Genomic DNA, 50,885 nt, shown 5'->3' with positions numbered 1-50,885 from the left:
AAAACATAGAGACGTTGCTTGCAACGTCTCTATCTGTTTTCGGCCATGTGGAGAAACGGTAGACTCGCCATCTTGAGGGGGTGGTGCTCGCAAGAGCGTGAGGGTTCAAATCCCTCCATGGTCACAAATAGCATCTATTTTATTGACTTTACAATAATTTTGCTGCACATTTGCTACACATTTAAAAAAAACGTTCTAATCCAGAGCGTTTTTTTATTTAATAAATTATACATTAGAATAAACCTCTATTCAAGAATCTAAGATAAACCTCCATCTAAGATCAGCTTAAGCAAAAAAACATGATTCTAAATATTAATAATTAATTATGATAATAAAAGTAAAGTCTTTATTAATATTGTAGTATTTTTAATTTATTTTTTCAACTATATTTATTTAACTATTGCAGTAACAACCATTAATTAAAAATAGTTTTTAAAATGTACACCCCTAACAACCTAAACCTCGCAAAAAAATATGAATTTCATAAAATCAAGTCACTATAATTCAGTAAAACAGTATGAAAAGATACTATTTCAATTTCTATTTTAGAATCTACAATCTTGCTTTTCAAAAACAAATTATACAACAAGAGCATTTTATTTCTATTTCTCAAAAATAGAATCGATCTATAATGTCTCTTTCCAAAAAAACACAACCAATTAATGAGACAAACAATTCTATTATTTGTATGCTGCTTTCTTTTTTTATCAAATACTTTACAGGCACAAATATCAGGCACAGTTAAAGGATATGTAACAGATACCATAAACAATTCTACTTTAACCAACGCCTCAGTCTCTTTGTTAAGAGCCCAAGATTCTATTTTAGTAAAATTTACCAGAGCTAAAGAAAATGGTTCTTTTGAGTTGAATAATATTAAAGCCGGCAAATTTATTTTACTGATTTCTTATCCCAAATATGCTGATTTTGTAGATCAATTTTCTGTTGATTCCACAAAGTTAATCCAAGATTATGGTAAAATTAATTTGGCTGACAAAGGAAGATTACTATCCGAAGTAATTATAAAAGGCAATAGAGCCGCCATGAAAATCAAAGGAGACACATTAGAATTTGATCCAAAAGCATTTAAAATAGAACCTAATGCAAAAGTGGAAGATCTGATAAAACAATTCCCAGGAATACAAATTGATAAGGATGGAAAAATTACCGCCCAAGGCGAAACTGTAACCAAAGTTTTGGTTGATGGTGAAGAATTTTTTGGTGATGATCCCACTTTAGTTACAAAAAATCTACGTGCGGACATGGTTGATAAAGTACAATTGTATGACAAAAAAAGTGATCAAGCCGCTTTTACAGGAATTGATGATGGCCAGAAAACCAAAACGCTGAATGTTAAACTTAAAGAAGATAAAAAAAATGGTCATTTTGGGAAAGTAGAACTTGGAGGAGGAACTGATAATTTTTACAAAGGCCAAGCCATGATTAATAAATTTTGGGATAAGAAAAAATTAGCAGCTTATGGTATTTTTGGCAACACAGGACAAGTAGGATTAGGATGGGGAGATAAAGATAAATATGGCCAAAGCAGTTATCAAGTAACTGATGACGGAGGTATTTATTTTTCAAACAATGGAAATGATGAATTGGACAGTTGGGACGGACAATTTAATGGTGAAGGAATTCCAACAGCTCAAACTGGTGGCATACATTTTGACAATAAATGGAACAGCGATAAAGAATCTATCAATATAAATTATAAAATTGGCGATATCAAACTTTCAGGAGACCGCAATGATATTAACCAGCAGAATTTAAGTTCCAGCAGCATTTATAATACTTCAGACAAGAGTTTTGAGAAAAACATGACTAAAAACAAACTTGACCTTGCTTATGAAATTAAAATTGATACTACTTTAACTTTAAAATTAAATGTAGATGGATTATTTAAAAAAAGTAATTCAAGTGATGCAGAAATGCGAAAAGGTACTGACGAACAAGGTAACCAATTGAATAATTTGAAGCAGACAACTACAAACGATGTAGATGATAAAGTATTTAATATAAACACATTATTGACTAAAAGACTTAAAAAAACAGGCCGAACATTCTCTCTTAATTTAAACCAATCAAGTTCTGATAGCAAAAGTGATGGTTATTTAAACTCTATAGCTGAATTTTTTACACCAGCTGTAATTGTTCCCGATAGTACCAAAATAGTCAATCAAAACAAAGTCAACAATATTCGCAATACAGCTTTTAAATCAAATTTGATTTATACCGAACCTTTATCCAAGAGCCTTACTGTAGTTCTTAATTATGGATTCAACTTTAGCAACGGAAAATCTGATCGTAAATCTTTTAACCAATCTTCAAATGGCGACTATAGTATTTTGGATCCCATCTTTAGTAATAATTATGAATTAGACCAAACGATAAACCAAATTGGAGCGATTTTTAACTACAAAAAAAACAAAACTGTTTTTTCTTTTGGTTCTAAATTTAGCGGTGTAAACTTTAAGCAATATGATGTTTATAGAGATAGTTCTTTTAAGCGAAAATTTATCAACTACATGCCTCAGATAAACTATCAATATAATTTTAAACAAAGAGAATCATTACGTCTATCATATAACGGAAACACAGATCAGCCAACATTAGAACAAATACAACCGATAGCAAATAATCAAAACCCATTAAATACGATTTTAGGTAATCCTAATTTAGATCCATCTTTTAGAAATAATTTTAGAGGTAATTATTATTCATACAAAGTGCTTAGCAATCAATATTTTTCGGTTGGTGGATCGTATAATTTTACGCTAAATCCAATAGTAAGTAATGTGGTTACAAATGATAGAGGACAAAGTATTTCTCAATTTATTAACCTAGACAACAAAGCTACAACAGGTTATTCTTTGAGTAGTGTTTTTGGAAAAACAATCAAAGCCATAGACATGACAGCAGGAATTGGTTTAAGTGCCAGTAAAAATGTAAACTATAATTACATCAATACACAGCTAAATCAAACTAAAAATTCAACTTATACCTTTAATTTAGAATTTTCAAAGCAGAAAGAAAAAAAATACAATTTTAGTGCCTACTTCGGACCCACTTACAACGTTGCTAATGCAAGCATCAACGAAAATAGTGATAGTAATGGCTGGGGATTTATTGGAAATTTCTGGTCTAGTGTACATTTACCTTTAAAGCTAGAAATTAGCACAGATGGTAATTATCAATATAATGGAAAAACGCAAGTGATTCAGGAAACCTTTGAACGTTTTATCTGGAATGCTTCTATCACCAAAAAATTCTTAAAATCAGATAATTTAAGAGTTTCTATAACAGGAAGAGATCTTTTGAATCAAAATGTTGGATTTAATCGTTCGGCATATAATGGAAACATCAACCAAAGTACTTATACCACTATCCAAAGATACTTTATGTTCTCTGTAAGCTGGGATTTCAGCAAAATGGGCGGAGGAGAAATTAAACAAAACTAAAACCATGAAAACAATAATAAATCGCATCTTAATTTTAATAATCGTATTGACAAGCTGCAATACTTTTTCACAAAATCAGCACTTTGTACAAAATGGCGTAATCGAATTTGAAAAAAAATCGAATATGTATGCTTTGATTACAAAAAAAATAAAAGGAGAAACTGATAGTTATTATCAAGCTGCTTTTGAAAGTTATAAAAAAACCAATCCACAATTTAAAACTACAAAAAGCATTCTCAGTTTTTCAAAAAACAAGAGTTTATACAAATGGGATGAAACCAATCAGTCAGCAAATAACAGCTGGATTGGTGATGATGCAATGGCTAATTTAAAAAATATTATCGCCACAGATCTTGATACAAAAACCAGTATTACACAAAAAAACGTTTATGACGATTTATACTTAGTCAAAGACAGTTTACGCAAAATTGATTGGAAAATTACCGATGAAACAAGAGAAATTGCAGGTTATGAATGCCGCAGAGCAAATGCTATAGTTCTCGATTCTGTTTATGTTGTTGCCTATTACACTATTCAAATTCCATTTGCTGGCGGTCCTGAATCTTTTACAGGATTACCCGGAACAATTTTAGGATTGGCCATGCCACATGAAAATATGACTTGGTTCGCTACAAAAGTTACAGAAATTCCAGTTTCTGACAAAGATTTAGCCCCGCCAATTAAAGGTAAACCTACTGACAATAAAGGACTAAACAAAATACTTTTGGATGCCTTGAAAGACTGGGGAAAATGGGCAAGAAAAACATTACAAGCCTACTCTTTATAACTAGCTAATAAAACTTATTTCATACGCAAAGACTAATCTAAATGGTTCCTGAGACTTCCATAATATATCAATGGAGCCAGCTTAGTAGAGAATTCAAGAATTGCATTTATCAGAACAAATATAACGGAAGGCAATAGATCTACAAAAATCATTAATAAATATAAAAGGTTCGAATTCTGTACCTTCAAGGTCACTAATTTAGACCATATTAATCGTAAACCTCTGTACTGGCAGAGGTTTTTCTATTTTAATAAAACTCATCTCTTTATATAGTACACAAATTCTGGATTTTTCTTAATCTTATGATTTTTATCATCTCTATTTGTGCTAAAACCAAATAATTTTGTTCCGCATTTAAAATCAATAGTTCTTCCTTGTAATTAAGCACTAATTAAAATAGTGTAATTTTACTTGGAGACTTCTTTTAGAAAAAAAAAGAATTTGACTGCATCTTTCTTTATGAATGTTTCCTTATTTGAATTTTTCAATTCATTTAATATTTTTAATTTCATAATTAGCTTACATACAATTATTATCTAGTGATTTAATCCGACTAAAAATTAACCAGTAAACAGCACAATAATGCTAGACAAAATTTTCAAACTTCGGGAAAGAAACACTTCTTTCAAACAGGAAGCCATTGGCGGAACTGTTACTTTTTTAACAATGGCCTATATCATTTTTGTAAATCCCAATATCCTTTCGGCAGCAGGAATGGACAAGGCGGCACTTATTAGTGTTACCTGCATCGCTGCAATTGTAGGAACCCTTTTGGTTGGTCTTTGGGCAAATGTTCCTTTTGCAATGGCTCCTGGAATGGGACTCAACGCAATGTTTGCCTTCACACTTGTAATGAGCGACGGCGCCACATGGCAGCAGGCACTGGGCGTGGTTACTCTGTCAGGAATAGTTTTTGTTCTTATTTCGATTCTCGGAATCCGCCACAAAATAGTCGATGCCATACCCGAATCGCTCCGAGTCGCAATTGGTGCTGGTATCGGACTGTTTATCGCTTTTATTGGCTTTAAACAAATGGGGCTCATCGTTGCCAATCCTGCCACTTTGGTAGGTCTAGGTAAATTTACTCCGGCAGTGGTCATTGGACTGATCGCTTTCATTATCACTGTGTTTTTGGAAATCCGAAAAGTAAAAGGTTCTATCCTGATTGGAATTCTGACAGCAACTGTTCTTGGCTTTATTTTTGACGACTCTATAAAAATGCCTGCAGAATTAATAAGCACACCTCCATCCATAGCACCAGTCTTTGGTCAATTAGAAATTTTATCAGTCCTAAAAATCACTTTCATTGCTCCTATATTTTCTTTCTTGTTCGTAAATCTATTTGACTCGATAGGAACCGCTATTGCCTGTTCTATGGAAGCAGGACTGATTAATAAAGAAGGAAAGATGCCTCACATCAAAAAAGTCCTGGAAGCCGATGCTGTTGCGACAGCTTTCAGTGGTGTTTTAGGAACCAGCAGTACTGTGACTTATATAGAATCGGCAGCAGGGATTGCCAATGGCGCCAGAACTGGATTGAGCTCTGTTTTTACAGCTGGCTTATTCTTTCTTGCCATGTTCTTCGCACCTGTAATCGGAATCGTTCCTGCTTATGCCACAGCTCCAGCACTTATTCTGGTTGGAATTTTTATGGCAAAACACTTAGCTAAAATTAATTTCACAGAACTTTATATCGCCGTACCTACTTTTCTGACCTTAATTTTAATGCCGTTGACTTATAGTATCAGTTCTGGAATTGCATACGGTTTTTCATCCTATGTTATTTTATGTCTTGCAACGAAAAATACAGACAAGGTTCATCCAATCATGTGGGGAATTGGACTCTTCTCAATATTGGAAATCATCATTTCACAAATGCACTAACTTTAAATTCTAAAATCTATCAATTTTATGAAAATTAAGCATTTATTATTAGCTCTTTTATTTTCTTATTGCGCCAAAGCACAGGAAGCACAGCTCCATTATGATTTTTTACCCGAAAGGCAGTATACAACTTTTACATTCGAATTTTTTAAGCCAGACAAACTGGGAAGCACATTTTTCTTTACTGATTTCAACTTCGGACGCAGCGATTCAGCCAATCTGGCTTACTTCGAAATTGCCCGGAAATTTAATATCCCAAATGATTTTATCAATGGGCTTAATTTTCATATTGAATATAATGACGGTTTTTTAATGACCGATGACAAAGAAAACAGCCCAGAGAATCCGCTTGGTTTTCCAATTAATCGTGCTTATTTGGCTGGTTTAGGCTTCCCTATCAAAATCGGAAATTTCACACTGAACACAAGTTATTTATACAAAAACACACATGGATCATCTGGAATCGACGGGCAATTTACCGCTGTCTGGTTCCAAAACTTATTTAACAATAAAGTAACGATAAGAGGGTTTCTCGATTTCTGGTCTGAAGATAGAGCTGATGGTTCGAGCAAAAAAGCAATTTTATTGACCGAACCACAATTCCTCTATAATTTCAGCAAAAGCTTCTCTCTCGGTTCAGAAATCGAAATCAGCAATAACTTTCTTCCATCAGAAGAATTTGAAGTATTCCCAACTGTTATGGCAAAATACGCATTCTAAATTTTTTCTTTATAAATACTATAAGGCAATAGGATTAAATTTCTTATTGCCTTTTTTTTGTATAAAACTTCATTGCAGCACAAAGCAGTAAACAAACGAGGCTCAGTAATTTTGCTTTTATTTTTAGCTATAAAATTCTAAATCATAAAAACCCCTACACGCTTGAACTGCATGGTTTTATGACAGGCTTAAAATCAAGAAGTTTCATCCCCTGCCGTTATAAATCACAAAAAATTTCACGAATCAGTTTGTGTAATTTGGAGCAGTTCTTTTAAAATCTCAAAGGCAAATGCATTTGGACGAAAAGTTTTCGGGTAAGTTGTAACCAATAAATAATAAAAAAAGTTATAACTTTCAACTTCCTAATTGTAAAAATGAATCTGATGACTACACTGCTCATAAACAAAAAGAAGCATACAATCGATGTTGATCCCGAAATGCCTTTGCTCTGGGCTATTAGAGATATCATTGGACTTACGGGTACTAAATTTGGATGTGGCATTGGCGCTTGTGGTGCCTGCAAAGTGCTGGTAGACAATGTTGCCGCATATTCCTGCTTGACACCAGTTTCGATGGCTGTAGGCAAAAGCATTACTACTATTGAAGGAACTTCTGAAAATTTACAATTACTGCAGAAAGCCTGGGAGGAATTCAATGTACCACAATGTGGCTATTGCCAGCCTGGACAACTAATCACGGCTGCTTCTCTGCTCAATTCTAACAAAAACCCTTCTGATACTGATATCGATGATGCTATGAGCGGTAATATTTGCCGTTGTGGTACTTATCAGCGTATTAAAAACGCCATTAAACACACTGTAGAACTTAAAAACAAACGCTAGTCATGAGTGATATTCAAAATGTAAGCCGCAGAGTTTTCATCAGAAACATAGGATTGGCATCGGGTGGATTAATACTGGGGTGTAATTATAATTTACTTGCTAGTGATGCAATAACAGGAAGCCTGACGGAATTCAACCCGAATCTATTTGTACAATTAAATTCAGATGGAAGCCTTATCATAGTTGCTTCACGCTCTGAAATGGGCAATGGAGTGCGTACGTCATTAACCTCAGTCGTAGCAGATGAAATGGAAGCTGACTGGAATAAAGTTTCGGTCAAGCAGGCCGTTGGCGATGCTAAATATGGTGACCAGAACACAGATGGTTCCCGAAGCATAGTGGGTTTTTATGATGTTATGCGAAAAATGGGGGCAATGACCCGAATGATGCTGATAACCGCTGCCGCAAAAAAGTGGCAGGTTAATGAAAGTGAATGCATCGCTCAGAACCACTTTATTACTCATTCCAGTGGAAAAAAAATTGGTTTTGGAGAATTGGTTGATATTGTAACAACCTTGCCTGTCCCAACCAATATTATTTATAAAAACCCAAAAGATTTTAAATACATTGGTAAAAACCTGAAAAGCATAGATGTAAAAGATTTTGCAAACGGGAGTGCTGTTTTCGGAATCGACAAGCGTTTACCCAATATGAAAGTCGTTGCTATAGCGCGATGTCCTGTAGCTTTTGGTACCGTTAAGTCATTCGATAAAACGGCCGCAATGAAAATTAAAGGCGTAGAGAATGTCATTGAAATCCTAAGAATTGACAAACCTTTTGGCCCATTGGGAGGTATTGCAGTTATTGCGACTAATACCTGGGCAGCGTTTAAAGGAAAAGAAGCGCTGGAAATTAAATGGAATTATGGCAAAAACGAAGGCTATGATTCAGAAAAATATATGTCTGAGTTAACAGAAAGAGTTCATACAAATGGAAAAGTTGAAAAAGAAACTGGAGATGTAACCAAAGCTTTCAGTGAAGCAGCAAAAATTGTTGAAAGCACTTTTCAATTGCCTCATTTAGCGCATGCTCCAATGGAAGTTCCCAATGCGGTGGCTTGGGTTCAAGGAGACAGCTGCGAAGTATGGGCACCTACACAGTCTCCGCAAGATGCCCGAGACGAAGTGGCCGCATATCTGGGATGTACTATTGATAAAGTCACGCTGAATGTTACTTTCTTAGGAGGTGGTTTTGGCCGAAAATCAAAACCCGATTTTATTGTAGAAGCAGTTATGATTTCAAAAGCCATCAACGCTCCAGTTCAGGTAGTATGGACAAGAGAAGATGACATTAAACATGGTTATTATCACACGGTAAGTGCACAATACATGAAAGCATCATTGGATGCACAGGGCAATGTTACGGGCTGGCTGCATCGATCGGCGTTTCCATCTATCATGTCTACTTTCAGTCCTGGAACTGAATATCCAGCAGGATGGGAAGCTGGCAGTGCTGCTGATGTTCCTTTTGATATAAAGAATTTCAAAGTTGAGTCGGGACAGGCTCCTGCTATGGTCCGAATTGGCTGGATGCGATCTGTTATTAATATTCTTCATGGTTTTTCTATCAATGTTTTTGCCGATGAACTGGCTTATGCCGCTAAGCAGGATCCGCTTGATTTCAGGCTTAAATTAATAGGAAGTGACCGCATCGAAGACACCAGAGATCCTATGAAATATGATACTGCACGCCTAAAAAATGTTTTGAAACGCGCTGCAAAAAATGCAAATTGGGATAAACCTTTGCCAAAAGGACATGCTTGTGGCTTAGCTGTTCATTACAGCTTTTATTCGTATGTAGCATCGGTAGCAGAAGTATCAATTGTAGATGACAAAGTAAAAGTTCACAATATATACACAGTTATTGACTGCGGTACAGCAGTTAATAAAAATACAATCACATCACAATTGGAAGGCGCTGCAATTTTTGGAATGTCTATTGCCTATTACGGAAAAATAACTGCCAAGGATGGAGCCATCGAACAAAACAGCTATAGTGACTACCGAATGATCCGTATGAATGAAATTCCAAAAGTTCACGTGGAAATTATTGAAAGTACTGATAAGCCAACCGGAGTGGGTGAACCTGGCGTTCCTGTAATTGCCCCCGCCATCATTAATGCGATATTTAAGCTAACTGGAAAACGATATTACAATTTGCCTTTGAGCGATTATGATTTAGTATAAAAAAACATGACTGTCCGCAAAAATACCATGTATTTTTTTCGCCACTGATTACACAGATTTCATTACTGTTTTTTAAAAAATCTGTGTAAATCTTTTTAATCTGTGGCTAATTCGATCTGCTTGGTATTAGTTAACGATAGTCATATAAAAAAATTAAAACGAATATTTATATTAATGAACAACTGGATTGAACTATTACAGGAATTTAAAGCCCAAAAAAAGCCTGCAGCATTAGTTACTATTACTAAAATTCTAGGCTCCGCTCCCTGCAGAATATGCTCCAGAATGATTGTGACACCGCAAAAAGATTTTTTTGGAACCATTGGTGGCGGAAAATTAGAATTTCAGGTAATCGATGAAGCAGTCCGATCTATCAGGGAAAACAAAATTTTAGAATGCACTTACACGCTGGGACCAGAATTTGAACAGTGCTGTGGCGGAAAAGTAGAATTAATTATTGAACCCATGAATCAATCCCCTGAATTATACATCTTTGGAGCTGGACACATCGGCGTGGCTATCTGTCAGGTTTTAAAAGATACTCCTTTTTCAATAACGCTTCTAGATACCAGGGAAAACTGGAAAGAAACTATTGCAATTGACCCGGCAGTTAATTATAGTGATGTTCCTTTTGACCTGTATAAGCAGACTGTCAATTGGGGACCAAACTGCTACGTGGTCATACTGACCCACGATCACAGGCTCGATTTTGAAATTACGGCTTTGGCACTGCATGAAAAAACAAAATATATCGGCTTAATTGGAAGCAAAACCAAGAAAAACAAATTCAACAATATGCTGATAAATGAATTAAACTTTAAAGCAGGAATCTCACCAGTCCACTGCCCTATCGGATTAGATCTTGGCGGTAATTCTCCAAAAGAAATTGCCATAAGCATCGCCTCAGAATTACTCAAAGCTTATTATGAGAAATGACACTGCATTTATATTATTGGCAGGAGGCAAATCCGAAAGGATGGGTATTGCAAAAGGATTGCTTCCATACAATAACAGCTACTGGATTCTGGAACAAATTGAACGCATTTCGACAGCAGCAGTAAACGAAGTTTATATTGGATTAGGATATTATTTTCAAGAATACATAGACAAAATACCTTTGCTAAAACAAGCACAATCAGAGTTTGTGATTTATAAAGGAATCCAGATTAGAACTGTCATCAACAAAAATCCAGAGCTGGGTTCTTTTTCTACCCTTCAAAGCGTTTTACAGCACATCCCAAAAAACAAAACAGTATTGCTAAACCCTATTGATACTCCAATATTAAATTCCGCCGAATTACAGATTATTATCGAAACCCAGAATCAAATTGTGCTTCCAAATTTTGAAGGCAAAAATGGGCATCCTATAAAATTACATTCTGACTTTTGGAAGCTATTGCTTCAGCTAAACCCAGCGGATAAAAACAGCCGTTTGGATTTTGAAATCAAAAAAACAAATCCTGCAGAAATTACAACAATTAGTGTAACCGATTCTTCTATCCTAAAAAATTTAAATACTACAGAAGATTGGGCTGAATTTTCTAAAACATAAAAAAAGCATCTCAAATTATCGAGATGCTTTTCATAAATTAAATTCAGGCTTATTTCTTAATCAATTCCTGTAATGGTTTTAGCTGTTCCATATCAATTTTGGATTCTTTCAAAACCGAAATCATATTCATAATATTGGTAGGATTCATATCTTTTCCTAACACTCTGACAATTGCAAAACCTGCATCATTTTTATTGGCAAAAAACACAAATTCATTGATATGATCATCTGATCCCACATAGGTTACAGATGCTCCTTGCTTGCCTGAGCTAAACTTCATCAGCTGCTGGTACTTTGGATCTTTTAGGATCAGATTTACTTTAGCCCGTTCCGTCTCGAATTGCGATTTGTTCTTGTCATTTAATTTAAAAGCCAAAACATTTATCTTATCAAAAGACTGCAGTGCTTCGCTTTGAGCTGCAGTCAATTTAGCTTTATCCACATCGAGAATATTGGAAGAAATATCTAAGGCAATAAAATCTTTGTTCTCAGTGTTTTCAACAAAGTATTTTTGCAACGTAGGCTCCGAATTACAGCTGCCGAAGACTAAGCTCACAAGCAGTGTGATTATAAATACAATGATTTTCATCTTACTTTTTGCCTTTAGTTGCTTTTTTCAAGTCGTCACCTCCAGGAATCCTCATTTTATCAGTCAATACTGAAATTTCGTTCAGGTCAAAATCTCCAGTCAATGACATCAGCACTGTATCTTCCCCTTTGCTTCCTTCAACAAACATAAGCAGTTCTTTTATCTGAGTATCTTTGGCTCCCGATTTTACCATGATTTTAACATTTCTGCCTTTATCATTAATACGCATCAGTTCTTCTAAACCAGCCGTTTTGATATATTTCTCGGCTGTCAATTTCATTTCTCCCTCAATTTTGGAGTTTTGAGTCGTAAACACTTTTAAATTGTCCAATTTTTTAATCAGGTTCATATACTGCTGTGCTTCTTTATCAGAAACATCTACTTTTACCTTACTCATCAATTCGAACATTTTTTTGTTTACAACAATTGATGTTACTTCCTCCTGGCCGTCGAATTTATCGAATGCTGATTGTGCAAAAAACGGACTTGATACTAATACTGCTGCTAATACTATTATTAACTTCTTCATTTTATTTGATTTAATGATTGTTTTTAAAATTTAAATTCTCAATTGTGCTTGAATGCTCTAGAATCACTCTCGCGTTATTTTTATTATATTTTGGGCGTGTCCCTGCGGGTCGTGCTGTACGTTCCCGCTTCCCGATGAAAAATCGGGAGAGCTCCACTGCCATCACTCACGCAAAAAGCTGCGCCCTTATAATATTATTTGTGCCTTATTCAATAAAAACTTTTTCTTTGATCATTGAATACTCCTGCAGGTACTGCACACCTTCTACCCCAACATTTACATTAGCAGATAACATAGCCAATGCCTTTTGGGTTGCTTCAAAAGCCTTTTTAGGATCTTGATATGTCCCTAATTCCTGATTCTGTTTTGCTATACTGCTGTCATTACTATAAAAATAATAGGCTCCAGCTCCAGCCAAGACAGCAATCGATGCAGCTATTGAGAGCCAGACTGCATTTTTCCTTTTTGCAATTAGTGGCAGATCTTTCGATGATTTATCATTTTTTGCTTCGGCAAAATACCCAAATAAAGGCTTGTATTGTTCTAAATGTGGCGCAGCATCTGCTGATAAAAAATAGTTTTTCAACTCATTCTCTTCGGCAATACTTGTTTCTCCTTCAAAGTATTTTTCTAAAAGTGCTTCCATTTTATTGAACTCCATAACTGTGTGTTTTTAACATGTATTCCCTAATTGTTTTCCTTGCTCTCGAAAGTGCCACTCTAACGGCAGTTTCATTCATCTCTGTTATTTTTGCGATTTCAGTAAATTCGCATTGTTCTATATCTCTTAACTGAATAATTAACCGCTGCTGTTCTGGCAATTGATTGATAATTTTTTCGATCCATTTTAAACTATCAGTATCTTCAACTTGTTTATCTAAGCCTGGGGCTGCATCTGTAAAATTAGTATGTACAATTTTTAGATTCCCGGCTCTTTTTGATTTCAGCTGATCCAGACAATAATTTTTGGTCATCGTCATTGCCATTGCCTCAACACTATTAAACGTTTCTAAATTTTCATTCTTAGTCCATAATTTCACCAAAACTTCCTGGGTTGCATCTTCTGCTTCCTCGGTGCTTACAAGCAATCTCTTTGCCAATCGGAAAAGCTTATCCTTGAACGGATTGATTAAAAGCACAAAGTCATTTTGGTTCATAAATAGGGTTATATTAATCTGGTTATATAGTCAAGACGAGACACAATAATTTTTGTTACAAAAAAAAATAAATTAAACTAAAGTTAGTACTTTTACGTTGTAGATCTACAACATACAATATATGAAGACATCTTTCAAAGTTATCTTATTATTATTCCTGGCTTTTTTTATTTTGCAGAGTTGTGATGAAAAAGACATGGATGATGTTCCGCCACCAGCCAATCTCGAAGTCAATGACTTTATATGGAAAGGACTTAATTTATATTATTTATGGCAAGCTGATGTACCGAATTTAGCTGATAACCGTTTTGCAAACCAAAATGCTTTAAATATTTTTTTGCAAAAATATCCTAACCCCGAAAACTTATTTGATGCCCTTAGAGTAGATCCAAAAATAGATAGATTCAGCTGGATTGTGAGTGATTATCTGGAATTAGAAGGTGAGCTTCAAGGGACTACAAAAAATGATGGTGTGGATTTTGGTCTTTACTATAAAACTTCAAGCTCTAATGAAATTTATGGCTGGGTTCGTTATATAATATCCAATTCTGATGCTTCTGATAAAGATATTCAACGCGGTACTATTTTTTACGGAGTAAATGGAGTACAGCTTACAGATAAAAATTATCAGGATTTATTATTGAACTCTGAAAATTACACTCTAAATTTGGCCGATTTTAATAATGGAGCTATTACTCCTAACGGAAAATCAGTAAACCTTACAAAAACAGTTCTGAATGAAAATCCGATTTTAATTAATAAAATCATAGAAACTGGTGGCCATAAAATAGGCTATTTGATGTATAATGGCTTTTATCCAAATTATGACAAACAGCTAAATGAAGCTTTTGCTTCGCTAAAAGGAGTTACCGATTTAGTTTTAGATTTAAGATACAATTCTGGAGGCTCTATTCAGTCTGCTACTCGATTAGCAAGTATGATTACAGGCGAATCTACTACTGGCAAAGTATTTTCCAAAGAAAGATGGAATGATAAAATCAATGATTATTTCGAGTCGGAAGATCCAGATGCATTAAAAAATTTATTTGTTGATAAAATGACAATTGGCAGCTCTGAAATACCATTGAATAGATTGAATCTGAGCAAAGTGTATATTTTAACCACAAAAAGCACAGCTTCGGCTAGCGAACTGATTATAAATGGATTAAAACCCTATGCCGAAGTAGTACAAATTGGTGACATTACAACTGGAAAAAACGTAGGTTCAATAACTATATATGACTCCCCAACATTTGGAAAAGAAAACAGAAATCCAAGTCATCGGTATGCGATGCAGCCCATTGTTTTAAAAATCGTAAATGCAAATGACTATGGTGACTATTTTAATGGTCTATTACCAACTTATACTCTAAAAGAAAATTTAGCCAATTTAGGTATACTAGGAACAGCTTCAGAACCTTTATTGAGTACAGCCATTGGCAAAATCACAGGAAATGCTAAAATGCTGAAAACAACCAAAGGCAAACCATTTCTTTATTTTAATGATTCAAAATCAGTTAATAGACAAAATCAGATGTATATTGATAAAGCGCCACAAGGTCTCTTAAAATCTTTATAACAGAGTTGCAACAGAACATGATGGTGAAAATAATAATATCAGCAACGAATTCATTTGAAAAAATGAATCCAAAATAAAATAAATATTAATTTTTTTTAGATTTAAAATTGAACTAAAAATCAAACCATCAAAAAAGGCTTTCATCACTGAAAGCCTCTTTTTTTTCCAAAAACAACATCCTAATACGGTTAATTAAAAATAGAATACCACAACTATTAATTTAAAAACCGTATTGTACTAAAACTATTAAGCAAATATGTCATTGTATTAATTATTAAAATAGAATCCGTTTGGCCCTATTCCAACAGTTAATTCTTTTTGCAAAACCCCTGCTAGATTATAAATATAAGCTTTACTATCTGCTTTATAATCTCCGCTGTCTGCCAAGTAAATACGATTATTGTTAACCGCAAATCCATATAAATTAGCAACCGAAGAAGCTGTTACAATTGGTGTAGTTGAAGCCTCAGTAGCAGTTGTACTTATTCCGTAAACCGAATTATACACTGTGTAATAAATTTTATCATTGTAAATATCCATATATCCTGCTCCATCTAAAGCTTCAGGAAATGTAATTGTAGAAGTTGTTTTGTCTGATAATTTCACTTTCACTATCTCGCTTCTGCTGCCAAAAGGACCTCTCAAAATATACAAAATCCCATCTTTTTCTTCCATTGTATCTGCACTTGATCCGATTGTTATTGGTGTTTCAACCGCTTTTGTAGCAATATTTACAACCGATAATTTATCAGTGCTATAAGGCTCGGTAATGTATAATTTACCGTTCTTTTCTATAATTCTGTTGGCTGTTGTATTTACATTAATTTTAGATTCATATTTATTAGTTGCCAAATCAATAACGGCAACATAATCATCAGTATTACCTGTAATTACCGCTGGATCATCAGCAGGTTTTCCATATGGTGCATAAGTATTCGCATTGGTCACATACGCTTTACCATCTTTTATTACACCGTATCTTGGATTTTTAAGTCCTGTGTCAATTTTAGCTACTAACTTAAATGTATATCTGTTAACAACATTTATAACATTGGAACCGCCAGCAATAATGTAAGCATTGTCACCGCCAAAGAATATATTTTGAGCATACTTCCCAAGCAGGTCACCTCCATTTACTGCAGTATATGCATCTTTTGTAAAAACACTGAAATCATCATTGGAAAATGATACTGTTCCCTGACCAGCACTTCCTTCATTTAGAATAAAAAAACCATTGGCATAATCTCCTTTTGGAGTGTTGTCGTTGTTATCATCGTCATTTGAACAAGAAACAAATAACGAAATACCAAACGCTATTAAAAGTAATTTACTAATTTTCATAATATTAAAATTTTAAAGTTAAATACATGTTGAAATTTCGACCTGGCATAGGTCTGTTTTCCAGACTCTCATAATTTGCATTGAAAACATTCAAAACCTGAAAGCCTAGCTTAAAAGAATCCAAGAATTTAAAATCATAGTCGATTCCGAGATTGGAAACTGTATAGTCGTTTATGATTTCATCCGGATTATTATCAGCTCTGGTATAAACAAAACCATTGTACAAAAACTGATAATATGCGGTTATTTTATTTCGGGAGTACGAAACCGAAGCGGTGACTTTATTAAAAGGGACAAAGAAAAGCTGGTTTCCGGTTGCCGCATCTTCAGAAACCGTGTGAGCATAGGAAGCATTGGCTCCAAAATTATTCTTTCCGAATTGTTTTGTCCAAGCCAGTAATGTTTCAGCACCATAACTGTTGACTTTATCTTGATTTTTTGGAGTCCAAATACCATTTTTTCCCGGAACCCACTGCAGTAAATCTTTAATTTTGATATAATAAAAAGTCTGTGTCAGCGAAATATTTTTGAAAGTAAATACGTTCCCAATCTCCGCCTGATAAGAACTCTCGGGCTTTAAATCACGATTTCCTCCTGGTTCCCAATACAAATCATTAAAGGTTGGAATTCTGAAATTTCGAGACACATTTAATTTCAAATTGTACAGTTTGCTAAATTGATACGAAGACCCCAAAGAAAACAAAACAGGTGATTCGTAATTGTTTGTAAATTCTTTTCGAATACCAAACTCATTTTTCCAATGAGTCGAAAAGTCCTGTTTTACCAATAATGAAGCCGAACTAATTTCGCGTACGTGATTGCCAAAACCAGTTCCGTAACCATTGGTTCTATTATAATCTAAAATTCCGTTTATTTGGGTCGATTTAAATAATGCATATCCAAAATCGGCTTTGGCAATCAGACTTTCCGTTTTCCCGTAGGTATAATCATTGGTTGAATTATCGGCGAAATACTGATAATTTTCAAAAATATAAGCTGTTTTTAAATTCGTGGTAAATCTTCCAAAATTCCCGTCATATTCCAATAAATTACGGTTAAAACCATTAACGTATTTGCTTTTCATTTCAGACTCCGTCACCAAGGAAGTATTTCTGTCGGTGTTAGAGGTTTGGCTGTATAATTTGAAAATGTTTCTGTCATTAAGTTTATACCCCAAATTGGCGCTCACAGTAATTATATCGTATTGCCCGTTCTGGTTCCATCGCTGTTCACCTTGCCAGGTATATCGATCTAAATATTTATAATCATTGGTCGAGCTGTTTTTTGAAAATCCAATTTGGGCACTCCATTTTTCATTGGATATATTGGTTTTATAATTAATTCCAATCGTGTTAAAACTGCCATAATCCAGTTTTAAATTAGTATCAAATCGCTTATAAAAAGCCAAATCATTGTTCAAATGAACTGTCCCACCTATTGCGCCACTGCCGTAAATGATACTTCCTCCACCAGCTTTTACGCTGATTGAATTATAGTCAGAACCTGAAATGGTATTAAAATCAGTGCTTCCATTCATTTGGGAATTAATGTTGATTCCGTTCCAGATTACGGCAGTTTGGGACGAAGTTGTTCCCCTAAAGGAAACCGTCGAAAGCATTCCGCGCCCGTATTCCTTGAAATAAAGCGTAGAATTGAAGTTTAATAAATCAGTTAGTAAAGCTTCATTTTTATTGATAATGGAATCATTAAGCTTTAAAACCGACTGTGAATTGGAGTATTTTTTAAGATTTGCGTCAGAAACTATAACTTCCTTTAAATTATTTATAGAGTCATTCTGTGCCGAAACGAATTGGCACATTAATACAAAAAGGCTAAAAAGTAGTTTTCTTACTGTCATAATCTCTGAACCTTTTTTCCCGAAGGTTCGATATTTGTTAAGAAAGAAGGCAGGTCTCCTGGCTTGCGTCTTGTTGTTTGCCTTCCCATCTGAAGTTTGAAATTAGAGGTTCGAAATAAGAAGTAATACACTTCTAAAATCTAACTTCTAAAATTCCACTTTCAAACAGTGGCGTAGTAGATAACAACAAGCTTTGTAGCTTACAGTTGCGGGAACAGCTTAGGTTTTGAACCTAATTCCCTTTTAATGTGCTTTCACAAAAAGTAAAAGCACAACCTTAATTCGGGTGCAAATATAGCAGAAATGAATTTACAAATCCTAGAGTTTTATTTTTTATATTTGTTATAAACAATTTCATTATGGAAACTTTAATCGTACATCCTAAAAACAATGAGGAAAAAAAAGTAGTCAAAGCTTTTCTTGAAGCATTGAAAATAAAGTTTGAAAATCAACCGAATGATTCATCTGAAAGCCCTTATGATCCTGATTTTGTGGCGATGGTTGAAGAAAATAGAGAAGATTACAAAGCTGGAAAAGGTATCAAGATTGATCTAGATGATATATGGAAATAATCTTCGTTCCAAAATCTAAATCCGATTTGGATTATTTTAAAAAGACAAATAATCAAATCATTTTAAAGAAAATCAAACAGATTTTAGAGTCCATTCAGGAAACTCCTTATGAAAATTAATCTCGAACATAGGTTAGTATATGAAGTACTTGAAAAGGACAGCGTTATTTTAATTCACTCTTTGAAAGGTCATTACTAAAAAGTCAAATGTTTAAATTTCAATTTTTACAACAGCTCCAAAATCCAATTTTGATTTAAAAGCTTCCTGCAAAGGAAGATTATTTACTTTACATAAAACACTTCGGATAACTCCGGCATGTGCCACAATAATTAACGGTTTATCCCATTTTTTTGCCAATTCATTTTCTAGAAAATCTAAAACTCTTTCATTCAAATCAACAAAAGATTCCCCATTGGGAACCCGAACATTTACGAAATCTTCCATCCACGGATTTAAAATTTCCTGCGGAATAGCATTCCAACTTTGCAATTCCCAATCCCCAAAATGCATTTCCATCAATCGTGAATCCTCAGTAATTGAATCAGCCAAAATATTCTCCTGAATATGTTTCGCCAAAACCACACAACGTTGCAATGGACTGCAATACAAAACCGCTTCCTGTGGCAATTGGCTCAAAATGGTTTCAAAAATCACATCATAAGGCTCACGAATTCCAACATCGCTCTGACCATAGCAGATTCCTTTTTCGCAAACCGTTTCGGTGTGGCGGACTAAATAAACTTCCATATCGCAATAATTGACAGATAAAAAACCACTTCACACACTTGTTGTGTCGCGCCCAAACAATCTCCGGTATAACCGTCAATCCATTTTTGAAAATAACGTGCAAGAAAAAATCGAGCTATAAAAACAGGTAGTAAAGCCAACAACATTTGCCATTGAAAAAATGACAAAATCATAAGTGGCAACAACCCAAAAAAGAAAGCTCCAACTACTTCTTTCCAAGAAAAATTCTGAGCAATGGGTTTGCTTTTGCTCGATGTATCTTCCCTCGAATATTCGTGAGTAAAAACAATTGAAATAGCGGAAAGACGGCTTACCGAATGAGCGGAAACAAAGAGCAAAAGATTGCAGATTACAGACTGCAGATTAACGATTTCAGATTTTGAAACAACACTTAAAATCGCTTGAAATTTCAGCAAGAACAACAAAACTACACCAATCGCTCCATACGCTCCAATGGCACTGTCCTTCATTATCAAAAGGATTTTTTCCTTTGTCCAGCCTCCTCCAAAACCATCGCAGACATCGGCAAAACCATCTTCGTGAAAAGCACCTGTTGTTAAAATTCCTGCAATAATCGAAAGTATTACAGCAATTTCATCAGAAAATAAAATAGCCGATAAATAATGAACCACGAATGAAATTCCACCAACAATCCAGCCAATCAGCGGAAAATATCGGGAAGCTTTGTTTAAATATTCGGGATTATGATCGATGTTTTTTGGACACGGAATTCGGGTGTAAAACATTAATGCCGTGAAAAATATGTGTAATTGTTTTTTCATACTTTATTCAATAAAACGATTTAATTATTCAAATTCATTTATCATCAATCTTTTTAAACCCAAATTTTAGAATAAATTCATCGTATTCCTCTTGAAATGTTTTCCTTTTATGATGCTCCTCTTGGTTTTTGATATAAGTTCTAACTTTATCAATAACCGATTCCGAAACCGAAACTGCAAAATATTCATCCTGCCACTGAAATTTTTCTTTAATCAATTCATTTTTGTTAATCCAAAAAGAAGATTCCCCTTTTATAAGTTGCATAACTTTCTGAATATTTTGATCCACTCCCAAAGAAATCAAACAATGACAATGATCCGAATATCCGTTTATAAAATCAATGAAAATTCCTTTTTGAATCGCATTTTCTCTTATATGGTTCCAAACTTTTTGGCGTAATTCAATTGAATTTAAATAGGGAATTCTGTTTTTAGTACTCCAAACACAATGAATATAAACTTTTACAAATGGCATATATATGTTTTTAAAATTCTTTATAAATTTTGGCTAAAGCCAATTAGAAATCAAAATTTTGTATCCAATAGCTAAAGCTATTGGCAATTCAATATTTTGATGCTCTCAATTCTCCCCAGATTCTCTAAAATTATCTTCTCTTCAAAATTCATCCTAATGAAAAACAAATTTCAATTGCCTCCAGATTTATCCAAAAACTAATCACTTTAAAACATTTCCCTCAATTAGAAATTCTATTTTGAATTGCCTCCAGATTCATCTGGAGGAACTAGATTAGCATTTGCTCAAATTGGCTTTAGCCAAAATAACTGTAATTATTTTTTACTAACACCTGCCGATTCAAAACTCGCCATTTCATTCAAAAAACAAACCGCAGATTGAATAATTGGAAATGCTATAGCACAACCTGTCCCCTCTCCCAAACGCAAATCCAATTGCAACAATGCCTTTACACCCAAATAATCCAATATTTTTTGATGTCCTTTCTCTGCTGATGAATGACAGAATATCGCATTATCTTTAACTGATGGATTCATTTGATAGGCTATTAAAAAAGCGACCGTACAAATAAAACCATCCACAAGAATAAGCATATTATTTTCCTTTGCCTGAAGCATTCCACCAGCCATTTGCATAATTTCAAATCCTCCGAAATAGGCCAATTTGCTTTGCAGATCATTTGCCCCGTTATAATTTTGGATGGCTTTTTTTAGAATATTTTGTTTCTGAATCAGCTTTTCATCAACAACGCCTGTTCCTGTCCCAACACAATCTTCTATTGGTAAATCCAAAAGAATACTCATCAAAACGGAAGCCGTGGAAGTATTCCCAATTCCCATTTCGCCAAAACCGATACAGTTACAACCCGTTTCAAAAACCGAATTCACAATTTGCTTTCCTTTAGCAAAACACAAATCCAATTCGGTTTCACTCATAGCGGAACCATGTAAAAACGATTGTGTTCCTTTCCCAACTTTGGCAGAGACCAACTTTGCATTTGGTGGAAAATCATAATTAACTCCCGCATCAACTATTGTTAACTCGATATTATTTTGTCTGCAAAACACATTTATTCCTGCTCCACCTTCTAAAAAATTAGTCACCATTTGTCGGGTAACATCTTGCGGGTAGGCACTTACTCCATGATTTGCAATTCCGTGATCACCGGCAAAAACTGCTATGTGCGGTTTTGTAATTTGAGGTTCCAATGTTTGGAAAACAGTTCCGATTTGCTTTGCCAAAGTTTCCAAAACGCCGAGCGAGCCTGTGGGTTTGGTTTTATTGTCTATTTTTTGCTGTAGTGCTTTACTTATTTCAGAAGTAATTGGTTCTAAATTGTAGTGCGATTGCTTTGCTTCGTTCCTCGCAACTCCTCGCAATGGCTCGGGCGTTGAAACCAAAATCTCCTCAACAATTGGCTTTTCAGCTTTTTGTTTCCAATTGAGTTGCTGTAACATCGGCTGATTACCATAATCGGTGGCGGGTTTGCCAACACAGAAATAGCCCAAAGGCTCAATATGTTCGGGCAATCCCAAAAGTTGTTTGAATTGGTAATAATTCAGAATCGAAACCCAACCCATCGAATAGCCTTGTTCCGTTAATGACAGCCAAATATTTTGGGACGCACTAACGGCACTAAACTTTATTGCTTCATTGCTTCCTACAGTCCCAATCGTAAACTGATTCAACACCGAACGATCGTAACAAATCACCAATCCAAGAGGAGCTTCTTCGATGGCTTCGAGTTTTAAAGCTTGGTATTGTTTTTTTTGTAATTCATCATCGGTTAAGTTTGATGCCTTGTGATCGTAATCCAAAAAAAGTTCTTTTACCGCTTTTTTGATGTCCTCCGATTTGATTAAATAATATCTTGTGGCATCAGTCAAACCTACTGAAGGAGCATGATGTCCCGCTTGAAGTGCTCTTTGGATTACTTCATCCGGCACTTCATCTTGTGTAAAATGACGAGTGTCTCTACGGGATTTTATGATTTCATCTAATGTCATTATGTGCAGTATTTGCGTTAGGGATGGAAGCGACATCCTATTGTGGCGTCCCGATGGCTATCGGGATTGGGGAACGCCCAAATTTATAAAATCTATCCTTTTATTTTTACCGGAATTCCGGAAATCATCAATACAACGGTTTCGGCTTTTTGGGCGATGTATTGGTTCATCCAACCCTGAAGTTCCGTGAATTTCCTCCCTATGTGTGTATCGGCATGAACTCCCATTCCTATTTCGTTGGTCACGATGATGATAGTTGCATCTTCCTGTTTGGCAATAGCGTCCAATTCGGCTTTGGCTTGTTCCAAACTTAAAGCAACGTCATTTTTGGTATCGACAAAAAAATTCGTCAGCCAAAGTGTGACGCAATCCACAATCGCAACTTTTCCCGAGAAATCAATTTCGCTCAAATGTTTTTCCTTTTCTATATTCTCCCAACGTCCGTCACGGTCTTTTTGATGGCGGTCAATGCGCTTTTGGAAATCCTCGTCCCACTTTCTAGCAGTTGCCACATACATTGGTTTTTCAGATAATTCTTTGGCCAAATTCTCGGCATAACTGCTTTTTCCTGAACGCTCACCGCCTGTTATTAAGTAAATCATGTAATGTTTATTGTTAATCGTTTGTGGTTAATGGTTACAATCAATAAGGACAATGCGTACAATCGCTTTTACAGCAATATCCTCGTTTGAGATGAAACCAAGGCTTAAAAACATAGTTTCCGTCTTCAAAATAATAATCAATTCCCTCAATTATATGAATCGATTCCGGCAATTTTGAAGCTTTGTTTCCTACAGCCGTTTCGGGAGTTATAGTCGCTACGAACTCGTCTATTTTATCGGAACAGGCTTTTTTGAAACAAGTCGGACAAAGACAATCATCAATATCAAAAGGATTGAAAATGGGTGGAAAATCATTGCACCAACACGTTTCACCTTGAGGAGTATCTCCACAATTAAAGGGCTTTTGACAGGCCGAACAATGCTTCTCTTTTATAACATTCATTTTGTAAAGATAGCGTTTGTCTTAATTTTTACTTCAAAAACCAAGCAGGAAATTTATAAATTAAATATACCTTTGCCCTAACATTGTCTAAATTAAACACGAATTTCACCAATTTGCACAAATTATATGTTTAATTATTTTTTTATAAAATTACCCTAAATTTTCGTTTTTGAATTAGTGTAAATTAGTGCAATTCGTGTCAAAATTATTATTAACAGAATAATCCTGTAAAAAAAACAATATGCGATTTTCGTTCTACAAAGTTATTTTATTGGTCATTCTTTTTTCATTTATCGGATGCAAAAAAAATGATAAAACTGAGATTCAAAATGATGTCAATACCGCAAATAGCATTCAATATGCCAAAAGTTTAGCCATCCACAAACACAACGGTTATACTGTGGTAACTGTCTCGAATCCTTGGCCGGATGCGGTTAAAGATTTTACTTATATTCTAAAAGAAAAAGATGGAATTGTTCCGGATAGCCTAAAAAAATACCCTGAAATTTCCGTTCCGTTGAAATCTATTGTAGTGACTTCGACCACAAATATTCCGTTTTTGGAAATGTTGGGTGTCGAAAAATCATTGGTTGGATTCCCACATACCGATTATATTTCGTCCGAAAAAACAAGAGCCTTAATCGATGCCGGTTCCGTTAAAAATGTGGGGCAAAACGAAAAACTCAATATAGAACAGCTGATTGAATTGTCACCGGAACTTATTGTCACTTTTGGTATTGACAACAACAATCCAAGCATTGAAAATTTACAAAAAAGCGGTTTAAAAGTTCTTATTCAGGCCGATTGGATGGAGCAATCCCCCCTTGGAAAAGCAGAATGGCTGAAACTTTACGGAGCTTTATTTGGGAAAGAAAAAGAAGCCGATGCTTTATTTGAAAACATTGTAAAAGAATACAATAATGCTTTGGCTTTGGTTGCCGATAAAAAACCAACTTCGACAGTTTTGTATGGTTCGATGTACCAAGACCAATGGTTTGTAGCCAGAGGAAGCAGTTGGGTTGCCCAGTTTATGAAAGATGCCAAAGCAGATTATATTTGGAAAAATCTTGAAGGTACGGGAAGTCTTGGATTGTCTTTTGAAAATATATTGGACAAAGCAAAATCGGCTAACTTTTGGATTACTACAGGTTCGTTCAAATCGTTGTCGGAACTAGGAAAAGCCAACCCGCATTATAGTCAGTTTGATGCTTTCGCAAATAAAACTATTTATACTTTTGAAGAAAAATTGGGAGCTACCGGCGGTACGGTTTTTTATGAATTATCCCCTGCCCGACCGGATTTGGTTTTGAAAGATTATATCAAAATTTTTCACCCTGATTTGCTTCCCGATTATACATTTACTTTTGCGACAAAACTGAATTAATCACAATTGAACAATCAAAAACGAAATACAATCTTATTCTCATTGCTCTTTTTGGGGCTGATCGTACTGTTTTTTGTAAACATCAGTTTGGGGTCGATTACGATACCTTTCAAGGAGGTTTACACTAGTTTGACAGGTGGTCAAGTCAGTAAATCGACTTGGGAATACATCATTATCAATTATCGTTTGCCCAAAGCGATTACGGCGGTTTTGGTCGGAATGGGACTTTCCATAAGTGGATTGTTAATGCAGACATTGTTTCGGAATCCGCTCGCGGGGCCTTATGTTTTGGGGCTTAGTTCGGGTGCGAGTTTGGGTGTTGCTTTTGTGATTTTGGGTGCGAGTATTTTGCCTTCGTTTTTGAGTGGCGTTGTCTTGTCTCCTTACGGAATTGTTTTAGCTTCAACTCTAGGTAGTACTTCAGTCTTATTGTTGGTTTTGTTGGTTTCGCAACGTTTGCGGGATACTATGGCAATATTGATTGTCGGACTTATGTTTGGGAGTTTTACCAGCGCAGTTGTTGGGGTTCTCACCTATTTCAGTTCAGCTGAACAATTGCAGAAATTTACTTTTTGGTCTTTGGGAAATCTCGGTAATTTATCTTGGACATCGATTCTGATTTTAAGTATTTGTGTCTTATTTGGTTTATTTCTGAGTTTACTTAGCATCAAACCATTGAATGCATTACTATTGGGCGAAAATTACGCTAAAAGTATGGGATTAAATTTCAAAAAAGCCCGACTTACTATCATAATTGCAACGGGAATTTTGGCGGGAAGCATTACGGCTTATGCGGGACCAATTGCGTTTGTTGGGTTGGCTGTTCCTCATATTGCGAAGTTGGTTTTCCAGACTAGTAATCATACGGTTTTGTTTTGGAGCACTTTGCTTTTTGGGGCGGGAATTATGCTGATTTGTGATGTGGTTTCCCAGATGCCAGGAATGGAAATTACGTTACCAATTAATGCTATTACTTCTATTTTGGGAGCGCCGGTTGTTATTTGGTTATTGGTACGAAAGCGGAATTTTAGATAATTTAAACACATAGAAACATAGATTTTATGGTTAATCGCTAAAAAACAGATAAAAATAGCACTATTTTTCACATAGATGACTCTATGAAAAGTGAAACGTCTATCAAATTCTTTTTTTCACGATAAAAATTCTATATTTCTATGTCGTTAAAACAATTTCACCCAATGGGTAAAAATTAATAATTTTGAATTCAATCAACGCTTATTAATAGTAAATAAAATCAAATGATTACTCAGAAATACTTAGATGAATTGACATATGAAATTATCGGATCAGCAATAGAAGTTCATAAAACAATGGGTAGAGGATTATTAGAAAATATATATCACCACTGCATGATTGAGGAATTAACATCACGGAAAATAAATTTATCCACAGAAATGAGAATTCCTGTATTTTACAAAGAAAAAGAACTTAAAATTGATTTTAAATGTGATTTATTTATTGAAAACTGCATAGTGGTTGAATTAAAATCTGTTACTGAAATTAATCCTGTACATAAAGCACAACTTTTAACTTATATGAAACTTTTAAAATCACCTAAAGGCATTTTAATTAATTTTAATTGTTTTAATCTTTTTAAAGAAGGGCAATTGACAATGGTAAATGAACACTTTAATCAACTAGCAAAATTTTAATCAAAATTATGATTACAGATTTACTATCTGAAAAGTGAAACGTCTATCAACCTCTTTTTACACAATAAAAATTCTATGTATCTATGTGGTTAAAACACCCTTAACAGGTCAATCCAAATAAAATATGCCGACCAATATCCTCACCACTCAAAATTTAAGCATTGGTTACACTTCCAAAAAGGAAACCGTGACCATAGCCGAAAACCTCAACCTGAACTTACAGGTTGGGAAACTGATTGCTTTGATTGGGGCAAATGGTATTGGGAAATCGACTTTGTTGCGCACGATTACCGGAATCCAAAAACCTTTGCACGGAACTGTTTTATTGAATGATAAAAAAATCACCAACTATGAACCTTTGGCATTGGCCCAAAATTTAAGTGTGGTTTTGACCGAAAAATTGCCTCCAAGTAATTTAACTGTTTTTGAATTGGTCGCTTTGGGACGCCAGCCTTATACCAATTGGATTGGCACTTTATCAGATACCGATATTGAGATAGTTCAAAAGTCAATTGAACTAACGCAAATCGAGCATTTGTCACAAAAAAAACATTTTGAAATAAGTGATGGGCAATTGCAGAAGGTTTTGATTGCAAGAGCATTGGCACAAGACACTCCATTGATTATTCTGGACGAACCCACGACTCATTTAGATTTACTCCACAAAGTTTCATTGCTAAAACTCCTAAAAAAACTAACCCACGAAACCGGAAAATGCATTTTATTTTCGACACACGACATAGAAATGGCTATTCAGTTGAGCGACGAAATGATTATCATGACGCCAGAAACTGTAGTTCAGGACGAACCCTGCAATTTAATCAGTAAAGGAAGTTTCAACACTTTATTCAAAGACGAACATATTATTTTTGACAATGAAAAAGGGAAGTTTGTTATCACTTAAATAGTTGATGGTTGATGGTTGTTTGTTGTCGGTGAAGGAATGAAAACTATAATTAATTAATCATTAACAATTAACTATAATCCTTTCAATAAATTAATACTTACTGTAGCCAATTCCGAATCGGGGAATTTTTTAAAATAATTGAGATCAGGAAATAATCCCGCTTCTCCTGCAATTTTATGCAGTACATCAATTTCGACAATATACTGATCCGAAAAACCGTGTGTGGCATCATAAGCAGTTCCAGCAGTTTTCCCTAAGTTCGAAGCTGTTAAATGGGGAGCTATCGTATGCAGTTCAATCATCAGCAAGCCAAATTTATGTACATAAGGCGACCATTTTTTGAAATGTTCCAATAAATTATCCTCGACCAAATTATTACTTATCCGAACGCCCCTATCCGCAAATGCTCCTGTCGAACTGCTTATCCTGCCTGCTGAAATTTGTTTCGGCATTTCCCAAATCCGGTTGTGATCCAGAAAAGTCCGCACGTTCAATAAATCTTTCAGATCAATATTGTAATTCTCCCTTAAATCATCAGCCAACAAATCAGGCCGGCCTATATCTCCCCAAATCACTTTTGCCCAAATATCGGCTTTAATTAAATTGGCTCGAGTTACTTTGAGCGCCGTCTGATTATAATCGGCTCCGACTAGAAACAGAGGGTATTTATCAAGCATTTTTCCTCTCAAAGTCTGACGATCAATCACATCAAAAACATGCTCCAAAAAAGCACCGTTGCCACAGCCCATATCCAAAATTCCTTTAGGCTGTTCTTCTATCGGCAAATTAAACAGCTTGATGATAATTTCATCGACCACTTTAAAATAAGTATCATGCGCGCCACCACTTCCCCAAACATTCATTTCGCGGTCCACGTGAATTTCATCTTCTCCTTCTCCAACTCTTAAAACAGCCGGATTACCAAAAATCAATTCGTCCATTTTTCTGAAAGTAGGCAAATACGAAACCGTAACACCATAAGCCGAAGCTCTTTTGGCAAAAAACAAACCGATTTCGGTAAACTGATAATTTCCGTTTTTTCGGGAAAACCATCCCAAATGTGACAAAAAGTCGAGTACGGTTTTGAAATTTTCGGGGGATTTATGAAACTCTTCTGGACTAAAGGATATTTCCATAAAATATTTATGAAACATTCCGCTCATCCCCAAATGAACGGCTATTTGCCCGACAAGAAAACCTTCAATATGAGTGAGAATCTGATGCTGAATTTCGTTGGTTAAATTATCTTCGGAAAATGAAATTCCGCAATTATTTTGACATTTTTCAAATATCAATTTCATCCGATTGAAAACGTCTCCTTCAAATAATTTTGGACGCAAATCGGTTGTAGACTGCAATAAATCAACCACATCTTTATAGAGTGGAAACAACGAAAAAGCAATTTCACTTTTTTCATTAATGCGAAAAGCAATCAGATCAGTCTTTGTATTAATATAATAATCGAGAAAACCTTGTGAAGCCAAAACACGTAACGCTACATTGAGATAACCTTCATTGGCTTTGAACTTTGCTGAAAGTTCGGAGAGACATATTTCTTTTCTTTCTAAGATATAAGCCAGAACTTCTTTTTTGTAAAGAGCATAAGCAACTGGTGCCGTAACTAAGCCATCAAGGTGTTTGAAAATGGTACTTCGAAGGGTAACGTTGTCTATCATAAAAAGAGATTTTAAGATATAATGCTTATCTCAAATATATGAAATTTCATTTGAAAAAACTCAACTATTCTTCACTATTACAAAGGATTACAAAATAGAAACTTTACGCCACCTGAGTCTTTGCAAAGAATCTTTTTTATAATAAAAAAGCAATACGAAATGACGTTTAAGTATCAATATATCACGCAATATTGTCATTCCGTAGGAATCTCCGCAAGCAGCTCGACAAACTGAATTCCATCGATATGCAATCGCAAAGAGAAGATTCCTACGGAATGACAAGATTGTAGAATCTTTGGAGTGTTAAAAAACGTTATAATAAATTAATTCCACGCTAAGACGCTGAGGCGCAAAGAACTGAAAGAAATAAAGAGTTGGACAGCAGACAATGCTAAGTTTTAACTGCCAACTGAAATCTGTCTCTTTGCCTCGCCAACCACAAAAGCAACCGAATTGGCGATATTAAAACTTCGGATTAATGAAGACATCGGAATAGTGAGGTGATTTTCGAACAGTGCCATAACTTCGGCACTCAAACCTACGCTTTCCTTACCAAAAACCAGCCAGTCACCATCTTGAAATTTGGCATCATAAATGGACTGTGCAGCATGGGAACTCATCAGGAAAACTCTTGATTTATCTGGAATTTGCTGCATCCATTCTTCTACATTTTGATATTCGGTAACATCCAAATGCACCCAATAATCGAGTCCGGAACGTTTCAGATTTTTATCATTGATCACAAATCCAAACGGGTGGATTAAATGCAGACGGCTTTCGGTACCTACGCATAAACGGCCTATGTTTCCGGTATTATTTGGTATTTCGGGTTCTACGAGAACGATGTTTAGCATTATGATTTCAGATTTTTGATTAACGATTTTTGATTGCAGATGGAAATCAGTACTATTTAGATTGTTTGACTTTCAACATTGATATTGTCATTGATATTGAAGTTATCAACTTCTTTCACTTCTCCTGCCCGTATGTCATTTAAATGCACATTTCCTATTCGGACTCTTACCAATCTCAAAGTTGGAAAACCAACTGCAGCCGTCATTTTTCGTACTTGTCGAAACTTTCCTTCATTGACTGTGATGGATGCCCAGGAAGTCGGGCCGTGGCGTTCGTCCCGAATCTTTTTTCCTCTTGTGCCAAAATTAGGAATTTCAGTAATGAGCCGTGCTTTACATTTTTTGGTTTTGTATTTTGTACCATTAAAGCCTATTTCGACACCTTCTTTCAATATATCTATGGCTTCCTGAGTAATAATGCCATCAACTTGCACATAATATTCTTTATCGACTTTTTTGCTGCGGATGATTTCGCTCATTTTTCCGTCGGTGGTCAATAAAAGCAAGCCTTCTGAATCTTCGTCTAGCCGGCCAATAGCCATCGTTCCTTCGGGGAAATCGTATAATTCTCCCAAAAGCTTTTTCTTACGCTTCAATTCGTAAATAAATTGGCTCAGATAACCGTAAGGCTTATGAAGAATAAAATGATGATGGCACATTATAAGTTATTTTGTGGGGCAAAGATAGATTTGTTTAAGCAGAATTTTAAACAAAATCTATCGATATTCCCAAAATCTGTAAACCAAAAGCAATGTTAAATGATTGAATTTTAACGCCTAAAAATCGTAGTATTGATATATGAAACAAATTATTTTAAAAACTAATGTTATGGAAAATAAAGATTTAGGTTCAAAAAAAATAAATAACAAGCAGGAAGTAAATGAAGGTTTCAGTGGAAAAAACAAGTTTGGAGATACTGATTCCCATTCATCAAAACTTAATGAAGAAATAGAAACCGATGCACATGGAAATAAAAAAATAGTACAAAGAGCACGAAATGCCGACGGAACTTTCATAGATTCCGCAAATGAAAACGAGAACTCAAACCGTGGTGTCTCCAGTGAAGAAGATATAAAAAAAACGGTAGAAAACAGAGATAAAAATTCGGACATAACACCTAACCGTTATCCAAACTCACATCCCGATAATCATATAGATCGAGGAAATCAAAAATTGGATGAAGAATAAATATTCGTTAATAAATCATATTAAAAATGCTAGAAATTCTTAAAGAATCTCTAGCATTTTATTTTTTTTAAAACGAAATATTCAGCCCTACATTAAACATCCACTGAAACTGATTAAACGATTGATTCTCCAGAGGATTAATGTAATAATTCATTCCAGGTTCTATAAAAAATCTGGTTTTTTTATAGAATTCATATTGCAGCGTACTGCTCAATAATGTCCCGTAAACAAATTCATTTACATTTTTATTTTCACCGATAGAATTACCATTCAACAGGACTTCATTAGAAATTAACTTTCCTACGAATCCACCAGTATTCATATTAATGGTAGTTCTCTTTTTGCTCAAAAGCGCATATGAAACTTCTACCGGCATTTCAAAATATTTTAAATTCTGAGTTACATTTCCTGTTTCAAAACCTGCGCTGGACTTAGAATTATCGGCAAATAAATAATTTTCATTATTGGAAACAAAAACTATATTATTTTTAGAAGAACTTTCATTTAATATAGTGTTTGGCAAAATTCCCGAAGTAAAGCTGGACATGCTGCCTCGTTCATAGTATGCAACTCCATCTATTTTCTGTCCAAGTTCATTAATCTTGAAGCCAGAACTCACTGCCCATTTTTTGTTAAGTTTATAGTTTGTCTTGACGCCATAACCGCTAGACTGCTTAGAAGCTACTGTATTTCCTAATGCCTTTTCATTATTATAATTTTCGGATCCCGAAACCCCTGCAAAAACCTGAAGCGACCATTTATCAATAACTTTGGGATCTGTTTTTTTCTTAGTTTTATCCTTGCCTATATCTGCTAATGCGTTTTCTAACTGTGCTACTTCTTTTTTTATTACACCAAGTGAATCTTTGGAATTATCTTTTTCGGCAATTGCTTTATTACTATTGGTTAATCCTGAAACCTCAGCATTTTGATAAGCTGTTTCTGATTTTAAGACGGCATTTTTTGCACTTTCATTGCTTTGCTTCGATACAGCTGCAGTGCTGTTTTGCGAGTTTGCTGCTGCTTTGGTATTTTCAATGGAATAGCTTTTGGAAGAAAAATTATTTATTCCAATAACAGAGGACTGATTAAAAATAGCCACCGTTGCATTTTTATTTTCAGACACAGTATTCGATTGTGATTTGCTATTCTCCTGGGCAATTAAATGATTGTTTTTTTCTGCGTTGGTATTCTTAAGATTACGATAGGTATTCGTTTTAGATGAATTTGAAAGAATTGTTTTGGCTGTTGCCGAATTACTTGCAGCCAACGAAATACCATTTTCATTGGCTTTCAAATTCTCATTTATAGTGTTATTTACAGTATTCCCTTTAGTTTCAAAAGTTTTTTTCTCAACGGATTTTACATCTTCATTTACATTTTTGCTGACATCTGTTTTAACTTTTGGCTCGTTCTGCAAAACAATTCCATTGCTGCTATTTCCAACATTCAATTCATTGCCTTGATTTGAATTACTATACCAAATAGCTGGAAGAGAAAGACCAGCCACTAGACAAGCAGCTGTCCACCACCAGATAACAGGGCGTTTTTTCTTTTTGGGTTTATCCAGTTCAGCTTCAATATTAGCCCACAACTCGGGTGGCGGAGTACTTGAAAAGTTCTCCAGTGAAGAAAAAATAGATTTCGCTTGCTTATTTTTCATGCGTATTTATTTGTTTTTTTGAAATCAATCAGGTCTTTGTATTTTACCTAAAACTCTTTCAATTTTATGCTGTTTTAGAATTTATAACCATCAAAATTTTTTTTTTCAAAATGCTCTTGGCTCTATTTAAATTAGATTTGGATGTACCTTCGCTGATTCCTAGCAGCAGAGCAATTTCTTTATGTTTCATTTTTTCGAAAACATACAGATTAAAAACCATCCGGTATTGATCTGGCAGTTCTTGAATATATTCTAATAGTTTTTCTTGTTCGATGGGTACCAACTCTAATTCTTCTTCTTCGACAACATCTGTATCAAAGACATCTAAGAATAAGATATCTTTTTTCCTTTTCTTTAATGTTTCCAGTAATTTATTGATAAAAATCCGTTTGATCCAGCCTTCAAAACTTCCTTCAAATTTATATTGCCCAATTTTTTGAAAGGCTATTACAAAAGCTTCCTGAAAAACATCTTTGGCATCATGTTCATTTCGCATATATTTTAAGCAAAGCCCATAAAGCAATGGAGAAAACAGCTGATATAATTTCAGCTGAGCCTCCCGGTCATTATCGACACACTTCCTAATATACTGATCTAAGTTCTCTTTCAAGAATTGCTGGTGTTGGTTTATTATTTTTTTCTCTTGGTTATTGAGAAATTGGTATTATCTGCTGCTGTTTCAAAAGCAATTTCATGGGTATTTAAAAACAATTCATCCTGTAAATCCGTTTTCCAAATATCATTGGCAAAAATAGGCTTGTCTTGAATATTATTGTAAATGTAAAATTTATTCACTTCTGAATCAATAGGTTGATATTCGCCTTCGCCTGTAAAAATAAAAATTTTCCAAGCCCAGCTTTGCATAGCTTCCTGCTTGGAAAGTCTTCTGAAACCTGAGTCCTCATAGGTGCAAGAAACGATAAAAACTACACAAAGAATACCTATTATTTTCTTCATAAAATTAATCATTATTAGTTTCTTAATAACATGAGGAAGTAATTGACGTTCATCTTTTACTTTTTTCAAAAATATAAAACAGGTTAACCCAGATTTTTTCTGAATCTGAGTTAACCTATTGGCTCATTATGCTTATGATTTTGTTTTCAATTCAGCAATTTTGTCTTTAATCACTTTTTTGAAAGCAATCACTTCTGCAGTCTGATCTGTAGTATTGTCATTGTCCAGATATATTTTTGTGACAACGCCCCCAACACTCCATTCAAAATAAACACCTCCCTGATCGTGATTATCTGGCGCGCCATATGTTTTAGTCTGGCCTTTTATATTTTTTATTTCCACTGGAACTTTAGATAGAAAACCAGCATAATCATCTTTAAAAATCAGTGCTTTATAATCAGTCTGATTGAACTGAACAGGAAAATTGGTTACTTTTGGGTACTGAAGTACTTTGTAATTTTCGATTCTATAAAATTTAAAACAGTCAGCTCCAGTACATTCATTGAAATATGTTCCAACAATAGCATAATCAACAACCTTATTTACTTTAGAGAATAAAATTGGCTTAGTTGATTTTGGAAGCACTACATAATCTGCTGGATATGTAGTAGTTGGAGTTTCACCAGTTGCGTTGGGCATTTTTTCGGAGTATTGCACCAGAATCTGGCAATCGTCTTCAATTATAGATACAATTTTTATGTCATATCCAGTCGAAGGTTTTGGTCCCGCCAGAATTCCAAATATTCTCTTTTGCGTAAAATCAGGCAGCTGAACCGTTGTACAAGTGTTAAACTTCTGCTGTAATTCCTCAGCCGTATTTATAACCATATAAATTGGCTTTGTTGGATTTTCTTTCAGCTGTCCACAATAATTAAAACTTTCGTAGGCAACATTTCTGGCATTGCCACAATTTTGAACATCGCCAGTGTCTATGGAATCTGTACAGGAATAAAAGCCAAAGGCAGCAAGCGCCATTAAAATAAAACGTTTCATATTTAGATTTTTTATTAATTTATATCAGTAAGATGATCCGTTATGGAAAAGGTTGCGTTGGCCAATAAAAAAAAGTAAAAATGTTTTTTTTAGCATTGCAATTCTAATAATTCGTGAAATTTCATTTTTTAAAATTAAGTACTACGTATTAATGCGTACTTTTACATTTTTAAAAGAAATATCTATGTTAACAATTCTTCCTTTACTACTTGTTTTTATTATCGCACTTGCCATTGGGGTTTTCATTGGAAAGCTCATATTTTCTGCACGATTTCAAGCAGAAAAAATAAGTCTTGAAGAGAAATTAATTGCGCAGAATTCACAGTTAAACCAGCAGAAAGAACAGTTTTCGGCTGACAAAACTGCTTTCGAAAAACAGCTGGAATTATCCAATTCTGAAAAGGAAAGCATCCGTAATGAAAAAGACAGCTTAGCCATTCAGCTTTCGAAAAAAGAAGTTGATTTCGAGAATCTTTGGGAGCGCAATAAAGAACAAAAAGAAGAAGTCGAAAAACTGCAGGAAAAATTTACCAAAGAATTTGAGAATCTTGCCAATAAAATATTAGAAGAAAAATCAAATAAATTTACTGAGCAGAACAAAGAAAATATTAAAAATATCCTGACTCCGCTGCAGGATAAAATTCAGTTATTCGAAAAGAAGGTTGAGGATACGCATAAAGAAAGCATAGACTATCACGCTGCTTTGCGCCAGCAGATAATAGGCCTTAGCGAAATGAATATCCAGATGAGCAAAGAAACCCTGAACTTGACCAAAGCCTTAAAAGGTGACAGCAAAATGCAGGGTAACTGGGGCGAATTAGTACTGGAACGCGTACTGGAAAAATCAGGCTTAGAAAAAGGCCGTGAATATGAAGTACAGCAAAGTTATACTACCGAAGAAGGTAATCGCGTATTTCCTGATGTTGTAATCAATTTGCCAGATGGCAAAAAGATGATTGTCGATTCTAAGGTTTCATTGGTTGCCTATGAAAAATACATCAATGAAGATGATGACGAAACTGCAAAAATGCGTTATCTAAAAGAACATGTCCATTCTATTAAACTTCACGTAGAGCAATTAGGCAATAAAAATTATCATGATTTATATCAAATGGAAAGCCCGGATTTTGTCTTGCTGTTTATTCCTATGGAGCCCGCATTTGCAATTGCGCTAAACGAAGACACTACTTTGTACAACAGAGCTTTCGAGAAGAATATTGTAATCGTTACACCTTCTACCCTATTGGCTACACTGCGTACTATTGATAGTATGTGGGCAAACCAGAAGCAGCAGGAAAACGCTTATGAAATAGCTAGGCAAGCCGGAGCATTATATGACAAGTTTGAAGGTTTTGTTGCCGATTTAATAAAGATTGGCAAAAAAATTGAAGAAAGCAAAACGGAATATCAAGGAGCTATGAATAAACTCGTGGAAGGAAAAGGGAACTTGATTACTAGTGTTGAAAAGCTCAAAAAAATGGGAGCCAAAGCCAAAAAAGCACTTCCGGAAAACATTCTGAAAAGAGCCGAAACAGATGAAAATACACTTCTAAACTAAGAGAAATGAAAAAAATTATAGCTCTTTTTATTGCAGTAATCTGTCTTGGTCTCCTAAGTTATTTTGCTTTTATCTATTACATATCCGTCAGTGAAGGCATTCGATCTGGCGAACTAATCCGATTAAGCCATAAAGGCGTTATCATAAAAACATGGGAGGGAGAATTGAGCCAGGGAATTTCGGGTGCACAAATCTTTAAATTTTCAGTTTTAGATGATGATAAAGAAGTAATTGAGAAATTAAAAGCCTATCAAGGACAATATGTCAAACTAACTTACGAAGAAAAATACAGAACTTTTTTCTGGTGGGGAGAAACCAGATTTTTTATTAAAACCATACAGAAAGAAAAATCCCCATTTAACCAAAAATAACCCTATGGACAAAATTTACAAAACAGTTTCTTCATCCCATGTCAGTATTTCAGTATTGATGCTGCCATCGCATACCAACTTTAGCGGCAAAATTCACGGAGGCTATATATTATCATTATTAGACCAGATTGCCTTTGCCTGCGGTTCCAAATTTTCTGGGAATTATTGTGTTACGGCTTCTGTCGATACGGTAAATTTCCTAAAACCAATTGAAGTAGGCGAACTTGTAACTATGAAAGCTTCGGTAAATTATGTTGGAAAAAGTTCCATGGTTGTGGGAATCAGAGTCGAAGCTGAAAACATTCAGACAGGAAACAAAAAACATTGTAATTCTTCTTATTTTACAATGGTTGCCAAAGATAACGAAGGCAACAGCGTACCTGTTCCAGGATTAATCTTATCTAATTTTGAAGATGTGAAGCGTTTTTGCAATTCATTAAAACAGATTGCATTGAAAAAAGAACGTGATCTTCATGAAGAAGTATTCAATTATACTTCCAAAGAAACTCTGGAAGGACTAAAAAAATATAATGTGCAGATCGCTTTGGATTAATACTTTTTTTTGAGATTCGGAGTCATTTAACAGTTGAATGACAAAGTTTGAAAACGTGACATACAAAGCAGCTTTAATGCTGATATAAAAGAATAAATCTTTTAATATCGGCATTTTTTTTTGGCGCAATTTTAAGAGTGTTGTCATAAAGATATCGTAACTTTAAGTACAACCTTTAATAGAAAAGATTATGAAAAGAATTACTCTATTAGCCCTGTTTCTTGTCCTATATCCCATCAATGCGCAAAACAAATTCAGTTCATCCAAATGTGTAATTTATTTTGAAGCATCGGTGCCATTGTTTGAAGCCGTAGAGGCCAAAAACACTGATGTAGACTGTACTTTGATCCCAAATAAAAGCGAAATAGCTTTTACAGCAATCATAAAAAAATTTCAATTTAAGAGAGACTTGATGAAAGAGCATTTCAACAGCAATTATATGGAAAGTGACCGCTATTCTAAAGCTACTTTTAAAGGAATAATCGAAAAATTTGACTTAAGCTTAATCACCGACGAAGAGAAAGATTTTTACATAAAAGGAAAAATCACGATTCACGGACAATCCCGCATGATTACCGTTCTGGCAAAAATTAAAAAGGCGGGAAACGGAATCCTGATTAACTCCAATTTCACGCTTAATACGGATGATTTCAATATTGAAATCCCTACAATTGTAATTGCCAAGATTTCTAAAAAAGTGAATACGCAACTTGTCTGTGTGTTAAACTAATTTTATTTTACACAGTTTTTCAATGCCTTTCGGAGATTTTTAAATTGAAACCTAAACCCTAGTTTTTTTACTTTATCCGAAGAAACCCTTCTTCCGGTTAAAAGCAATACGGCTCTTTCGCCTAGCACCAGCCGGATTAGAAAAGCTGGAACATTGGGCAGCCAGATAGAGAAACCAAAGGAATTTGCAAATTCTTTAGAGAAAATTAAATTAGTAGTACTGTCATTAATTGTAGCATTGTAGGCACCTGTCATTTTTCCGTTTTCTATAGCTTCAATATACATCATGCACAAATCATGCACATGAACCCAAGGCATATACTGCTTTCCAGAACCCAATGCACTGCCCAAGCCTCTTTTAAAGATTGGACTTAATTTTTTCAATATTCCCTCATTTCTGCCTAAAACTAAGCCAGTACGGATTTTTACGGTACGTATACCTAAACCCGCCATCAAATCGGCAGCTTTTTCCCAATCCTGGCAAACAGTTCCAACAAAATCATTGGCAGGCAATGTGCTTTCGGTACAAATACCTTCGCCATTGACTGACCCATAATAGCCGATACCCGAAGCTGATACAAAAGCATCAATTCGTTTATTCAGTTTTTTTAAAGTATCATAAATTAATTGCGCAGATTGTATCCTGCTATTCCGGATTGCGGCTTTTCTTTTGGAAGTCCATCGCTCTTCGGCAATATTTTCGCCAGCCAGATGAATAATATAATCAGCATTGACTACCGCAGATTCATCAATGCTTTGTGCATCTACGTCCCAGATATAATAAGAAATCCTATCCTTATCTGGTTTGCTGCTTCTGGTAAGTATTGAAACTGTATAACCTTTTTCCAATAATTTTTCAGTAAGATACCGGCCAATGAAACCTGTACCGCCTGTTATTAAAACATTTTTTTGCATAATTTTTTTAAAATTTGAGGAAATCAATTATAACACTTACAAATATAAGGCAATGCTTTTTTTAACAGTATTAATAAGAAGTTAAACGTGAGGGTTATATACACAAATTATACTTAAAATATGTGTCCATTTATCATTTTAAAATTCCGGCTTTATAAGCTGCTATTGCACGGTCTCTGGCAAATGCATGATCAATCATTGGTTCTCCGTACCCCAGATCAAATTCAGGAATCCACTGGCGGATGTAAATACCTTTTTCGTCAAATTTTTTAAGCTGAATATCGGGGTTAAAAACTCTAAAATAAGGAGCTGCATCACAACCTGTTCCCGAAGCCCACTGCCAGTTGCCTACATTGGCAGACAGATCATAATCCAGCAGTTTTTCGGCAAAATAAGCTTCGCCCCATTGCCAGCTGATCAGCAGATGCTTGCACAAAAAACTCGCCACTACCATACGCACCCGGTTATGCATGTAGCCAGTTTCATTAAGCTGGCGCATCCCTGCATCTACCATAGGATAGCCTGTAGTTCCTGAACACCACCGCTCGAAATCCTTTTTATCATTACGCCACTGAATTCCATCATAAGCCGATTTGAAATTATCGCTTACTACTTTTGGAAAACTGAATAGAATCTGCATAAAGAATTCTCTCCAAATCAATTCACTCAGGAAAACATCATTTTTCCGAACCGCCCAATTGACTAACTTTCGGATACTTACTGTTCCAAAACGCAGATGAGGCGAAAGATACGATGTGCCATCAACGGCAGGGAAATCGCGGGTTTCATGGTAATTTGCAATTTGTGTTAAATTATGAGGTTTGACTTTTATATCGCTTTCTTCAAAACCTATTGCTTCTAAAGCTGGAAAATCAAAAAGATTTCTGTGAAAATTAGAGAAATAGTTTTCAGCAGCATATTCTGCAACAGGTGCAATTGCTTTGTATTTTTCCAGCCATTTGTTTTTATATGGAGTATAAACAGTATAAGGCAATCCATCCGCTTTGACAATTTCCTTTTCCTCAAAAATCACCTGATCTTTGAAAGCAAAAAAAGAAGCATTGTGATTTTTTGCCAAAGTTTCAATTGCCAGATCTCTCTTTATAGCATAAGGTTCATAATCTTTATTCAAATAAACAGCCGAAACGGTAAACTCCTCAAAAAGGGCTTTCCAAACCTCTGCCGTTGTTCCCTTTTTTATTAAAAGCGAGCTTCCAAGTGCATTTAACTTTTCATTTATTTTTTGGAGTGATTCATGTATAAAACCAACACGTGCGTCATTTTTTGGCAATCTATCCAGAATATCGGTATCGAAAATAAATAACGGAATTACAGACTGTTCCGACTGCAGGGCGTGATACAAAGCCGTATTGTCTTCCAGACGCAAATCGCGTCTGAACCAAAAAATAGAAACTTCTTGTTTTGTCATTATTTTGAATTGAAAAATTTAGAGCCATAAAGATACCTAACAGGTTTTAAAAACCTGTTAGGATTTCAAACCTTAATTTGCCTTTTTAGACAACCAGTGTCTTTTGCATGAGGGATAATAATGGAGCTCTTTTTTATCCCGTTTTTTTACGGGATAAAAAAAGCGGGAACGGATAGCCCAACCGCCTTTTTCCGGTGGTCATGCCCAGATTATTTCTATTGAAAAATTGTCCGCTGACTCTTCTCTTTTTTTAAAGTTACAAATTACACGATTTTTTAAATTAATTTGAGTAATTTACATTCAAAAGTTAAAGCTGAGTACCTTCTAATCTTTAAATTCTATCTATATTTGTGCCTTTCGAAAAAAACACAAAAAAATGACTACTTTAAACGAATTGAATGCTATATCACCAATCGATGGCCGTTATAGAAATAAAACCGCATCTCTGGCTCCTTTTTTCTCTGAAGAAGCATTAATTAAATACCGTGTACTTATAGAAATTGAATATTTCATTGCTTTATGCGAAGTTCCCTTACCACAATTAAAAAATGTAAACACTGATCTTTTTGAGAGTTTACGTAGCATATATAAAAACTTTTCTGCCGAAGATGCTCTTTGGATTAAAGAAACCGAAAAAGTTACAAACCATGACGTGAAAGCCGTTGAATATTTCATCAAAGACGCTTTCGAAAAACTGGGCTTGTCCGAATATAAAGAGTTTATCCACTTTGGACTGACTTCACAGGACATCAATAACACTGCGATTCCGCTTTCGACTAAAGATGCTTTTGAGCAGGTTTATATGCCGTCATTAATAACTTTGATTTCCAAATTAAAAGAGTTGGCACAAGAATGGGCTGCAGTTCCAATGCTTGCCCGCACACACGGACAGCCTGCTTCGCCTACTCGTTTGGGCAAGGAAATTGCTGTTTTTGTTGAGCGTTTAGAAGAGCAGATGCGTTTGTTGTTTAACATTCCGTTTGCGGCTAAATTTGGAGGTGCTACCGGAAATTACAATGCACACCATGTGGCATATCCGCAGATTGACTGGAAACAGTTCGGAACTAAATTTGTACAGGAAAATTTAGGTTTGCACCATTCTTTTCCAACAACACAAATTGAGCATTATGACCACTTTGCAGCTTTTTTTGATGCTTTAAAAAGAATCAACACCATCATTATCGATTTGGACCGAGATATCTGGACGTATGTTTCGATGGAATATTTCAAGCAGAAAATTAAAGCAGGAGAAATTGGTTCTTCAGCGATGCCTCATAAAGTAAACCCGATTGATTTTGAAAATTCTGAAGGAAACTTAGGAATTGCTAATGCTATTTTCGAACATTTATCGGCCAAACTGCCAATTTCAAGACTGCAGCGCGATTTGACAGACAGTACGGTTTTGAGAAATATTGGTGTGCCAATGGGGCATACTATCATTTCATTTGAAGCTACACTTAAAGGTTTGAACAAATTATTACTGAACGAATCTAAATTCCACGAAGATCTGGAGAAAAACTGGGCGGTAGTTGCCGAAGCGATTCAAACGATTTTACGCAGAGAAGCATATCCAAATCCATACGAAGCATTGAAAGGTTTAACTAGAACCAATGAAGCGATTGATAAAAATGCTATTCATAGTTTTATTGCAACACTGGATGTTTCGGATGAAATTAAAAATGAATTGCTGCAGATTACTCCAAGCAGTTTTATAGGAATATAGATTTTAAAAAATCTTTTTAAAAAAGTACAAAGTCAATAATGAAAGAGGAATACTCGCTTCATATTGCTTTGTACTTTTTTTGTCTTATGCCATAGGAAATTCTTCTTCCAAAATTGAACGGTTTTTTAATTATTGCACCATCATTCCTGACATGCAAATTATGAACTTCAGCTGTTAAAGTAATTGTAAAATTTTAACTAACGAACCTTTTTATGCCCATTTCCTGCTAAAAATGTGTTATTTTTATCTCCAGCCCAATTATTACCGCTGGCAGTTTAGCCCAGACAGAAGTGGAAAGCCTTGAGGCTGATAAAACTGTTTTTTTCCTGCAATGGAAGCGTGGCAGAAAGAAGCTCACGCCTATGCCTGAAAAAAAGTTTTATGGCCGATAACTTGAAACTAATAGCTGGATCAGCTCCTAAAAAAACATAAAAAAATGAGTGCAGCAGCAGAAACGACACACCATCTGGAACCTTTAATAACCGATTTAGGATTAATCTTAATGACGGCAGGAATTGCTGTTTTAATATTTAGAAAACTCAAACAGCCCTTGGTTCTTGGCTATTTGATTGCTGGTTTTTTGGCTGGAAATCATTTTGAATTTTTCCCTTCGATAAAAGATATCAAAAGTGTCGAAGTCTGGGCCGAAATCGGGATTATCTTCTTATTGTTCAGTTTGGGATTAGAGTTTAGTTTTAAAAAACTGATGAAAGTTGGCGGAACCGCTTCTATCACTGCGGGAGTCCAGATTTTGAGCATGTGTATTGTAGGCTATTTCGTTGGACAATGGCTGGATTGGCCTACTATGGACAGCATTTTTCTTGGAGTAATTCTATCCATATCATCGACTACAATTATCTTAAAATCATTTGATGAATTGGGCGTCAAGACACAAAAATTTGCCGGAATCGTTATCGGATCACTTATTGTCCAGGATATTCTTGCCATATTAATGATGGTTTTATTGTCGACAATTGCCGTGAGCAATCAATTTTCGGGCACCGATCTTTTGATGTCGGTACTAAAACTTGTTTTTTTCCTTGTACTTTGGTTTTTGGGCGGGATTTTTATTATTCCCACAGTACTCAAAAAAACCAAACATCTGCTCACTGACGAAATGCTCCTGATTATATCATTGGCATTATGCCTGACAATGGTGATCTTTGCTGCCAATGTTGGTTTTTCGCCTGCCCTTGGCGCATTTATCATGGGATCAATAATTGCCGAAACGACTCAGGCCGAACACATTGAACATCTGATAAAACCTGTAAAAGATTTTTTTGGTGCCGTTTTCTTCGTATCGGTAGGAATGCTTATCAATCCAGATGTACTGTATGAACACGCTGTACCAGTAATTATCCTATCGGCAGTGACTATTTTTGGACAATCAATCAGTTCTACCTTTGGCACGTTATTATCAGGACAGCCCCTCAAAGAATCCATCAGGACAGGAATGAGCTTGTCGCAGATTGGGGAATTTTCGTTTATTATAGCCACATTAGGTGTTACTTTAAAGGTTACAAATACTTTCCTGTACCCGATAGTAGTGGCAGTTTCGGCAGTAACAGTGTTTACCACTCCGTTTATGATTAAGTATTCGCTGCCATTTTCAGAATATGTGGCTCATAAACTGCCACGCAAATGGACCAAGCGAATCGAACGCTATTCTGCCAGTACTCAAGCAATAAAAACAGTGAGCTTATGGCAGACGGTAATCAATGCCTTCCTTATTCAGGTTGTGGCACTGATTGTAATAATTCTTGGTATCATCCTCATTTCGTCCCGATATATATTACCCCTGGTCGAAGATTATCACTTGGGAAATTCCATGGGAGCCTTGATAACGCTGAGCATCATCGCACCGTTTTTATGGGCACTTGCTTTTCGCAGAGTAGCCACTGCCGAGGTAGAGCAATTAATGCAGGACCGCAAATCCCGAGGACCATTGACAATGCTTTTTTTCATTCGCATACTACTGTCTATTTTCTTCATTGGGCTGCTGCTCAATATATTTTTCTCGCCACAAGTAGCCTTAATTGCTTTAATTATTGCCGTGATTCTCTATTTGATCTTCCAAAAGAGACTGCACATTCAATACCATAAAATTGAAAATCATTTTTTATCCAATTTGCACGGCAGGGAAATTGACAAAGCCCGCAGAAGCCGAAGCGACTTGACACCATGGGACGGACACATGGCTGTTTTTGATATTGCCGACGAATCCAATATAGCAGGAAAGACACTAAAAAATCTGCAGCTAAGAGAACTATTGGGAGTCAACATCGTATTTATCAAAAGAGGCGAAATCACCATCCATATCCCGCAGGCCAATGAGCGCCTATTTCCAGGAGACGAAGTATGCGTTATTGGTACCGATGAGCAAGTGCAGGAGTTCAAAAAATATCTGGATCAGCACGAAATGGAAGTTTCTCCAATAGTTAAAGAACCCGATATTGTGCTGCGCCAGATAGAATTAAAGAACCACGTTTTTCACGGAAAAAGCATCAAGGAATCCAATCTGCGCGAAAAAACAAAAGGGCTGATTGTTGGCATCGAAAAAAGAGGAAACCGAATCCTGAATCCCGAGTCCTATGTTATTCTGGAAAAAGATGATATCCTATGGATTGTGGGCGATAGAAAACTATTGTGGGATTTGGCTCATGATTAAAAGTCTTCGCTTTATTATACAAAAAACACTGGTTGAGAGACTGGTGTTTTTTTTTAGGAGCAGAACAATAGTTATTCATAACTGCTTCACTCCCGCTCTCCGCTGTAATCTTGAAGGGCTGAACCCCAGCCCTCAAGGATTTTCACTTCGATCGGGGCTAAAGAGACCTTTATCATCCTTAGAACCATTTCAAATTGAAAAACCGTAAAAATTAGTAATGCTTTTTTTATATATTTGAGAATAAGTAAGCACGCATAGTTATCATACATAACATACCTATTTGAGGATGATAAATCAGATTTTTATCAGTCATATCTATTAGTTAGTAACTATTTTACCGCAGAATATGAAAAACAGACTCGTTATAAAAGGTACAATTCTAACTCATCAAGGTAGTTTTTATGTTGGTGAAGAAATATTTTCATCTATTTTATTTTCTGTTGTAAATTCTTGGTTTTATAGTCATTACGAAAATAATGGAGAATTAAAAGCTAATATCTCAAACGAAACTGCAAGAGAGTATGGGAAAATTAAATCTGCAATAAATGGATTTACTGAAGATTTACATAACCTTTCAATTAATTATTGTTTATTCAAAGAAATTAACGAAACAGTTCATATCAACGGTCACAAATCAAATCTTTATATATCAGTAATTTTAGAAAATCTATTTACTAATTTGAGAAGTATATATGATTTTCTTTATCATTTTGTTAAAATAACTTTGTCTGAAAAAGAATTAAAACTATATCCACAAAAAGATTCTATAAATAATTTATTAACCTTTTCTAAAAATAAGAATAATCAAGATAAACTACCGAAAAGTATAATTTGGGTACTCAATAATATTGAAAATGATTTAAACGATATAAAGCAAATAAGAGACAATATCATTCACAAAGGGAAAGATTTTCTATTAACTCGAAAAGAAGGTGTTTTATTTATGCGAGTTCCAATTAAGACAACTAACAGTAATGACAATCTTCTTCCTAATATTTTAAATACAAATGAAATTGATTATAATGTAGAAAAATATCTAAATAAAATAATAAAAACAACGCTTAAAAACATTGAAGATTTTGGTGTTATAATTACCAATGAAATATCAAACAATTCAGAAATAAAATTAAACTTGTACTCAATAAGTAATTATTGCATAGATGAGTTTAACGAATTTCTAATAAACAAAAACAGCTACTAACAGCCGTTACACGAGATTTGGGCATTAGGCTAAATTTAAAAATGGTCTTGTATTTGGGAAGTTTTGGCAAATCCGAAAGTAGGGCTTTAATTTCCTACCTGCACTAAACTTTAAAAAATCATATTAGCAAAAAAACAATGGCATATTTAGTAGTCGCATATCCTGAATTGACAATAAACGACTTTGACAAAATTCAAAAGTATCGTGAGTTAAATGACAAATTATTTTTTAATGTCGTTAAACCGCATTTTACAATTGTTTTTCCAGTTTTTGATATCACAGAATCCGAGTTTATAGACGAAATTAAATTGCAGGCGAACTCTATTGAAAAAATTACATTCAACATCAAATGTTCGACAATAAACAAAGACGCATTTAGCGACTATTACCACTCTTTCTTAGTGCCAGATGAAGGATTTAGCCGAATAATCAGACTCCACGACAAATTATATTCTGACAAACTAAAAGACAATTTACGACTTGACATAGACTTTGTGCCTCACATTGGGATAGGAAACTCACTCGACAAACATCTATGCAAAGCTATGGTTGACGAGTGGAATAAGAATGATTTTTCAATTGCTGGTACAATTTCGGAGCTGACTATTGTGAAATATGAGAACGGCATAGTAGAAAACATTGAAAAAATTAGGCTCAGATAAAAACATAGAAAGGTAATCCTGCTAATTCGAACGGAGTTTCATAAGCCTTAAAAACCGCTTATTTTATTAGGCTTTTAGTACTATGAGATTAAACTCTATGCAGAAAAACTTCAGCTGGAATACTAAAATAATTCTTTAGTTTTTGCGCCATTTTCAAAGTAATTTCACGTTTGCCGGAAAGAATTGCAGAAACATGACCTTTGCTCCCAATTATGGGTTCCAGATCTTTGGATTTCAAACCCATTTCCTTCATTTTGTATTTGATTACTTCCAGAGCATCCAATTCAGGCAGCTGATAATGCTTCTCATCATAGTCTTTAACCAGAACCAGTAATAAATCTAATTCATCACTAAGAGGAGTATTAGGTTCAGCATGAAATATTTCCATTAATCGCAAGGAAGCTTTATTGTAATCTTCTTCGGTTTTTAATACTTTCCAGTTCATAATTATCCTTTTTTATAGTGTAAGATTGTTGTATCAAAGGCAACTGTTTCAACATTTATCTTATCGTATTCTTTATGAGTTCCAAACCAAATCACATAACAGGCAGTCTGCAAAAAATTAATCGAAACAACTAATCGGAAATCGTTTCCTTTAATATTGAAAACCACTCTTTCATTATTGACAATACTTGCATTTCCATAAATCCGCTTGAGTTCATTGAAATTATGAAAATCCTGTTTTGAAAATTCATTATACCATATTAACAATGATGTTTTTGCAAGTGGATAAGTTTCAGTGTAAAACAAAATGGTTTTCTTTACAAGGATTTTCATTGGCCAAATTTAATTAAAAGTTTTCAATTTGAAAACTAAATTACCTGATTAAAGTATTTACTATATTTAAAATTAAGAATAAAACTACATTCAAACAACTGTTTATAAAAAAAGGTGCAGAAACTAAATCCTGCACCTTTTTGTCTTTAGGCTTTCGTCATTAAAACTATTTTTATCTCGAATAATTCGGAGCTTCTTTTGTAATCGTAACGTCATGCGGATGGCTTTCGTTGATACCGCTGGCAGTAATACGTACAAATCGTCCAGAATCCTGTAAAGTGGCAATATCCTTAGAACCGCAATAGCCCATTCCGGCACGAAGCCCGCCTACAAATTGCTGCATGCTTTCATTCAGTTCCCCTTTATATGGTACACGCCCAACGATTCCTTCTGGAACTAATTTTTTAACATCGTCTTCCACATCTTGGAAATAACGGTCTTTCGATCCTTCCTGCATCGCTTCAACAGAACCCATTCCTCTGTAGGATTTGAATTTTCTTCCTTCAAAAATAATCGTCTCACCTGGAGATTCCATTGTTCCAGCCAATAACGAGCCAAGCATTACACTATCAGCTCCTGCAGCAATTGCTTTAGGAATATCTCCTGTGTAACGGATACCTCCATCGGCAATTACGGGAACACCGGTACCTTTTATAGCTGCAGCAACTTCAAGAACTGCAGAGAATTGAGGAAATCCAACCCCTGCAACAACTCTTGTTGTACAGATAGAACCAGGTCCTATTCCTACTTTTACACCATCGGCACCATTTTCTACTAAAAATTTAGCAGCTTCTGGAGTAGCTATATTACCTACAATTACATCGAGTTTTGGGAATTTTGCCTTTACAGCTTTTAATACATCAACTACACCTTGCGTGTGTCCGTGAGCGGTATCAATAATTACTGCATCAACTCCAGCGTTTACCAGAGCAGTTGCTCTTTCAACAGCATCGGCGGTAACTCCTAGAGCGGCAGCTACCCTTAAACGTCCAAATGTATCTTTATTGGCATTTGGCTTTTGGGTCAATTTGGTAATATCTCTAAAAGTAATCAGCCCAACCAGTTCATTTTTATCATTTACTACTGGCAGTTTTTCGATTTTGTGACCTTGCAGTACTACCTCAGCTTCTTCTAATGAAGTCCCCTCGGCAACTGTTACAAGATTCTGGCTGGTCATTACCTCAATAATAGGTCTTGATCCGTTTTTTTCGAAACGCAGATCTCTATTGGTAACAATACCTTTTAATATTTTATTCTCATCTACAATTGGAATACCGCCGATACCATATTCTCTCATGGCTGCCTTAGCATCCGAAACCGAAGAACTCAATAATAAAGTGACAGGATCGATAATCATACCAGACTCAGCACGTTTTACCTTGCGTACTTTTGCTGCCTGCTGCTCGATTGTCATGTTTTTATGCAAAACACCAATTCCTCCCTCCTGAGCCATAGCAATTGCCATAGCGCTTTCGGTTACTGTATCCATAGCAGCAGATACAATAGGGACATTAAGTGTAATATTTCTTGAAAATTTTGATTTGATACTCACTTCGCGAGGAAGTACACTGGAGTAATTAGGGACTAATAATACATCATCGTAAGTTAAACCTTCGCCGATAATCTTGGAGTCGTGTGCTTTCATGTTGCAATTTCTAGTTGAATTGCGTGCAAATATAGACAATCTTAAGCTAAAATACACTTAATGCGCGTGTTTTATTTTTAAATTGCAGAATAAACAATTCTATCTTTTAATTTTTTCTTTGATTTTTTATATCTCAAAGAAAAACTATTCTTCACATTTCATGACAACACTAAACAACTCCTTATCAGGACTTAGCAAAATTGAAGCAGAACAATCGAGAATCAAAAACGGCTTAAATTCCATAGAACACCAAAAGAAAAACAGCCTGATTTCTTCGATTATTGAAATGATAAAAGAACCCATGTTCTTATTATTGCTCACCGCAGCAAGTATTTATTTTATAACTGCCGATTATGGCAACGGGATCTTTATGATTGCCGCTATTTTAATGGTATCAGCTATATCACTTTATCAGGAATCAAAAAGCCGTAATGCCATTGAAGCGCTGCATAAATTAACACAGCCGAAAAGCAAAGTCATTCGTGATGGTGAAGTTACAGAAATACCTTCTGAAGAAATTGTTTTGGGAGATTGTATTCAATGCGAAGAAGGCACTTTTATTCCTGCTGACGGCCTCATTATTCAATCGAATGATTTTTCGGTAAACGAATCGATAATAACAGGGGAATCATTGGCGGTTTTTAAAAATGAAAAAGACAAAAACAATCAAGTCTTTCAAGGAACAATTGTTGCCTCAGGATTGGCTATCTGCAGAGTAACTGCAATCGGAAGCTTAACCCAATTGGGAACAATCGGAAAAAGCCTGGACGAAATAGCCGAAGAGAAAACACCTCTGCAGATTCAGATTGTAAATTTTGTCACCAAAATGTCTCTCATTGGCTTGGCTGTTTTCCTTCTAGTCTGGGCAATTAATTTTTATAATTCAAAAATTGTCTTGGACAGCCTATTAAAAGCATTAACCTTGGCAATGAGCATCATTCCCGAAGAAATCCCGGTAGCTTTTGCCACATTCATGGCTTTGGGTGCCTGGCGGTTAATGAAAATGGGGATTATTGTCAAACAGACAAAAACGGTTGAAACTCTGGGAAGTGCAACAGTAATCTGCACTGATAAAACAGGAACTATTACCGAAAACAAAATGAGTTTGGCACAATGGTATTTATTAGAAGAAGATGTACTCAATGATAATAATGACAATTTCAATAAAAATATAAGCAGCTCTTTGTCTGCAAACGAAAAAGAATTAATCAGCCTTTCGATGTGGTCCAGTGAACCTATTCCTTTTGATGCTATGGAAATTGCTTTGCACGATGCTTATGCAAA

At 35.1% G+C, this 50,885-nt stretch carries 48 protein-coding genes, 1 tRNA gene and 1 riboswitch (1 of these 50 only partly in view); of the genes, 25 read left to right on the top strand and 24 right to left on the bottom strand.

What is annotated here, in order from left to right; all coding sequences use genetic code 11:
- Positions 1-41: 41 nt before the first annotated feature.
- From ABEG11_RS12230 to ABEG11_RS12190, 9 genes are all read left to right on the top strand, one after another.
- Positions 42-124, top strand: a tRNA-Leu gene (locus tag ABEG11_RS12230).
- Positions 125-662: 538 nt separating this feature from the next.
- Positions 663-3,464, top strand: a complete 2,802-nt coding sequence (locus ABEG11_RS12225) for an outer membrane beta-barrel family protein (protein ID WP_348824461.1) — start codon at positions 663-665, stop codon at positions 3,462-3,464.
- Between the two features lie 4 nt (positions 3,465-3,468).
- On the top strand, positions 3,469-4,251 hold the full coding sequence (locus tag ABEG11_RS12220; protein WP_348824460.1) for a GLPGLI family protein: 783 nt from the start codon (positions 3,469-3,471) through the stop codon (positions 4,249-4,251).
- Positions 4,252-4,833: 582 nt separating this feature from the next.
- A complete protein-coding gene (locus tag ABEG11_RS12215; RefSeq protein WP_348824459.1) occupies positions 4,834-6,135 on the top strand; it encodes an NCS2 family permease in 1,302 nt (433 codons plus the stop codon).
- 27 nt (positions 6,136-6,162) lie between these two features.
- Positions 6,163-6,855, top strand: a complete 693-nt coding sequence (locus ABEG11_RS12210) for a DUF5020 family protein (RefSeq protein ID WP_348824458.1) — start codon at positions 6,163-6,165, stop codon at positions 6,853-6,855.
- Between the two features lie 383 nt (positions 6,856-7,238).
- Positions 7,239-7,697 (top strand): (2Fe-2S)-binding protein, encoded by a 459-nt coding sequence (locus tag ABEG11_RS12205; protein ID WP_348824457.1) that lies wholly within the window; start codon positions 7,239-7,241, stop codon positions 7,695-7,697.
- Between the two features lie 2 nt (positions 7,698-7,699).
- Complete coding sequence (locus tag ABEG11_RS12200) at positions 7,700-9,883, top strand: xanthine dehydrogenase family protein molybdopterin-binding subunit (RefSeq protein WP_348824456.1); 2,184 nt, start codon at positions 7,700-7,702, stop codon at positions 9,881-9,883.
- A 174-nt stretch (positions 9,884-10,057) separates the two neighbouring features.
- Positions 10,058-10,819: a xanthine dehydrogenase accessory protein XdhC gene (xdhC, locus tag ABEG11_RS12195; RefSeq protein WP_348824455.1), complete on the top strand. Its 762-nt coding sequence runs from the start codon at positions 10,058-10,060 to the stop codon at positions 10,817-10,819.
- Complete coding sequence (locus tag ABEG11_RS12190; protein WP_348824454.1) at positions 10,809-11,435, top strand: nucleotidyltransferase family protein; 627 nt, start codon at positions 10,809-10,811, stop codon at positions 11,433-11,435. Before xdhC ends, ABEG11_RS12190 begins: the two co-directional genes overlap by 11 nt.
- A 49-nt stretch (positions 11,436-11,484) precedes the next feature.
- Here ABEG11_RS12190 and ABEG11_RS12185 read toward each other — a convergent pair whose 3' ends face one another.
- The 4 genes from ABEG11_RS12185 to ABEG11_RS12170 all read right to left on the bottom strand — a co-directional run bounded on the left by ABEG11_RS12185 (position 11,485) and on the right by ABEG11_RS12170 (position 13,710).
- Positions 11,485-12,024 carry a GFO_1091 family lipoprotein gene (locus tag ABEG11_RS12185; RefSeq protein ID WP_348824453.1) on the bottom strand — a complete coding sequence of 180 codons (540 nt, stop codon included), beginning with the start codon at positions 12,022-12,024 and terminating at the stop codon, positions 11,485-11,487.
- 1 nt (position 12,025) lies between these two features.
- Positions 12,026-12,553 carry a GFO_1090 family protein gene (locus ABEG11_RS12180; RefSeq protein ID WP_348824452.1) on the bottom strand — a complete coding sequence of 176 codons (528 nt, stop codon included), beginning with the start codon at positions 12,551-12,553 and terminating at the stop codon, positions 12,026-12,028.
- 205 nt (positions 12,554-12,758) lie between these two features.
- Positions 12,759-13,214 carry a PG0215 family putative anti-sigma factor gene (locus ABEG11_RS12175; protein ID WP_348824451.1) on the bottom strand — a complete coding sequence of 152 codons (456 nt, stop codon included), beginning with the start codon at positions 13,212-13,214 and terminating at the stop codon, positions 12,759-12,761.
- The gene (locus ABEG11_RS12170; protein WP_348824450.1) at positions 13,201-13,710 is read right to left on the bottom strand and encodes a GFO_1088 family ECF-type sigma factor; all 510 of its coding nucleotides are present in this window, start codon (positions 13,708-13,710) and stop codon (positions 13,201-13,203) included. Before ABEG11_RS12170 ends, ABEG11_RS12175 begins: the two co-directional genes overlap by 14 nt.
- 121 nt (positions 13,711-13,831) lie before the next feature.
- Between ABEG11_RS12170 and ABEG11_RS12165 the strand changes: the two genes are divergently transcribed.
- Positions 13,832-15,289 carry a GFO_1087 family putative carboxy terminal peptidase gene (locus ABEG11_RS12165; protein ID WP_348824449.1) on the top strand — a complete coding sequence of 486 codons (1,458 nt, stop codon included), beginning with the start codon at positions 13,832-13,834 and terminating at the stop codon, positions 15,287-15,289.
- A 267-nt stretch (positions 15,290-15,556) separates the two neighbouring features.
- Here ABEG11_RS12165 and ABEG11_RS12160 read toward each other — a convergent pair whose 3' ends face one another.
- Positions 15,557-16,630, bottom strand: a complete 1,074-nt coding sequence (locus ABEG11_RS12160; RefSeq protein WP_348824448.1) for a YncE family protein — start codon at positions 16,628-16,630, stop codon at positions 15,557-15,559.
- Positions 16,631-16,634: 4 nt separating this feature from the next.
- The gene (locus ABEG11_RS12155) at positions 16,635-18,488 is read right to left on the bottom strand and encodes a TonB-dependent receptor plug domain-containing protein (RefSeq protein ID WP_348824447.1); all 1,854 of its coding nucleotides are present in this window, start codon (positions 18,486-18,488) and stop codon (positions 16,635-16,637) included.
- 31 nt (positions 18,489-18,519) lie between these two features.
- Positions 18,520-18,783, bottom strand: a riboswitch (cobalamin riboswitch).
- 64 nt (positions 18,784-18,847) lie between these two features.
- Here ABEG11_RS12155 and ABEG11_RS12150 point away from each other — a divergent pair.
- A complete protein-coding gene (locus ABEG11_RS12150; RefSeq protein ID WP_348824446.1) occupies positions 18,848-19,060 on the top strand; it encodes a DUF2683 family protein in 213 nt (70 codons plus the stop codon).
- 210 nt (positions 19,061-19,270) lie between these two features.
- On the opposite strand, the gene cobC is transcribed toward ABEG11_RS12150, so the two are convergent.
- The 6 genes from cobC to ABEG11_RS12120 form a co-directional block, all read right to left on the bottom strand.
- Positions 19,271-19,807 carry an alpha-ribazole phosphatase gene (cobC, locus tag ABEG11_RS12145; RefSeq protein ID WP_348824445.1) on the bottom strand — a complete coding sequence of 179 codons (537 nt, stop codon included), beginning with the start codon at positions 19,805-19,807 and terminating at the stop codon, positions 19,271-19,273.
- Positions 19,792-20,589, bottom strand: coding sequence for an adenosylcobinamide-GDP ribazoletransferase (locus ABEG11_RS12140; RefSeq protein ID WP_348824444.1), 798 nt, complete (start codon positions 20,587-20,589; stop codon positions 19,792-19,794). The genes cobC and ABEG11_RS12140 overlap by 16 nt, the downstream gene beginning before the upstream one ends.
- Before the next feature lie 34 nt (positions 20,590-20,623).
- Entirely contained in the window at positions 20,624-21,064 is a 441-nt protein-coding gene (gene tnpA / locus ABEG11_RS12135) for an IS200/IS605 family transposase (RefSeq protein WP_348824443.1), read from the bottom strand.
- 314 nt (positions 21,065-21,378) lie between these two features.
- The gene (gene cobT, locus ABEG11_RS12130) at positions 21,379-23,070 is read right to left on the bottom strand and encodes a nicotinate-nucleotide--dimethylbenzimidazole phosphoribosyltransferase (RefSeq protein ID WP_348824442.1); all 1,692 of its coding nucleotides are present in this window, start codon (positions 23,068-23,070) and stop codon (positions 21,379-21,381) included.
- Positions 23,071-23,162: 92 nt separating this feature from the next.
- Complete coding sequence (gene cobU / locus ABEG11_RS12125) at positions 23,163-23,672, bottom strand: bifunctional adenosylcobinamide kinase/adenosylcobinamide-phosphate guanylyltransferase (protein ID WP_348824441.1); 510 nt, start codon at positions 23,670-23,672, stop codon at positions 23,163-23,165.
- Positions 23,673-23,712: 40 nt separating this feature from the next.
- A complete protein-coding gene (locus ABEG11_RS12120; protein WP_348824440.1) occupies positions 23,713-24,075 on the bottom strand; it encodes a DUF5522 domain-containing protein in 363 nt (120 codons plus the stop codon).
- 241 nt (positions 24,076-24,316) lie between these two features.
- On the opposite strand from ABEG11_RS12120, the gene ABEG11_RS12115 reads away from it, so the two are divergent.
- From ABEG11_RS12115 to ABEG11_RS12100, 4 genes are all read left to right on the top strand, one after another.
- A complete protein-coding gene (locus tag ABEG11_RS12115; RefSeq protein ID WP_348824439.1) occupies positions 24,317-25,459 on the top strand; it encodes an ABC transporter substrate-binding protein in 1,143 nt (380 codons plus the stop codon).
- A gap of 6 nt (positions 25,460-25,465) precedes the next feature.
- Positions 25,466-26,494 (top strand): iron chelate uptake ABC transporter family permease subunit, encoded by a 1,029-nt coding sequence (locus ABEG11_RS12110; protein WP_348824438.1) that lies wholly within the window; start codon positions 25,466-25,468, stop codon positions 26,492-26,494.
- A gap of 224 nt (positions 26,495-26,718) precedes the next feature.
- Positions 26,719-27,132: a GxxExxY protein gene (locus ABEG11_RS12105; protein ID WP_348824437.1), complete on the top strand. Its 414-nt coding sequence runs from the start codon at positions 26,719-26,721 to the stop codon at positions 27,130-27,132.
- A 124-nt stretch (positions 27,133-27,256) separates the two neighbouring features.
- Complete coding sequence (locus ABEG11_RS12100; RefSeq protein WP_348824436.1) at positions 27,257-28,036, top strand: ABC transporter ATP-binding protein; 780 nt, start codon at positions 27,257-27,259, stop codon at positions 28,034-28,036.
- A gap of 74 nt (positions 28,037-28,110) precedes the next feature.
- On the opposite strand, the gene ABEG11_RS12095 is transcribed toward ABEG11_RS12100, so the two are convergent.
- The 3 genes from ABEG11_RS12095 to ABEG11_RS12085 all read right to left on the bottom strand — a co-directional run bounded on the left by ABEG11_RS12095 (position 28,111) and on the right by ABEG11_RS12085 (position 31,228).
- Positions 28,111-29,715 carry a class I SAM-dependent methyltransferase gene (locus tag ABEG11_RS12095; RefSeq protein WP_348824435.1) on the bottom strand — a complete coding sequence of 535 codons (1,605 nt, stop codon included), beginning with the start codon at positions 29,713-29,715 and terminating at the stop codon, positions 28,111-28,113.
- A 398-nt stretch (positions 29,716-30,113) separates the two neighbouring features.
- Entirely contained in the window at positions 30,114-30,569 is a 456-nt protein-coding gene (locus ABEG11_RS12090; RefSeq protein WP_348824434.1) for a tRNA (cytidine(34)-2'-O)-methyltransferase, read from the bottom strand.
- Between the two features lie 56 nt (positions 30,570-30,625).
- Entirely contained in the window at positions 30,626-31,228 is a 603-nt protein-coding gene (locus ABEG11_RS12085; protein WP_348824433.1) for a pseudouridine synthase, read from the bottom strand.
- A gap of 169 nt (positions 31,229-31,397) precedes the next feature.
- Here ABEG11_RS12085 and ABEG11_RS12080 point away from each other — a divergent pair, with 169 nt between their 5' ends.
- Entirely contained in the window at positions 31,398-31,757 is a 360-nt protein-coding gene (locus tag ABEG11_RS12080) for a hypothetical protein (RefSeq protein ID WP_348824432.1), read from the top strand.
- Positions 31,758-31,824: 67 nt separating this feature from the next.
- Here the strand turns inward: ABEG11_RS12080 and ABEG11_RS12075 are convergent, their stop codons facing one another.
- From ABEG11_RS12075 to ABEG11_RS12060, 4 genes are all read right to left on the bottom strand, one after another.
- Positions 31,825-33,420, bottom strand: a complete 1,596-nt coding sequence (locus ABEG11_RS12075) for a hypothetical protein (RefSeq protein WP_348824431.1) — start codon at positions 33,418-33,420, stop codon at positions 31,825-31,827.
- Between the two features lie 64 nt (positions 33,421-33,484).
- Positions 33,485-34,030: an RNA polymerase sigma factor gene (locus ABEG11_RS12070; RefSeq protein WP_348824430.1), complete on the bottom strand. Its 546-nt coding sequence runs from the start codon at positions 34,028-34,030 to the stop codon at positions 33,485-33,487.
- A 20-nt stretch (positions 34,031-34,050) separates the two neighbouring features.
- The gene (locus ABEG11_RS12065) at positions 34,051-34,377 is read right to left on the bottom strand and encodes a hypothetical protein (protein WP_348824429.1); all 327 of its coding nucleotides are present in this window, start codon (positions 34,375-34,377) and stop codon (positions 34,051-34,053) included.
- Positions 34,378-34,509: 132 nt separating this feature from the next.
- The gene (locus ABEG11_RS12060) at positions 34,510-35,370 is read right to left on the bottom strand and encodes a protease complex subunit PrcB family protein (RefSeq protein ID WP_348824428.1); all 861 of its coding nucleotides are present in this window, start codon (positions 35,368-35,370) and stop codon (positions 34,510-34,512) included.
- 184 nt (positions 35,371-35,554) lie between these two features.
- Between ABEG11_RS12060 and ABEG11_RS12055 the strand changes: the two genes are divergently transcribed.
- The 4 genes from ABEG11_RS12055 (at position 35,555) to ABEG11_RS12040 (ending at position 38,582) form a co-directional block, all read left to right on the top strand.
- Entirely contained in the window at positions 35,555-36,928 is a 1,374-nt protein-coding gene (locus tag ABEG11_RS12055) for a DNA recombination protein RmuC (RefSeq protein ID WP_348824427.1), read from the top strand.
- Positions 36,929-36,933: 5 nt separating this feature from the next.
- The gene (locus ABEG11_RS12050) at positions 36,934-37,299 is read left to right on the top strand and encodes a 6-phosphogluconate dehydrogenase (protein ID WP_348824426.1); all 366 of its coding nucleotides are present in this window, start codon (positions 36,934-36,936) and stop codon (positions 37,297-37,299) included.
- Positions 37,300-37,303: 4 nt separating this feature from the next.
- Complete coding sequence (locus ABEG11_RS12045; protein ID WP_348824425.1) at positions 37,304-37,852, top strand: acyl-CoA thioesterase; 549 nt, start codon at positions 37,304-37,306, stop codon at positions 37,850-37,852.
- Between the two features lie 190 nt (positions 37,853-38,042).
- Positions 38,043-38,582, top strand: a complete 540-nt coding sequence (locus ABEG11_RS12040) for a YceI family protein (protein ID WP_348824424.1) — start codon at positions 38,043-38,045, stop codon at positions 38,580-38,582.
- Positions 38,583-38,584: 2 nt separating this feature from the next.
- Here ABEG11_RS12040 and ABEG11_RS12035 read toward each other — a convergent pair whose 3' ends face one another.
- Both ABEG11_RS12035 and ABEG11_RS12030 read right to left on the bottom strand, forming a co-directional pair.
- Positions 38,585-39,496: a TIGR01777 family oxidoreductase gene (locus ABEG11_RS12035; protein WP_348824423.1), complete on the bottom strand. Its 912-nt coding sequence runs from the start codon at positions 39,494-39,496 to the stop codon at positions 38,585-38,587.
- A gap of 133 nt (positions 39,497-39,629) precedes the next feature.
- The gene (locus tag ABEG11_RS12030) at positions 39,630-40,925 is read right to left on the bottom strand and encodes a cryptochrome/photolyase family protein (RefSeq protein ID WP_348824422.1); all 1,296 of its coding nucleotides are present in this window, start codon (positions 40,923-40,925) and stop codon (positions 39,630-39,632) included.
- Between the two features lie 376 nt (positions 40,926-41,301).
- On the opposite strand from ABEG11_RS12030, the gene purB reads away from it, so the two are divergent.
- From purB to ABEG11_RS12010, 4 genes are all read left to right on the top strand, one after another.
- Positions 41,302-42,648 (top strand): adenylosuccinate lyase, encoded by a 1,347-nt coding sequence (purB, locus tag ABEG11_RS12025; RefSeq protein WP_348824421.1) that lies wholly within the window; start codon positions 41,302-41,304, stop codon positions 42,646-42,648.
- Between the two features lie 436 nt (positions 42,649-43,084).
- Positions 43,085-45,316 carry a cation:proton antiporter domain-containing protein gene (locus ABEG11_RS12020; RefSeq protein ID WP_348824420.1) on the top strand — a complete coding sequence of 744 codons (2,232 nt, stop codon included), beginning with the start codon at positions 43,085-43,087 and terminating at the stop codon, positions 45,314-45,316.
- A gap of 346 nt (positions 45,317-45,662) precedes the next feature.
- A complete protein-coding gene (locus tag ABEG11_RS12015; protein WP_348824419.1) occupies positions 45,663-46,517 on the top strand; it encodes a hypothetical protein in 855 nt (284 codons plus the stop codon).
- A gap of 137 nt (positions 46,518-46,654) precedes the next feature.
- A complete protein-coding gene (locus ABEG11_RS12010) occupies positions 46,655-47,179 on the top strand; it encodes a 2'-5' RNA ligase family protein (RefSeq protein ID WP_348824418.1) in 525 nt (174 codons plus the stop codon).
- Positions 47,180-47,267: 88 nt separating this feature from the next.
- Here ABEG11_RS12010 and ABEG11_RS12005 read toward each other — a convergent pair whose 3' ends face one another.
- The 3 genes from ABEG11_RS12005 to guaB form a co-directional block, all read right to left on the bottom strand.
- Positions 47,268-47,624, bottom strand: coding sequence for a helix-turn-helix domain-containing protein (locus ABEG11_RS12005; protein ID WP_348824417.1), 357 nt, complete (start codon positions 47,622-47,624; stop codon positions 47,268-47,270).
- A 2-nt stretch (positions 47,625-47,626) separates the two neighbouring features.
- Positions 47,627-47,956 carry a type II toxin-antitoxin system HigB family toxin gene (locus ABEG11_RS12000; RefSeq protein ID WP_348824416.1) on the bottom strand — a complete coding sequence of 110 codons (330 nt, stop codon included), beginning with the start codon at positions 47,954-47,956 and terminating at the stop codon, positions 47,627-47,629.
- A 172-nt stretch (positions 47,957-48,128) separates the two neighbouring features.
- Positions 48,129-49,601 (bottom strand): IMP dehydrogenase, encoded by a 1,473-nt coding sequence (gene guaB / locus ABEG11_RS11995; protein ID WP_348824415.1) that lies wholly within the window; start codon positions 49,599-49,601, stop codon positions 48,129-48,131.
- A 160-nt stretch (positions 49,602-49,761) separates the two neighbouring features.
- Here guaB and ABEG11_RS11990 point away from each other — a divergent pair, with 160 nt between their 5' ends.
- Positions 49,762-50,885, top strand: the 5' end (the start) of a protein-coding gene (locus tag ABEG11_RS11990) for a cation-translocating P-type ATPase (RefSeq protein ID WP_348824414.1). The gene runs 1,405 nt beyond the window's last position; the window shows 1,124 of its 2,529 coding nt (coding positions 1-1,124); its start codon is at positions 49,762-49,764; its stop codon lies beyond the right edge, outside the window.

Source organism: Flavobacterium aestuarii (assembly GCF_040049115.1).
Classification (GTDB): Bacteria; Bacteroidota; Bacteroidia; order Flavobacteriales; family Flavobacteriaceae; genus Flavobacterium; species Flavobacterium aestuarii.
Note: the sequence above shows the minus strand (reverse complement) of the source record. Positions and strands in the feature narration are given on the sequence as shown.

Coding starts and splice junctions, on each gene's coding strand:
- ABEG11_RS12225 (WP_348824461.1), top strand. CDS start 663: ATGAGACAAACAATTCTATTATTTGTATGCTGCTTTCTTTTTTTATCA.
- ABEG11_RS12220 (WP_348824460.1), top strand. CDS start 3,469: ATGAAAACAATAATAAATCGCATCTTAATTTTAATAATCGTATTGACA.
- ABEG11_RS12215 (WP_348824459.1), top strand. CDS start 4,834: ATGCTAGACAAAATTTTCAAACTTCGGGAAAGAAACACTTCTTTCAAA.
- ABEG11_RS12210 (WP_348824458.1), top strand. CDS start 6,163: ATGAAAATTAAGCATTTATTATTAGCTCTTTTATTTTCTTATTGCGCC.
- ABEG11_RS12205 (WP_348824457.1), top strand. CDS start 7,239: ATGACTACACTGCTCATAAACAAAAAGAAGCATACAATCGATGTTGAT.
- ABEG11_RS12200 (WP_348824456.1), top strand. CDS start 7,700: ATGAGTGATATTCAAAATGTAAGCCGCAGAGTTTTCATCAGAAACATA.
- xdhC (WP_348824455.1), top strand. CDS start 10,058: ATGAACAACTGGATTGAACTATTACAGGAATTTAAAGCCCAAAAAAAG.
- ABEG11_RS12190 (WP_348824454.1), top strand. CDS start 10,809: ATGAGAAATGACACTGCATTTATATTATTGGCAGGAGGCAAATCCGAA.
- ABEG11_RS12185 (WP_348824453.1), bottom strand. CDS start 12,024: ATGAAAATCATTGTATTTATAATCACACTGCTTGTGAGCTTAGTCTTC.
- ABEG11_RS12180 (WP_348824452.1), bottom strand. CDS start 12,553: ATGAAGAAGTTAATAATAGTATTAGCAGCAGTATTAGTATCAAGTCCG.
- ABEG11_RS12175 (WP_348824451.1), bottom strand. CDS start 13,214: ATGGAGTTCAATAAAATGGAAGCACTTTTAGAAAAATACTTTGAAGGA.
- ABEG11_RS12170 (WP_348824450.1), bottom strand. CDS start 13,710: ATGAACCAAAATGACTTTGTGCTTTTAATCAATCCGTTCAAGGATAAG.
- ABEG11_RS12165 (WP_348824449.1), top strand. CDS start 13,832: ATGAAGACATCTTTCAAAGTTATCTTATTATTATTCCTGGCTTTTTTT.
- ABEG11_RS12160 (WP_348824448.1), bottom strand. CDS start 16,630: ATGAAAATTAGTAAATTACTTTTAATAGCGTTTGGTATTTCGTTATTT.
- ABEG11_RS12155 (WP_348824447.1), bottom strand. CDS start 18,488: ATGACAGTAAGAAAACTACTTTTTAGCCTTTTTGTATTAATGTGCCAA.
- ABEG11_RS12150 (WP_348824446.1), top strand. CDS start 18,848: ATGGAAACTTTAATCGTACATCCTAAAAACAATGAGGAAAAAAAAGTA.
- cobC (WP_348824445.1), bottom strand. CDS start 19,807: ATGGAAGTTTATTTAGTCCGCCACACCGAAACGGTTTGCGAAAAAGGA.
- ABEG11_RS12140 (WP_348824444.1), bottom strand. CDS start 20,589: ATGAAAAAACAATTACACATATTTTTCACGGCATTAATGTTTTACACC.
- tnpA (WP_348824443.1), bottom strand. CDS start 21,064: ATGCCATTTGTAAAAGTTTATATTCATTGTGTTTGGAGTACTAAAAAC.
- cobT (WP_348824442.1), bottom strand. CDS start 23,070: ATGACATTAGATGAAATCATAAAATCCCGTAGAGACACTCGTCATTTT.
- cobU (WP_348824441.1), bottom strand. CDS start 23,672: ATGATTTACTTAATAACAGGCGGTGAGCGTTCAGGAAAAAGCAGTTAT.
- ABEG11_RS12120 (WP_348824440.1), bottom strand. CDS start 24,075: ATGAATGTTATAAAAGAGAAGCATTGTTCGGCCTGTCAAAAGCCCTTT.
- ABEG11_RS12115 (WP_348824439.1), top strand. CDS start 24,317: ATGCGATTTTCGTTCTACAAAGTTATTTTATTGGTCATTCTTTTTTCA.
- ABEG11_RS12105 (WP_348824437.1), top strand. CDS start 26,719: ATGATTACTCAGAAATACTTAGATGAATTGACATATGAAATTATCGGA.
- ABEG11_RS12100 (WP_348824436.1), top strand. CDS start 27,257: ATGCCGACCAATATCCTCACCACTCAAAATTTAAGCATTGGTTACACT.
- ABEG11_RS12095 (WP_348824435.1), bottom strand. CDS start 29,715: ATGATAGACAACGTTACCCTTCGAAGTACCATTTTCAAACACCTTGAT.
- ABEG11_RS12090 (WP_348824434.1), bottom strand. CDS start 30,569: ATGCTAAACATCGTTCTCGTAGAACCCGAAATACCAAATAATACCGGA.
- ABEG11_RS12085 (WP_348824433.1), bottom strand. CDS start 31,228: ATGTGCCATCATCATTTTATTCTTCATAAGCCTTACGGTTATCTGAGC.
- ABEG11_RS12080 (WP_348824432.1), top strand. CDS start 31,398: ATGGAAAATAAAGATTTAGGTTCAAAAAAAATAAATAACAAGCAGGAA.
- ABEG11_RS12075 (WP_348824431.1), bottom strand. CDS start 33,420: ATGAAAAATAAGCAAGCGAAATCTATTTTTTCTTCACTGGAGAACTTT.
- ABEG11_RS12065 (WP_348824429.1), bottom strand. CDS start 34,377: ATGAAGAAAATAATAGGTATTCTTTGTGTAGTTTTTATCGTTTCTTGC.
- ABEG11_RS12060 (WP_348824428.1), bottom strand. CDS start 35,370: ATGAAACGTTTTATTTTAATGGCGCTTGCTGCCTTTGGCTTTTATTCC.
- ABEG11_RS12055 (WP_348824427.1), top strand. CDS start 35,555: ATGTTAACAATTCTTCCTTTACTACTTGTTTTTATTATCGCACTTGCC.
- ABEG11_RS12050 (WP_348824426.1), top strand. CDS start 36,934: ATGAAAAAAATTATAGCTCTTTTTATTGCAGTAATCTGTCTTGGTCTC.
- ABEG11_RS12045 (WP_348824425.1), top strand. CDS start 37,304: ATGGACAAAATTTACAAAACAGTTTCTTCATCCCATGTCAGTATTTCA.
- ABEG11_RS12040 (WP_348824424.1), top strand. CDS start 38,043: ATGAAAAGAATTACTCTATTAGCCCTGTTTCTTGTCCTATATCCCATC.
- ABEG11_RS12035 (WP_348824423.1), bottom strand. CDS start 39,496: ATGCAAAAAAATGTTTTAATAACAGGCGGTACAGGTTTCATTGGCCGG.
- ABEG11_RS12030 (WP_348824422.1), bottom strand. CDS start 40,925: ATGACAAAACAAGAAGTTTCTATTTTTTGGTTCAGACGCGATTTGCGT.
- purB (WP_348824421.1), top strand. CDS start 41,302: ATGACTACTTTAAACGAATTGAATGCTATATCACCAATCGATGGCCGT.
- ABEG11_RS12020 (WP_348824420.1), top strand. CDS start 43,085: ATGAGTGCAGCAGCAGAAACGACACACCATCTGGAACCTTTAATAACC.
- ABEG11_RS12015 (WP_348824419.1), top strand. CDS start 45,663: ATGAAAAACAGACTCGTTATAAAAGGTACAATTCTAACTCATCAAGGT.
- ABEG11_RS12010 (WP_348824418.1), top strand. CDS start 46,655: ATGGCATATTTAGTAGTCGCATATCCTGAATTGACAATAAACGACTTT.
- ABEG11_RS12005 (WP_348824417.1), bottom strand. CDS start 47,624: ATGAACTGGAAAGTATTAAAAACCGAAGAAGATTACAATAAAGCTTCC.
- ABEG11_RS12000 (WP_348824416.1), bottom strand. CDS start 47,956: ATGAAAATCCTTGTAAAGAAAACCATTTTGTTTTACACTGAAACTTAT.
- guaB (WP_348824415.1), bottom strand. CDS start 49,601: ATGAAAGCACACGACTCCAAGATTATCGGCGAAGGTTTAACTTACGAT.